Below are 57,671 nucleotides of genomic sequence, written 5' to 3'. Positions count from 1 at the left end.
CAAGGGTCATGCAGGTTCGACTTGAAGCGCCACACGTTCGCGGCAAGGACACTCATCCATGTAACGGTGCGCCTGGACAAACTCGCTAAACGGGAAGACCCGGGTCTTGAGTGGCAGCAGAACACGGTCAGCCGTCAACTGGTTGATATCGCGCAAGGCCCGTTGCAGTGCGACCTGATCCTGAACGATGCCAAGTTCCGGTTTGCCGGTAAAGTTGCCGATGCAGTGGACGAAGAACTGAATGTTTTTCTGGAACGCCGCACACGCCGGGAATGGAGTCTGGTTACCGCCTTGCAGACCATACAACACCAGGCTGCCACGAGGCGCCAGCACGTCACCGAGCATCGACATCTGTGGACCGCCAAGGCCGTCGAATACCACATCGACACCGCGGTTGTCGGTGAGTTTGTTGATCTGCATGAGCAGATCCTGCTCTTCAGTGACGATCACCTTCTCGGCACCGAGGGACAACAGGTACTCGCGTTCTTCGGCGGTTTTGGTCGCGGCAATGACCCGTACACCCAGAGCCTTGCCCAGTTGCACAAAGGACGGTCCGGCGCAGTGGCTCGCATCGGTTACCAGCGCAAACTGCCCCGGCTTGACCCGTGCCAGATCGGCGTAAGCAAAATAGGCAACCAACAGCGGCGTGTAATGCACGGAGGCTTCGATCGGACTCAGCACATCCGGGTAACGCGTCAGCGCCGAACGCGGCAGAACGATTTGCTCGCCATAAACGGGATAGTCATTGGGGCTTTCTGCCGGGAAGCTGGCGACCTTGTCACCCACCGTCAGATCATCGACACCTTCGCCGATGGCCGTCACCACGCCGGCCATTTCATGACCAAGGCCAGACGGTAACCGGGCATGGGAAGACGCCAGGTTCTGACGCCAGAGGATGTCATACCAGCTGATGCCAATCGCCTCGACACGCACCTGCACTTCGCCCGGCGCTGGCAGAGCTGCCGCATGCTCTTCGCATTTGAGCACCTCGGCTGGACCAAACTTGTGAAAACGGATCGTGCGGGACATCGCAAACCTCGTCAAAGTAACCTCTAATGCCCTGAACTCTATCTGGGCTTTCTGACCAAGACCATCAGTGGCTATTAATAGTCGACATGCCTGTCATTGATTCCGCAGCTCCGGCGATACGTCCATCAATGTAGAAAACCGAACCAGCATTTTGGAAAAACTGAATTACTCGGTGCAGAGTACCAGTCTTTCCCCGTAAGATTCATGCCGGCCATTGTTCTCATATGGCCGCTCCCGTCAAGTTTGCTGACTCTGCCAGGACTCCAGATGAATCGTAATGACCTGCGTCGTGTCGACCTGAACCTGTTGATCGTGTTCGAAACCCTCATGCATGAACGCAGCGTGACCCGCGCGGCGGAGAAACTGTTTCTCGGCCAGCCGGCCATCAGTGCCGCGTTGTCGCGCCTGCGCAGCCTGTTCGATGATCCGCTGTTTGTGCGCACCGGCCGCAGCATGGAGCCTTCAGCCCGGGCCGTGGAAATTTTCGCCCTGCTCTCTCCGGCCCTGGATTCGATTTCTACCGCGGTCAGTCGTGCTGCCGAATTCGACCCGGCCACCAGTACCGCCGTGTTCCGCATTGGTCTTTCGGATGATGTCGAATTCGCCCTGCTACCGATGCTGTTGAAGCGCCTGCGTGCCGAGGCACCCGGCATCGTGCTGGTGGTGCGTCGAGTTAATTATCTGTTAATGCCGGGATTGTTGGCCTCGGGTGAAATCTCGATTGGCGTCAGCTACACCACGGATCTGCCGGCCAACGCCAAACGCAAAGTGCTGCGTCGCAGCATGCCGAAACTGCTGCGCGCCGACACCGTACCCGGCGCCTTGAGCCTCGACGATTTCTGCGCTCGCCCGCATGCACTGGTGTCCTTTGCAGGCGACCTCAGTGGCTTCATCGATGAAGAACTGGAAAAACTCGGGCGCAAGCGACACGTGGTGCTCGCGGTTCCGCAGTTCAATGGTTTGAGTACATTGCTGGCCGGTACCGACATCATTGCCACTGTGCCGGACTACACCGCCGAAGCGCTGACCGCAGCGGGCGGCGTACGTGCCGAAGAACCGCCGCTGCCTATGCGCACCTTCGAGTTGCACATGGCCTGGCGCGGCTCCCAGGACAACGATCCGGGTGAGCGCTGGCTAAGGTCGCGGATTCAGATGTTTTTTGGCGACCCTGAGAGTCTTTGATACGGCATTGCGCGCGCCCAATGTCCCTGTCAGCAGTCTCAGGCATCGGCCCGTTCTAGCTTGTTGATCCCGGCCAGCGTGTGGCGCAGTAAATTCATTCCAGAGTTGGAATCCCGGGCATTGATCAGCCCATGGCTGCCCTGGAAACCCACCAGGTCAGTCACGGCCGAATCAGCTCTGCAGAGCAGCAAACTGCGATGGTCACCACCCGAGCTATGGGTAAGCTCATAACTCGGGCGCCCTACCAGTCTCACCTTTCCCCGCAGTGACGTGATGAATGGATAACCACAGGTCTGGGATAACAAGATATCCGGGGAAAGCCAATGGGGCGTTGGATCAACGATCGGCTTTTGCTCACGGCGCGCGCCCAAGATCTCCAGGACGCATTGGAGCCAGGCCTCTTCTGCCTGTAAAACCCTGGCAGGAGCGAGGTACATGGATAGATCGCTGGTCATATGAAAATCCAGTCAGGGGATGTGATTAGCGCTTGGCCCCAGATCACAGCAAGAAGCTGTTAACAGGCCTTTTCAAGCCCAAGCGGTCCCTCAGCGTCCCAGGTTCATATTCCTTGCGGAAAACCCCTTTGGCTTGCAGCAAAGGCACCACGCCGCGTGTGAATGCTTCAAAGTCCGTTGGCAAAAACGGAAACATGAGGTTGTAGCCATCGACGGCATTCGACTCGTATAACGCTGAAAGCTTATCGGCAATATGCTCCGCCGTTCCGATCAGTAGCCAGGTACTGGAGCTCTTGACCAAACGGCGCCCTATTTCGCGGATAGACAACGAAGCATCGTACTTCTTGAGAAGGGCCAGCTCAGTTCGAATGCCATCAAACTCAGACTCATCCGGCAACGCTGGCAGCGGGCTGTCCGGCGACAGGCCTGTCAGATCAAGACGGGTGTAGCTGGAGACCAGATCAATCGCCACGGCATCGATAATGAGGCTGTCCTCCAGTTGCCGACGTCGCGCCTCCTCAGTCTCATCTTCTAGCACCACCGGAAGCACGCCGGTAATAATTTTCAGATCACTGGAATGCCTGCCCTTCAATTCAAGCCGGCGATTCAAATCTGCCCTGTACGCCAGTCCTTCTTCGACCGAATTGATGAAACAGAAATGCACGTCCGCATGGGCGGCGGCCAGATTCTTGCCTGCTTCAGAAGATCCCGCCTGGGCAAGGACGGGATATCCTTGAGGTGGACGCGGCATGTTAAGCGGCCCACGCACGCTGAAATGTGCCCCTTTGTGATTGATCGGGTGAATTTTCGATGGGTCGGCAAAATCGCCGGTGCTCTTGTCAAATTCAAGCGCACCCTCCTCCCAGGAGTCCCAAAGCTGCTTGACGATATGGATAAACTCTTCGGCCCGCAGATAACGATCGCCGTGTTTCGTCACGCCTGACAATCCGAAATTCGAAGCCTCCTCTTCCAACCAGGAAGTCACGATATTCCAACTGGCTCGCCCTGCACTGAGATAGTCCAGCGAAGCAAAATACCGCGAGATGTTGAACGGCTCGTTATAGGACGTTGAAGCAGTGCCCATCAGCCCGATGTGCTCGGTCACAGCAGCCAGTGCGGACAAGAGCGTAATAGGTTCAAGCCGGGCGTTGGCATAGTGCCTCAACCCGCTGGCCACGGAGTCCCAGACCGCCACGTGGTCCGCGACAAAAACCGCGTCAAACTTCGCCGCTTCGGCCGCCTGCACCAGTTTTACGTAGTAGCCCAACGTCAATATTTCGTGGCTCGGTGACAGCGGATGGCGCCAGGAAAAACGATGGTCCCCTTGGGGATTAAAGAAGAACAAATTCAGAATCATACTTTTATTGGACATAACGCCTCCGCGACCTTACCAACGTCGCATTCATTTTCACTGGGCCGTCTTGACGGTATGTTCGGCGACCCACTGCGCCGCGACTTTGGCTGGATCCTTGTGATCGATATCAACAAGGCGATTGAGTTGCTTGAGGTCGTCATCGGTCAGTTTTGCAGAGACCTCGTTGAGCACCTTGGTGACGTCTGGGGTCAGCAACGCCTTGCGCCCCAGTGGCGTGATGTTTTGCAGGGGTTGTTGATGCTTGTCATCCTCAAGCACAACCCAAGGTTCTTTCGCCAAAATGCCTTGCGTGGAGACCACCGTGGCGACGTCGATAGCGCCTGAGTTCAACGCCAGCCGCGACAAGGGCCCGCCCATGTCCAGCGATTTGATGCTCTTGAAGTTGATGCCGTAGACCGCCTTCAACCCGGGCAGGCCCAATGCAGCAGTGGCGACTTCGGGAGGCCCGCCCAGCGTGAAATCACCCGAGACGGGCGCTAGGTCGGACAAGGTGTGCAAGTTGTACTTTTCTGCGGTTTTTCGGGTGACGGCCCAAGCGGTAATGGAGCCCGCGGACGAAGGCTCAAGCAGCTGGAGGTCCGCCGGCAACTTCTGTTGCAAAGCGCTGACGATCTCCTTTTGGCTGGTCAGAGCAGTCTTGTCGTCATAGAAACTCAGCAGTGATCCTATGTATTCGGGTACAACGTCTATATCCCCGTTTTCCAGCGCCTTGGCGATGATCTGACGGTTCCCCAGATTGAGTCGGGTCTTGACGTCAATCCCTTCATTTTTCAAGGCTGAGGCATAGATGTTTGCGAGAATAGTCTGCTCGGAAAAATTGGCCCCACCGATGGTGATGGATTGAGCACTGGCAAACGTGCTACCAACCAGCAGTCCCAATCCCAGTAACAGTGAGGCCGAGAGCGGTGACCGAGCCTTCAAACGGTATTTGTTTTTCATTTTGATTTGCACCTCTGCAGAATTAATACGCACTTTCAAATGCCCATGATCATGTAGCACTCAGTTCAACATCATTCGCTCGCCATTTTCGAACCATGAGTGTGTCTATCATCGAGCACACCCACTCGCTGACAATCGCAAGTGCCGACACCACCAGTGCGCCGCCAATAATTTGCGGCGTATCATTTCGGCCCAGTCCATCAATAAGAAACCTGCCCAGCCCGCCGAACCCTGCATACGCAGCGATGGTGGCTGTTGCGATAAGTTGCACCAGGGCTGATCGGAATCCAGAAAAGATCAGCGGAAAAGCCAGCGGCAACTCGAGCTGAATAAACATCTGCCATCTGCACATCCCCATCGATCTGGCAGCCTGCTTCAGAGACGAATCCACCTGATCGATTCCAACATAGGTATTGGTTAATATCGGCGGGATGCTCACGGTCACCAATGCGATAATCACCGTGCTGGCTTCATAGCCAATGAGCATGATTGCAAGTATCACAATACCCAGAGAAGGTAATGCTCGCCCAATATTGAACAGCCCTATCGCCACCTGCGCGCCTTTGCGGTAGTTAGCCAGAAGTACGCCGAGCGGCAACGCTATTGCACAAGCAATAGCCAGGCTCAAAGACACATAATAAATATGCTCTGCCAGCCGAGTCAGTATTCCGCTTTCACCCAACCAATTGTCAGGAAGAGAAAACCAAAGGTAGACACCTGCGATCATGCTCATCAGCGCACCCAAGGGACCAGCCATTTATTTATTGAATAAAACAGAAAATCAAAACATAACGCCAACATCACCGTCAGGACCAGGCTGACTGCCACAGGCGTAGTGAAACTTTGAGCCAGCCCGGTAATGAACATCTGGCCTAATCCGCCCTGACCAATCAAGGCAGTAACGGTCACCAGCCCCACTAATGTAACCGAGGTCGTTCGCAAACCTGCCAATAACGAAGGCAGCGCCAGTGGAAGTTCAACCCCGAGGAATCTCTGCATGCGCGTATACCCTAGCGCACGGGCTTCTTCCAATACGTCCGGGGGATTACTCGCAAGCCCCGCCAAGGTGTTCTGCAACACAATAAGCAAGGAATACAGGCTCAAACCAATGACCGCCGTCGTCTTGGATAAACCGGTAAAAGGCATTATCAAAATAAACAGCGCCAGGGACGGAATGGTAAAGAGTATGCCGCTGACATAAATCATGGGGCGCGCCAATCCTGGCTGCCACAACGTCAAGAGCACCATTGCGCCCGCTAATAGCATCCCTATACACAGGCCCAAGGTCACCAGCTGAATATGATCAAATAACAGCTGACCGATCTGCTGCCAGTTTTCAACGATCCAGGACCAGTCAATCATTGCGCACTTCCGAAGCGGCGCTCATTGAGTGCGCTGTGAAGGCTGGCAATCGAGAGGCAACCTTCGTAACCGCCCGCCTCGTCCACGCGAACAACCACACCGATAGGAGCCGTTAGAATTTTAACCAGTGCGTGATGCAACGAGTCGTTACTCGACACCGTTGTCAGCTCGGGAACAGGCACGTCCGATTCACTGACCCATTTCAACGGATTGGACTTATCATCCACCAGAAGTTTGAACTCGCAATTGATCTCATCCGCTGGAAGATCAGAAACCTTCATCAGCGAAAGTCTTTTTAACAGCGGATCTTTACCGATAAAGTTCTTCACAAACTCGGTGGCAGGATGGGCAAGGATATTGTGAGGTGTGTCGAACTGAACAAGCTTTCCTTCGCCCTCGAAGATGGCAATCCGGTCACCAATCTTGATGGCCTCCTCCATATCGTGGGTCACCAGAATAATGGTTTTATGCAAACGCCTCTGAAGCGCAACCAGTTCGTCCTGCAGCCGCTCGCGTATCACCGGATCAAGTGCGGCAAAGGGTTCGTCCATCAATACAACCGGTGGGTCCGAGGCCAATGCCCTCGCCAGAGCGACACGACTTTGCTGCCCGCCCGACAGCTGATTAGGATACCGGTCAAGAAATTCCGGCTGAAGTCCAACCAGGGAAATAAGCTCGCTCACGCGCTGGCGGATTTTGTGCTTGCTCCAGCCCAAGAGCCGCGGCACGGCGCCAATATTTTCTGCAACCGTCTGGTGAGGAAATAAGGCTGCGCTCTGCATCATGAAACCAATGCCGCGGCGTAGCGTAACGACGTCAAGCTCATCGGTCGCTACTCCATTGACACAGATGCGACCACTGTCCTGGGTATCCAGCCTATTGATCATTCGCAAGATAGTCGTTTTGCCACACCCGCTTGGCCCGACAAATACGCAGATCTCCCCCTCCCGGACATGAAGCGTTAAATCGCTCACGGCCATTCGCGGGCTGCCTTTATGAGTTTTCTTGATGGCTTCAAAACGTATCATTTTCCGACGCCCAGATTGGCTTTAGTGTTTTTATTGCCTGGCAGGATGGCGGGGACAAGGCGCTGTATTGTTCAACCAAGGTCAGCACCACGGCAACACTTAGCATATGAACTGCCCACACCATCGACAGCCAGAGCACGACCAATGGAATAAACAGAACAATGGTGAATACTTCGCCAAATGCCTGCCCATAAAAAGCAACGACAGCCCAGGCCAGATAGAAGCCAACAAGCAAAAGCCAGGTGGGCTATTCGGTTTGACTGGTAACTGTAGTGCTCAGCTTAACAATTTCAGCTCGATGAGCTTCATCCAAATAGTTTGGCATTGTAGTAAGTCGCGATAAGTATTGTTCTGTACAGACGCCCAATCACTCACTCTCCAAGCCATAACCCTATGGAACCAGGGCATTACTTGAAGATGACTGGCTAGACTTACGGTATTGAAATGACCAGCAGCGAAGCTTCACATGGCGTAGAGCAGAAACGCCAAGCCTTCGCTGATTGCACTGCAGGCTTCGCTGTTGGCCTGACAAGGAAGAGGTTTGCCGGTAACGAATGGAACGGCAATGGAGGCACAAGGACTGATGCGGATATTGCCGGAGTGAGAAATCGCGACCTGAGCTCTATCATAAGACAGAGCCTCAAGGCTGATTTGTAAGATTCGGGCGCCGGACATAGTCGTACCATAAAATAAGGTTAAACATATCCGGCGGTCCGGTAACCACAATGTAGCAGAATGGCTAATGCACTCAAGAAATATATTTTATTATGCTTATTCCAGAAATGAATAAGCATTAAGCGGTGCGTCTCCCCTCCTCTCAACTTGCCTGCTCCGCTAGCCTAGTTTCAGCGTACCGACTCTAAGCAACTTTACGCATTGCCGACTAACTAAATGACCGGACACAACGTCGCGCCGTAGCCCAAGCATCGCATTACACCTTAATCAAGGCTGCTCCCGAAAGGCCTAGATAGCCACGAAAAATCTAGCGCTACATTAATCGGCGACGCTATGCAGCCTGCGCGTAAATGCCCAGGCCGCACCGCAACGCAATATTAATTTACGCGGGTGTTGAGCGGCCTTAACCTGTTCGGTCATTGAAACAGTCATGGCGCACTCAACAACAGATTACGATCTCGACCTCGCAACATCCGAGGCTAGACCTCTGATTCCTTCAGACTAAAACCTTTGTGGCATGAAACTCTCCACTCAGCTGTAAGGCTCAAACCAATTCGGCTAAAGATGCCGGATTGAAGCCCTTTAGGTCTGCGTAATCGCCTTTTTCAACTTTGGCGGCCCAATCCTTGTCACTCAGCAGAACACGCCCTACAGCGATCAGATCAAACTCTTCGCGCTCCATGCGTTCGACGAGCCGATCCAAACTCGCAGGGGTTGATCCCTTGCCGGCGAAGGCATTAGTAACATCATTTTCTAGCCCAACCGAACCAACACTGATGGTCGCGGCCCCGGTTACTTTCTTCGCCCAGCCCGCGCAGTTCAGGCCGTTCTCACCGTCAATCTCGGGGAACTCAGGTTCCCAGAAGCGGCGTTGTGAGCAGTGCAGGACGTCGACACCAGCCTCGACTAATGGCAACAGCCAGTCTTCCATCACAGCTGGCGTTTCAGCGACGCGTACTCCGTAATCCTGTTGCTTCCACTGGCTGACACGCATGATGATCGGGAATTCAGGGCCAACAGCATGACGAACAGCAGACACTATCTCACTGGCAAAACGCGAGCGTTCCTTGATCGTCGGGCCGCCGTAGCGGTCGGTGCGCAGATTGGTACCAGACCAGAAAAACTGATCGATCAAATAACCATGGGCTCCGTGGATCTCAACGGTATCGAAGCCCAGTCGTTTGGCATCCGCTGCGGCCTTGGCGAACGCTGCTACCGTGTCGGCAATGTCCTCTTCACTCATCGCCACACCACGCAGGTCACCTGGCGAATCAAGGCCCGACGGGCTTTCCACTGGCGCATCTGGCTCCCAGTCGTTGATGTAACGCGTGGCACCGGTGTGCCAGATCTGCGGTGCCATGCGCCCGCCAGCGTTGTGGACCGCATCGATCACGTTTTTCCACCCAGCCAGCGCCGCTTCGCCGTGAAAAAAAGGAATGCCAGAATCATTGCGCGATGCTGGGCGATCAATCACGGTGCCTTCCGACAAAATCAGCCCGACACGTCCCTCTGCCCGCCGCCGGTAGTAGGCAGTGCTCGCTTCACCCGGGATGCCTTCGGGTGAGAACAGACGCGTCATTGGCGCCATGACAATCCGGTTTTTCAGTTCAAGCGACCGGATCGAAAAAGGACGAAATAAAATGCTGGTTTCAGGGTTTGACATCGGATGGACTCCATTTGCTTTTGGAAGCCATATAAGTATATTTTGTAAACCAAATGTCAATTAGGCACCTAAAGTCGCCTAGGTATACATGAGGAAACTTCGATGCTGGAATTAAAGCCGCAGTGTTTTTCGTCGGAGTGCCCAAGCCGGGCGCTGTTCGACCAAATCGCAGACAAGTGGTCGATGATGGTTCTGGCGGTACTTGATGACGGGCCGCACCGTTTTAACGCCATCAGGCGTCGCCTGGAGGGCGTCACTCAGAAAGCACTGACACAGTGCCTGCGTCGACTGGAACGAAATGGACTCGTCTCGCGCCAGGTCATCTCGTTTTCGCCCGTGGCAGTCCAGTATGAGATCACCCAACTTGGTCGAACACTGCAGCAGCCATTTCGCGAATTGCATAAATGGACACTCGACAAATTGCCTGAGGTTGAAACGGCCCGGTTGAAGTTTGACGAGGCCGCGCAGGTAAGCCTGACGGAGTGATTGTTGACTGACTCATCACCACTGCCCACCTGCAAGGCATTACTTCGTAGGTTTGCCCGCGATATCCCTGAACCTACCAACGCTATATTAAGTGCCTAATTGACTCTAGGTTTATCGCGCATACCTTGTAATGGTCGACAACGATGGCCTCACTCGATGCCTTATTGCGACCATTGATCAACGCTTCTCTGCGACTCTCAACGATTGGCCAAGCGCCTTCGATATCGACGCGGCAGCGCTGATCCCAGCGGCCTGACCTTTTTTGGAAAGCCCAATGAGTCAATCGATGGTCGGCTGCGCCAGCAGCCGTCCAACCGCACGTTTTTCCATTCATAAAGCTGAACCTGGATGCCGCCTCTCCTCCTAGAGCTTTGCTGCACCAATCTTTGCTACCAGAGCTCACCCAATTCCCATCTGGAGTTACACTGAAAACTACCCTGTACCGTCTTGGTGTTCTGTCAGAAATCGCCATTAGCGATCACTCGTACACCCGATGCGAGCGGGGGCAAATATGAATGTTCTTTGGCAACCCTGAAATTCTATGACTGCACAGAGGTCATTGATTACGCCGTCTGATCTCTCCCCCGCAGACACGATAAAGCCCCGATGAATCGAGGCTTTATCGTTAAATCCAGCGAGAATTCCAGCGTGCCGTGTCGTACCGCCAAGACCGGAGAAAGTCGCAGAACTCTCCCCTGCCTCTAGGCTGGCCGACTGTCAGAAATCAACCGATGCTGAAAGCTGAAGGGTACGTGGAGCGCCCAGGCCGCCGGACAGGCCACTGCCGTCGCCGCCGCTGTAGGAACCGATCCAGTATGCCCGGTTGGCGATATTCTCTACGTTAGCCCGTAAGGTCACAGGTTTGGACATGACTTTGGTGGTGTACCGACCGCCCACATCGAAAACGGTGTAAGACGGCAACTCCATCCGATGGTCGTCCGTGACGTAGCGGCTGCCTACGTAGTTCGTGCCTGCGGTCAGGGTCAACCCAGGAACCATCTCCAGGTCGTACTCGGCCCCCAGCTTGGCGATGATCTTCGGAACGCCGGTCACCTGATTGCCTTCGTTCGCCGCTACCAGCGCCTTCGTCAACACCGCCTGCGTGTAGGAAACACCGCCCATCAAACGCAGATCTGGTTGGGCCTCACCGAAGAAGCTCCATTCCACGCCGCGGTTGCGCTGCTCACCATTGACGCCAAAAATGTTGGTGATCGGGTCGGTAAAGGTGCTGGGTTTTTCGATCTGGAACACGGCCAACGTGGTGGCGAACGTACCCAGGTCAAGCTTGGCGCCCACTTCATACTGCTTTGTCTGAATCGGGCTCAGGATTTCACCCGGGTTGGCTGCCGTCGTCGGAGCCGTCCCCCCCTTAGACAGACCTTCGATGTAGTTCGCGTAGACCGATACATCGTCGGTCACCTTGACCAGCAACGCGGTAGCCGGCGAAACACGGCTCTCGTCATAATGGGAAGTCTTGACCCGATCCGGGGTCAGGTTTGAGCTTTCTACTGTCTGATTCCGCAAGCCCAGCGTCCATTGGATACGGCCATCAAGGAACGAAAGGGTATCGAGCAAAGCAACACTGCCCAGCTTGTCTTCGGTCCGGGAGGTGACAGCACCAAATTTGCCCAAGGGCGGCGTTGGGCCGAAGTCGAGGTTGTAGTAGTTGGTGGTCACGTAGTTGGGTATCTGAAGATCCTTGTAGCTCATCTCCGACTTGTACTGAGTGGCCGCCAGCGACCATTCGTGGCCTACGGGGCCGGTGTCGAAGCGGCCCTTCAGGCCAGCCTCGCCCGATTTCTGGGTGCCCTGCCCATCCGAGCGATAAGCCAGAACATTGATATCACCGGCGTTGTTGACCAGCGTGTCGCGCGTCATCAGGGCGTTGCGGCCACCGTCCCTCTGCCCATAGGCCGCAAAGGCGGTGAGCGAGTCATTCAAATCGACCTCGCCTCTGAGCAAGAAGGTTTCGGTGTCGTTGGTGGTATATGCCCAGTCAGGTGCCAGCGCGTAATCACCCTTCTTCGCGCGGGGTACGCTGGTGACCTTAGGGTTGATCGAGGCAATACCGAAATAGTTGGCGCCCTCCAGATGTTCACGTTGCTTGTAGGCGTCCAACGACAGGCGGATGCGCTCGGCGCGCCAGTCCAGGCCCAGCGCATTGAGCTGCATGTTTTGTTTCTGATCGTCCACGGCGGTGTCGCCGTCGCGGTACACCCCGTTGTAGCGGATACCAAACTGATTCTGATCGCCAAAGCGCCGACCCACGTCGGCATGCGCACCGTATAAACCATTGGATTCAAAAGAGGTCGTCAGCCGCGTCAGGGGTTCGTCGCCTGCGCGCTTGGGCACCATATTGATGCTGCCTGCGACGCTGCCATCTGGTGGCATGCCGTTCAGCAGAGCGGACGGGCCCTTGAGCACTTCGATGCGCTCGGCCAGCTCGGTCGCGCCACGCAGGTTCGGCGCCATACCGATCAGGCCGTTGTAGGTGATGTCGTTGGCGGAAGTATTGAAGCCACGAATGAAGAAGGTTTCGATGATGGCCCGTTTGGACGGGACGTTCACCGATGGATCGGTTGCGCCGATTACCGAACCGATGTCCTTCGCCTGGTGGTTGCGCACGAAGTCATCGGTGTAGCTGATGGCGCTGAAGGGAGTCTCCATAAAGTCCTTGGTGCCCAGCAGCCCGACTCGACTGCCAGTGGCAACCTGGCCGCCCGCATACGCCGGCGGCAGGTCGGCAGATGCGCCCATAGTGCCCTCCACCGTTGTTTCAGACAGGACAAGGCTACCTTCGCCAGTGCCCGCCGGAGACTGCGTTGACGGCTCAAGGGCAGGCGCAGCGGCCACAGCCATCGAGCCTCCGGTCAGCCCTAGCAACAGCGCCATCTGTACGGCAGAGAAAGTACGATTCAAGGTAAACGAAAAAGCGCGTTGTGTAGCCTGCGATGAATCAGGGTTGGCGCTATGTGGGCGACCGTGTTCCGACATGCTGGATTCCTTTCGATGCAAAGAATTGGAGTGCATTCACTAGGTTTCCGTACCAGAACGTCAAATCCTCAATCTAAATGATAAATATTTACATTCGTTACGCTGAGAACACTCCAAGGGTCTGGATCAGGTCGCCCGCTACACCATCCACAAAAAGGGCTGGCGCCTGAACAGGACCAGCCCTTTGTGCTGCAGATACACGTCACGACGTCAGCCCTTGTAGCCCTGAACCACCTCGTCAGCCATTCGATTGAGACAGGTCACGCTGGCGGTACACAGATACCAGGTCTGAGCATCGACAAAGATTACACGGCCGTTGTTCCAGGCCTTGGTCTTGCGCAGCAGCGGGTTATCCAGGCTCTTGATGTCCAGTGCCGGACGATGCTCCATCACCGCGGTGCGGTCGATGACATAGAGAATGTCGGGATCGGCCTGCTGGATAAACTCATTGGAAATCGGCTGTCCATGCAAACCGGCTTCGATGTCAGTACTGGCCGGTTTCACGCCCAAGGTGTCGAAGATAAAGCCGTAGCGCGACTTCACGCCGTAGGAGGTGAAGGCGCCGTTGTTATGCAGCACGATCAAGGCTTTCTCCGGACGTCCTTCGGTGACACGGCGGGTCTGTTCCACCTTGGCTTCCATTTCTGCGACTTTCTGGCGGGCCAGTTCCTCTTTGCCGAGGATGCGTCCCAAGAGGGTCAAATGCGCCTTGGCTGTGCTGATGATATTGCCTTGTTTGTTGGTCAGGTCCACGTCGTCGTAGACGGTCGGGGCGATCTGGCTGAGTTCCTTATAGCTTTGTGCCTGGAGCGGAGAGATCAGAATCAGGTCGGGCTTGAGCGCATGCAACCGCTCGAGATTGGGCTGAACAGTCGCTCCTACATCCATAACATTCGAGTCGTCACGGTATTTAGTGAGAAAGCTGGTGACGTAGTCCTTGGCGATGCCCACCACCGGTGCCCCCAACTGATCGAGTGTATCGAGCTCGCTCATATCGAAAGCCACTACGCGCTCGGGTAGTTTGGTCACCACGGTTGTGCCCAGAGGATGCTCGATCTTGACCGGTTCGTAGTGCGCCTGCGCACTCACTGGCGGGGTGGCCTCTGCCGCCGGCTTGTCACATCCCTGCAGCCCGGCCGCTACGGCCATTGCCAGTAGCACTCCACAGAGTTTTTTCGGGTGATCAGTGCTCATATCAGTTCCCTTGAAGGTGACGGGTTGAAGTAGTTGCAGACGAACCCTTGTTCGCTCTGCAGGATTTCGAAATCCAGACCAAAAAGTTCGCGCAGGTGCGCCTCGGTAACAACCTCCGCGACCGGGCCGTGGCAGTGAATTCCCCCGCCTTTCATGGCAACGATATGATCGGAATAGTTGGCCGCGAAGTTGATGTCATGGACCACCAGGATCACTGTGCGGCCTTGCTCATCACACAAGCGACGCAAGGCACGCATGATTTGTACGCCATGCTTCATGTCGAGGTTGTTGAGCGGCTCGTCCAGCAACAGGTAATCCGTTTGCTGGGCAATGGTCATCGCCAGGAACGCCATCTGCCGTTGTCCGCCGCTGAGCTCGTCAATGTAGGAGAGGCGCAGGGACTGCAAGGACAAGAACTCGATGGCCTCATCGATAACCTCGCGATCCTCGGCGGTAAGCGCTCCACGACTGTAAGGGAAGCGCCCGAAGGCTACCAATTCCTCGACGGTCAGGCGCAGGCTGAAATCCGGGGACTGGCGCAAGGTGGCCACGCGCTTGGCATAGTCGCGAACGGGCACATCCAGAATGCTGCGCCCGCCAATCAGAACGTCGCCCCGGGTCGGCGCCAGCAGGCGTGCGATCAACATCAGCAGCGTGGTCTTGCCCGCCCCGTTTGGACCGATCAGCGACGTGACCTGCCCCGGTGGAAACCGGACGCTGACGTCACTAAGGACATGCTTGGTGCCATAGGCCTTGTAAACGTGATTGAGGGAGATCATGGGGTGCCTCGGGTTCGAATCATCAGCGCGAGGAAATACACACCACACACCAGGTTGACGAGAATGCTGACGGAGGTGTTGTAGTTGAATATCTGCTCGACCAGGTATTGGGCGACAATGAAAATGCCAATGGCGATGGCGCAACTCATGGGCAACGTGACCCGGTGCCGAGCGGTTCGGGCAAGCGCATATGAGATGTTCGCAACGAACACTCCCATGAATGCCGTCGGCCCGACGAGGCTCGTCGAGATCGCCACCAGAATTGCAATAAGTGCCAGTTGAAGTCGCACGCTGCGCAGGTAATCGACCCCCAGGGAAATGGCTTGGTCACGTCCCAGGGAAAGCACATCGAGCACCGGCAGGGTTCGTTGGGCGATGCCGCACACCGCCGCGACCAGCACGCCCGAATAGATCACTTGCCCAGGTTGCGCCTTGTTGAAGGAGGCGTAGTTGAACCCTTGGAAAATCGAGAATTCTCCGGGGCTGATCTTCAGCTGGATAAATTGGGTAAACGTCCCCATCACCATGCTCAGTACCAGTCCCAACAGGAGCAGCAGGTATACGTTGTTGCTCCCGTCTCGGAACAGCCAACGGTGAATAAGCCATGAATAGCCGAGCATCAGCAGGACCGACAACAGGACGTTACCGTCACGCCCCAGCAACACCAGGCTCTGGGTGCCCAGCACCAGAATCAGTAGTGCCTGGAACAGCAGGTAGATCGCCTCATACCCCATGATCGCCGGCGTCAGTATCCGGTTGCCGGCGATGGTCTGGAAAATCACCGACGAATAGGCAATGCACACCCCGGCAATGCACATCGCCGCCAAACGGGTGAGTCGCTTGGGAATGACGTAGTCGAAGTCGAAGCCGGCCCCTAACAACAGGAACGCGATCGCCAGCGCCAGAACCAGCAGCCAGAGACCATAACGGGTAGCCACGCGCCTCATGTGTACTTCCTGATCAGCAGCACGAGAAATAACAGGCCGCCCACACTGCCGGCGGTGAGACCGATAGGCACTTCGAAGGGGTAGATCAGCAGGCGGCCGAGGATATCGCAGGCCAATAACAACGACGCGCCACACAAGGCGACGATGGGCAATGTTCGCTCCAGGTTTTCTCCGTAGTGCAGCGCCACCAGGTTGGGAATCACCAGCCCGACAAAGGGGATCGCCCCCACGGTGATGACCGTGGCGGAAACGGTGACCGCGACGAGCATCAGACCTAGCGCCGCATTGGCTGCGTAGTTCAAGCCCAGACTGCTGGCCATGCCCTCACCCATCCCCAGTACGGTAAACCGGTGCGCATAAAGGTAGGTGAGCACGACGATCGGCAGGATCAGATAGATGATTTCGTAATTGCCCTGCACGATTTTGGAGAAGTCACCGAGCATCCAACCCTGCATGCTCTGCAAGATGTTGTGACGGTAGGCGTAGAACTCGGCGACGGCGCTCAATACGCTGCCATACATCAGACCTATGACCGGAACCATCACCGTGTTCTTGAACTTGATACGGCGGATGATCGCGACATAGATCAGGCTCGCGGCAAAACAGAACGCCAGGGCAAACAGCATCCTGCCGGCAGCACCAACGGCGGGGGCTACCGTCAGTGAAATCAGAATGCCCAGCTTTGCAGCATCCAGTCCACCGGACGTGGCGGGCTCGACGAACCGGTTACGCACAATCTGCTGCAGGATCACGCCGCAGACGGCCAGCCCTACCCCGGTGAGTATCAGGGCCGCGAGACGCGGAAGGCGGCTGGCGGTCAGTGTCAGCCAGGCATCATCGGAAAATGTGAAAAGTGCTGTCCAGGAGACCTGTTTGACTCCCACCATCAGCGAAAGGCAACAGAGCACGACAAACAGGATCAGTAAGGCTGCACGACTCAAGAATCACCCTCACTGCCAAACGCCCCGGCAATGCGCCAGCCCTTTGCCGCCCGGCGCTGGGCGAGAAAGTGCGCGTAGAGCCCTGGCTTGGCACTCAATTGCGCGTGGGAACCTTGCTCGCTGATCTGGCCATTATCGAGCACCAGAATCTGGTCGGCCATGGCCACCGTCGAGAGCTGGTGCGCGATGACGATCAGCGTACGAGTACCACGCAAGCGTGCCAGTGCCTCAGCAATAGCGGCCTGGTTCTCGGCATCGAGCGCAGCAGTGGCCTCATCGACCAACAGAATCGGTGCATCCTTGATCAGCGCACGGGCGATGGAAATCCGCTGACGCTCGCCGCCGGACAGTCGGGCGCCGCCCTCGCCTACTGGTGTATCCAGGCCTTGAGGCAGTCGTTCGACGATCTCCACGACGCCGGCTTGTCTTGCCGCTTCCATCACCTGGGCATCGCTGGCATCGGGTTTGCCGATGCGGATGTTATCGGCGATGCTGCCCTGGAACAGGTAAGCATCCTGGAAGATCTGACTGATCTGGCCGGCCAGTTGCTCGCCGGACATCTGGCGAACATCCACGCCGCCCACGATCACACTGCCTTGAGTCACGTCGAAGAAACGCGCGATCAGCCTCACCAGCGTGGTCTTGCCCGAGCCGGAAGCGCCGACCAGAGCGGTCATGCTGCCCGGCTCGATACGCAGGCTGACATCCCGTAATACATCAGCCTGGTCCTCGGCATAACAAAAGCTCACGTTGCGCAGTTCGACGGACCCATCGACGGGTGCCTGTGGCGTCTGCGGCTCAGGCAGCGGCTTGACCGCAAAGATCTCACGCACGGCTCCCAACTGGCCACGCGCGCCACGCAGCACCTCGCTATAGCCAGCCACTTCCAGCAACGGATCGATAAAGCGGCTGACCAGCAGCAGTGCAACAATGACTGCAATGACCGACCCCGCCTCCAGGCTTGCGCCCAACAACTCACCGAGCCATAGCGTGGCGGCCACCAGCAAGGCTGCGAAGCTCGCCTGTACCGCCCAGGCATTGAACACCACCGACATCGCCGAGACGTGAATCAACCGTCTCGCGGAGTGCTGCTGGCGCCCGATGGCCTGTTCAAGAAACTGAGTACCACCGTCCTCGCCATTGAACGCCCGCAGCACCGCTTGCGCCTGGGCGAACTCGACCATGCGCTGGCTGGTGTGGGCAGCGTTGTGCTGGAAGTCCTGGTCTGCACGCTGCCCCAAGCGAGCGGTCAACACAAAGACACCCAACAGGATCGGCAGCGTCACCAGCGTGATCAGGCCCATCTGCCAGTGCAAGGCGAACAGTGCAATCAGGATCACTACCGGCGTGACCACGCCTGTCATCAGCGGCGTGAAAACGTGGGCGGGAAGCTGAGCCATTTCCATCATGCCCTGGGACGCGACATGGCTTAGCCGCGCGGTGTTTTGTGCGGTGAACCAACCCACCGGCAAACGCGCCACATGGTCGCCGAGCCGATGGCGGCCCCGCTGGAGGACGGCGATGCCTACACGGATACCGGCTTTCTCCACTGTGCGTCGTAGCGCCCAGCAAATCACCACGCCGATCACCAGCGCGATCAACCATTGCCCCGCTGCGCGCGTTTCACTGCCCAGCAGGCTGGTGAGTATCGGCACCAAGGTGACAATCGTCAGCCCGCAGAGCAGGCCGTAGACCAGCGTCATATAGAGATAGCGCCGCAGCACCGGGGCATCTTCACCCAACAGTTGAATAAAGGTTCTCAGCATGCCGACACCGCCTGTTCCTTGGCCTGTTCGTAGCCGCCCAGTGCCCACAGTCGGGCGTAGCGGCCTTTGCGGGCGAGCAGCTCGTGATGACGTCCCTGCTCACAAATCGTACCGTTGTCGATCAGAATGATCTGGTCGGCGTGCATCACCGTATCGAGCCGGTGAGCGATCACCATCAAGGTGCGGCCCTGGGCGAATCGCGATAGCGCTTGCTGGAGCTTCACCTCGTTCTCGGCATCGGCTGCCGCCGTGGCTTCATCAAGCACCAGCACCGGCGGGTCCAGCAACACGGCGCGGGCGATACTCACGCGCTGTAACTCGCCGCCGGAGAGCTGCACATCCTCACCGATCACCGAGTCATAACCCCGCGGCAAGGCGAGGATGCGCTCGTGAATATTCGCGGTGCGCGCTGCGTCTTCGATTTCCTGCTGGCTGGCCGATGGCCTGCCCAAGGCAATGTTGTCGCGAAGGCTGGCATGGATAAGACGCACTTCCTGCAACACAAAACCGATGCGCCGGTACAACTGCGCGCTCTCGATCTGCCTGATGTCGACGCCGCCCAGGGTAATGCGCCCTTCAGTCGGATCGAAGAAGCGCAGCAGCAGGCGTGCCAATGTCGACTTACCGGAGCCGGAAGCACCGACAATCGCCGTCACCGTGCCGGGCTTGAGGGTGAAGCCAATGTCCTTGAGCACCGGGTTCTGGCCGTCGTAGCTATAGCCGAGTTGCTCGACGCGAATCTCGGCATTTTCGGGCAACTGCCGGGATTCGCCCGCCAGGGTTTCCAGTACCGGCGTTTCCAGCAGCGTATGCACACGCTGGGCAGCGGCGGTAGCATTGTTCAGGTCGTGGGTGATGTAGCTCAACAGCAGCAGTGGCGCACAGATACCCGGCGCCACCAAGGCGAAAGGCAAGACTTCTACCGGGGTGATCCAGCCCAGGCTCACCAGCAAAGTGCCAAAGGCCAGCACCACCCCGAGTACCGCAACCGGGGTAATCATTGCATGGGCGTTGGCCATCGCGCTGACCAGCGGCCGTGTGAAGTCGGTGAACGCCTCGGCGAAGGCATCCACCGCTTCCCGGTAACTGCCATGGGCCTTGCCCTCGACACCAAAGGCCTTGACCACGGGAATGCCGTTGACGAACTCAACCACTGCGTTGTTGATACGTGCCATACCGGCGCCGAACGATTGCATGTTCGCCCCACTGGCCTTGGTCGCCCTGGAGAAAAACAGGAAAAACAGCGGGAATGGCAGCAGGGAGACAATCGCCATGCGCCAGTCCATGGCAAACAGGTACAGGATGGCGATGAGGATCGCACCAACGGTACGGCCCAGCGTGGTAAAGAAATGCGCAGTCAGGCCGTGCAGCGTACCGATGTCATCCTGCATTGCCTGTTTGACTTCACCCGAAGCCCGACTGGTAAACCAACCCAGCGGTACCTTGGCCAGTCGACGAGTAATCGCCAAACGCAAATGGCCGGTGATGTGATTGTCGGCCAGGTGCGCGACCATCTCGCCCACCGAAATCAACGTCATGCCGAGGAACAGGCACACCAGGCTGACGCTGACAACCCGCCAGACCTGATTCTGCATCTGGACCCAGCCGGTAGCGACCTCGGCCTGCCCCATCGAGAACTGTGCGATATGGGCGATGCCGGCCAGTGGCACCATCGTCAGCATGGTCCCGATGGCGGCCAGTACCGCGGCGACAATCAGCCGGCCGCGTACGGGTCTCAGTATCCGAGATACCGAGCCGGCGGCGGGTTTGTCTTTAACACTCATGAGCTCTCCTGAATAACCACTGCCGGCAGCCTGAAGGCATGCCTGACTTCCTTTGTGTTCGAGCGTTTTGCGCGTTGCGTACCTTGTATTCCGAACGGCGACGCAAAATCCTCAATCGAAATACCGATTAATCCGTTCGCCGCGGTGAACCGAACGACCGATCACAGGCCCGCCCCTGATGCGAATGGGTGACAGGCCCGAAGGCCCGCAGCGATGTATTTCTCGACGGAGGACACCGACACCTTCAACTCGGCCGCGATATCCCGGTGACCCATGCCATGCAACTTGCACAGCAGCAACGCTTCGCGGGCCTTGAGTGGCTTGTTATGCAAGGCAACATCGATCTGAGACAGGGCCTCCGATGCCAGCGCGCGAACCTCTTCCGATGGCACCAGAGGCTCGGCTTGCTGCATCAGCCCTTCCAGATGGCTGGCCTCAAGATGCCGGCGGCGATACAGATCTATCACCATTCCTTTGGCGATTTGAGTCAGATGACTGCGTGAGTTCTCGGTCGAGGGAACCTGGCCCTTCCTGATGAGGTTGAGATAGACATCATGGGCGAGATCCGCGGCATCCACCGAATTGCCCAGCTTGCGACGCAACAAACTGCACAACCAGCGGTGATGGTCGACATACAGCTTTTCAAATTGCTCCCTGGACGCGAACGCTCCGTTGTCCACAACACCTCTCCTGAGACGATGGCTTTCGCGATCAGATTTTGACTAATGCGAATAGGTATGATTATTATTTGTCATCATACGGTGTTCATAGAGCCCCTGCAATGCGACCTCGTTGCAACTCCTTTGACGCCCGAGATTCCGGGCGTTACACCAGACCGAGGATCGGTCTGTCGGCACTCGGTGCCACCTCTACTTCTTACTGTTCAGTTTGATAAGGCGGGAAATTTCCATGATGGAACTCAGTCCAGATTCGTTACCGAAGCTATCTGTCAACGGTCACGAGGAACATATCTGGCTCTTGCAGCAGCAATACCCCGAACGCATCCTCAAACACCTCTGCGCCTGGCGGCTCGACGCTGATGTCGATCTTTCGAGGCTTGAGTTGGCGATCAAGGCCGTCATCGAAACACTGCCCGATCTGAATGCACGTTATCAATTCAACGACGACGGCGAGGTGGACAAAGTCCACGCCAGTGACTGGAAATCCTGCGTCGAACTCATTCGTTCACACTCCGACGCCGAAGCCACCGAGCAATTGCTCTCGCGGCAAGCGGCATCGTGGGATGCGCAAAGCCAGCCGCCATTCAAGGCGCTGATGATTCAAACCAGGCAGAACGTTATCCTGGCGTTCGTGATCCATCAGATCCTCGACCAGACCTGCCAGGAGATCGACCTGTATCGCGGGGTCCTGAACGCCTATGTCGGTCACTCGACCAGCGACACCCCCTGGTTGCACCGTCAGGCAGATGGCAAGGTTGCGGCGCCAGCAGCCAGTGCAGACAACGCCTGGCCAGTGGCCAACAGCAGTGAAGTGGCGACGATTATCCTTGGCGAATTCCGTGGTGCCCTGGCCGAGCCCGACATGCAACTTACGGATGACTTCTTTGATTTCGGCGGCCACTCCCTGCTGGCCACCCGCATCATTGGCAAGCTGTTGAGCAATCACGGCATTGAAGTCCAGTTCAATGACTTTTTCAGCGCCCCTACGGCCGAGGCCCTGGCATCGCGAGCCCACGTCATCGCGCAAAACAACCCGGCAGCGTCTGCCGCAGGCCTGCCGCAAGACGTGCAGCGGGCACCTTTCGCGCTGGCCCAGGCCTCCCTCGGGCGGGCCTATGTCGCCTATGAGTTCGGGACGATTTTCAACCTGCCCTTTGCCTTGGACTTCCTCGATAACGTGGATGAAGCGCTGTTCGAGCAAGCCTTCAGCGACCTGCTGAAACGCCATGCCAGCCTGCGCACGACCTTCCACTTCCAGGAGGATGAGGCGTACCAGCAAATCGTGCCGATCGCTCAACTGTCCCACTACAAATGGTTCTGGCCTAGCAGTGAAAGCCAAGGGGCAACGCTGGAAAGCGAAGCCTCCTATCAGTTCGACCTGGCCCGCGAACTGCCCCTCAGGGTTCGCTTCATGTACGACTCGCAGCGCAAGCGCCAAACCCTGTCTTTGCTGATCCATCACATGGCCATTGATGAATGGTCGCTCAACGTCATGATGGAAGAACTGGCCCAGGCCTACCTCGCCCGTGCCGCCGACAAAGCGCCGACCTGGGAAGCGCCTGCACGCTCTTTCCACGAATTCGCCGTGCAAGAGCAAAGTACCGGCGTCAATCAGAAGCATCTCGACTATTGGACGAGCCTGTTGCGTGATGCAACCCGCGGCTTGACACTGCCCTCCTCTGATCATCAGGCGAGCGCGCGTGCCAAAGCCGTTTCGACGAAAGCTCAATGGTTCGAAATCAAACCCGACCAGGACCTCACCGATAACCTGTATACCTTCGCCAGACAGAACAACTCGTCACTGTTCGGCGTGGTCTACACGGCCATTGCGCTGTCCCTGCATAAACTCGGTGACTTGCAGGATCTGGTGATCGGCACATCGGCTTCCGGGCGAACCGACCCCGGGTTTTACGAGACGGTTGGTTACTTCACCACCATGGTGGCGCACCGGGTGCAGTTCGATCCTCAGCAGGCAGTGGGCACGCTGATCGAAAACGTCACCCACTTGATCAATGACTCCATGGCTTATGCCGATGTGCCGATGGAGTCGATTCAACAGGCCTTGGGCATGACGGCTGCGGACGGCCTGCTGTTCGACGTCTATATCCAGATTCATGCCAACAACGCATTGAACGGCACCCTGAGCACGCCAGACGCAGGAACGATCCGCTACCGACAGATTGACCCGGACAAGAGCCAATCGATGTTCGGTATTCAGTTCGAGATCATGGAAAACCTGATCGACGGCAAACGCTCACTGCGCCTGGTGATCACCTATCGTTCGGATCGTTACAGCGCCGAACAGATGGCACGCCTCAGCGCAATGATCGATCACGTGTTCGCACTCTTCACAACGCCAGAGGCAGCCGGCATCGCCCTGAATCAAATCCGCGTATAACCCTCAATCAGGGTCTTGGTAACGCCCAAAGCGTTAACAAGACCCTGCACATCAAGCTCTACGCCTCATGCATCCCGTAGCGCTGGAACGACGAGCGCTTGGGCAAGCGGTAGTGCGTTCGACCGAGTAACCGGTTGGCAATCGTCGCATTGCGAATGGCAGCTATCCCGAGATCCGGCGAACCAACACCATGCTGGAAGATCTCCGCGTTCTGCACGAAAATACGGCCCGTGCCGTCGTCGCAGCGGCGCGCTGTAAAATCTTCCTGGACGATACAGTCGCCGTATTCATCGGTTTCAAGCACAGCGCCTTTGAGCCGTTCAAACCACTGCGGCCAGGCATGCCCGTATCCCGTCGCCGCAACAATGGCATCTGCCTCGAGGGTACTGGTCTGATCCAGTTCACGGTGCCGGTAGGCAATTCGCAGCGTGCCGTCGACATCCTCCACGGTCTCGACCTCGCAGTTGGAAAGCAACGTCAGACCTGTATCAGCGCCGCCAATCGAGCGTTCGTAGATCAGGTCGTAGATCTCGGCAATGGTCGAAAAACTGATGCCCTTGTACAGCAACCCCTGCCCTGCAACGATGTCTCGGCGACGCTCCCGTGGAATACTGTGGAAGTACTCCATATAGGATGGCGTAAAGCACTCCTGCCCAAGTTTTGAATACTCCATGGGATGGAAGCCCGGCGAACGCGTGATCCAGCGAATCGAAGCGCCGGCCGCGATCCGCTCGGGGGTCAACTCGTTGAACAATGCCAGCACGCACTCCGCCGCACTCTGCCCGGAGCCAATGACCGTGACCCGCCGGCACTGCGCCAACTGCTCCCGTCTTTTACCGAACTCCGCCGAATGCATGACCGGCGCCGTGCTCTTCAGCTGGGCCCATTTCGGCAACAGCGGCACGGTGCCGACGCCTATCGCCAGGTCCCGGCTGTAGTAATGGCGTTTGAAGCCGGACACGGACTGGCTTTCAATCAGGAATCGGTCAACGCTCGCGTCATAGCTCACATCACAGATGTCTTCGCCGAAGTGGCAGGCGGGCAACTGCTGCGACGCCCATCGGCAGTAATGGTCGTACTCGCGCCGTGGCACCTGAAAGTTCTCGTAGTAATAGAACGGGTACAGGCGATCATGCTGATGCAGGTAGTTCAGATAACTCAGTGGATGCGTGGGATCCGCCATCGTCACCAGGTCCGCGAGGAACGGAACCTGAAGCGTCGTGCCTGGCAAGAGAAGCCCTTCATGCCAGCGAAACTCCGCTTTGCGATCGAGGAAAATACCCGTCACGCCCGGGTGTCTGGACAGTAATGCAGCCAACCCGAGGTTAAAGGGCCCAATGCCAACACCGGCAATATCTACAGTGGGTATATCCGTCATCCGATCCATCTCCCTAAGGACTGCTGTTTGGGTAGAAGGGAGCACACTCTGTGGTGCCCCTCTCCATTCATTTCAATAGTATTCAGAGGCGCGCCACGAGCAGCCGTTCAACGTCTTGTGCATTGCGGCAACGCAGCAATTGCCCGAGTGAAAGCGCCACCGAAAAGTCTTCCTGGAACCGCGCCGAAATGGCTTTCAAATGCTGGGGACGCAACCCCAGGCTGATGAAATCCACCGCGTCATTGACCCCGTCTTCCAACGGGCGGCCCAGTACACTCAGGTAGATGTCCAGCACCTTGTTTCTCTTGGTCGACACGCTCCTGGCGGCAGGCTCGGCCACTTCATTCGCCGGCGCAGTGAGCAGGCTGCGGGCACGCTGGCGATCAGGCTTGCCGTTTTGCGACAGCGGCAACTCATCCACGCTCAAGAACCGCGTGGGTACATGGGAATGCGGCAGATGTTGGCGGGCATAGTTGCGCAACTCGGTTGCCGTCAGCTCTGCGGTACCCTGCTGGCCGACATACAGCGCACCGATGCAAACCTCACCTCGACGCTGCTCGCCATAATCCACGACCAGCACGTGCCTGACCGATGGGTGATTGATCAGTTCGATCTCGATATCCGGGAGCGACACCCGTACACCGCGAACCTTCACATAGCCGTTGACCCGACTGTCGAAGATCAAGGTGCCATCGCGACGGTAGCGACCACAGTCACCGGTGCGGAAAGCACGAACGGCCTGGCCATGTTCATCGCTGACGGTCACGAACTCGCTCTGTGTCAGCTCACCGTTTTCCAGGTACCCCAGTGCGAGATTGACACCCACCGTGTGAATTCGGCCGACAACGCCCGCCGGGCAATGCTCACCCTGTGAATCAAGGGCGAAGTAACGGTTACCGGGCAAGGGCCTTCCGTAGGGGATCAGCGCTCGGTCGTCAGCTGTGATTTCGTGCCAGATACTCCAGATGGTTGTCTCCGTCGGCCCCCCAAGGGAGATCAACCGAGAAACCGGCAGCAGCGCGCGCAGCTCGGCAATGACGGCGGGCTTGATGTAGTCACCGCCCTGCGCAATCAGGCGCAGGCTCTTCAGGTCATGAGTGGCGCGACAAGAAAGGAGCATCTCCAGGATGGCGGGCACCGAACACCACAATGTCACCTGATGCCGGGCAATCAACTGATTCCAGCGCACCGCATCCTTTTCCTCGCCCTGGCCAGGAAGTACCAGCGTCGCCCCCGCTGTCAGGCAGCCCAGCACGTCGAAAACCGACATGTCATGGTGAAGCGGGGTTACGGACATGAACACATCGCGCTCGGTCACTGCCCAGCGCTCAAGGGTGCTGCCGATGACATTGGCTGTGGCTCGGTTGCTCAGCACCACACATTTGGGCTTGCCGGTGGTGCCCGAGGTATAGAGGTAATAGGCCGGCGCTTCGCTTGACGACAGGTCCTCCATCACCGGTGGAACCTGGGCTTGCGCTGCCAGCAGCTCGTCGGGTGTCGCGTAAGGATGCTCGACAGGCTCACCCTGGGTGATCACCACCAGATCGGGTCGACAGTTTTCCAGCAGAAAAAGCCGTCGCTCCTCGGGCGCTGAAGCATCGATGGGGACCCAGATCAAGCCCGTCAGAGCACAGGCCAACGTCACCATCGTGTGCTCCGGGCTGCGCGGCAGGCATATGGCAACCACATTGCGCCGAGAAAGCCCACGCGCTTTCAACGCAGCGATCACCCGGCATACGCCGTCGCCAAGTTCGGCATAGCTGATTTGTCGGTCGCCGCTGATGAGGGCGATTCTGGCGTTGGTACGATCAAAAATATTGCTCGCGATCTGCCCGAGAAACGTTGCATGGCACGCATCAGTCACCGGGCTATTCAGCCGGTAGTGGCACCTGTCGATAATCGCCGGGGCATCAATGGCAAAAACTCCGTTTGCCGTGATCTGACTGATCGCCCTTTCGAAGGCACTCAAGATATCGCTGACCACAGCCGGATCGAGTACTTCGCGTGCATAGTCGATGTCGAACACCAAGGCACCCTCGGCGTTGGCCGAGAAGCGAATATCCATCGCCACCTGTGGTGTCTGGGTCAGTCCGCCACACAGGCTCATGGGACTGTCCGTCGGCGAGACCGGCCAGGAAAAACCGTTGGTGATCACCACGGGCAGGACGGGGCCTGGACCGTGGGATTCGAACAGCAATCGGGCAAGATCAACCCCTGAAAAGGCCAGATGCTGCAAACCTTCCAGCACATCGACTTGCAACCTGGTAGCCCGCTGCGCGAAACCGTCTGGATCGGAGTTCCAATTGACCGCGATAAAGCTTGAGCGATTGGCAAAGGCACCACCCGTTTGCGGAGCAACAGGCACCGCGACACACAATCCCCCCTCATCGACCCAGTGGGAAAGCACTTCCAGCACCAGCGCCATCAGGGTGGAGTTCTTGAACAGCCGTTGCCGCGCTCCCAGTTTGCAGAACGCGCTGAACGCCGCTTTGGGCACCAACAGGCTCTGTCGTTCATAGCGAGAAGCGCCCACCTGGTCCAGCGGGGTGATCCACGGCAAACGTGGAGCACCGCTCACGGAGGCGAGTTTGGCTTTCCAATAAGCCGCATCCGCCTTGCGTTGGCAGGCGAGATCCTCTGACTCGGAGGTAACCTCTGTGAGCGGTTCCTCGCCGACGACACCGTCGAACAGTTCAACCATGAGGGTTGCGATCGATCGCCCATCGAGGATCAATGCATCAAGGCGCACAAAAACGCTCAGCTGACCTTCCGGGAGCCGGAAGACCGTGACATTCCAGGGCGAGCGATCCAGTTCGAACAGCGCATGCGCATAAGTCTCACGACGCTCCTCAAGGTAGCCAAGCGCATCTTCTGGCGACAGAGCAGTGAGGTCGATTTCCTGCAGGTTTATCTGCACCTCATCACTGACAAACTGCACGAGTTTTTGCGCATCGATCCGTGTTCTCAGGCTTTCGTGGCGCTGGACCATCCCGGCCAAACGGCTTCGCAGCAGAGCAGGCTCCAAAGAGCCGCGGTACTCGCGAAACTCCTGCATGGCCACGCCGCCCAGCGGCATCTGCGCGCTGCGCCCAAGCAGATAGGCCTGCTGAAGAGCGGTCAGTGGCTTCTCGACCAGCGTGCGCTGAGAAAACGGTTGATCCAGGACAGCAGAGCAGACAGACGCCTCACGCACGACCGCCACGAAGCGATCGAACAGATCCGACACCCAGGCTTCCGGCAGAGCATCAAGACGAATGTCCCAATTGATCAATATGCCGCCATCGGCGCAGGCAATCTGCGCGTCGAGTGCAACCTGGGGTCCTTGGGAGATCACCCAGTTCATCGGCCCGAAGACACGCCGGACGCGCTCCGAGAGAAGATCGCCGCCCGGCATGTCCAGCGCTGCGGTAAACACCACCGGCGCCAGTTGCGGCGAACCATGATGGCGAGAAAGATCGCGCATCAGATTCACCCCGGGATAGGCGCAATGTTCGAGCAAATCGACCATCTTTTTCGCCATCTGCGTGCAAAGGGCTGCGAGGCTCCCGGCCGACTCGATATCCACATCGAGAATCAGCACGTTGGCAAAATCGCCGACTACCCGCTCGACTTCATCCACCAGTGGCGGACGCCAGAACGTGGGCACGTTGAGGCGGAATTTCCGGTCTCCTGTCTGCGCCCCGAGTACCGCCGCGAAAAGCCCCATCATCAAGGTCGACAGGGTCATTCTTCGCTCACGGGCCAGACGCTGTAACGCCTGACGCTCATCGGGGCCAAGCCATGTGCTTAATCGATGGCTGCGGGCTTGATCAGGCTGAACCTCGAGAAACGGCAATGTGGGCGCAGGAGCGACTTCAGCCAGGCGCTCACGCCACCAAATGCGGTCTCGTTCCCGGGCGACTTTGAGCGAGGTATCGGTACGCGCCTTGTCGTACCAATCGAAGAAAGAAGGCGTGTGTGGAACCGGTCCGTCGGGGTCATCATAAAACCGTGCGAGGTCTTCGATTAAGGTGCGGAAACTCGACGGGTCGATGGCGATCATGTCCGTATCGACGTGCAAGCGGAACTCATCGCCCGCCAGCAGGCTGACCGAGAAACGGACACCCGGGCAATGACCGAGATCAAGCTGCTGATGCGTCCATTCCTCACGCTTGCAGAGCAGATGCCGCGCCATTTCCAGCTCGGTCATCAGGCGTAGATCTTCGACTTCCAACTGCGGTGACTGGTCCATCGAAGCAATGGATTGCAGGCCATCTGCATTCAGCCGAACCCGCAGCATGGGATGCAGCAGACATACCCGTTCAAGTGCCTTGCGAAGCCGCTCCAGGTCGATGGAACGACCATCAAACTCGGCATAAAGATGAGCCGAAACTCTCCCTAAAGACGCATGAGCAGCGCGCCCGATCCAGCAGGCGGCTTGCATTGAAGTTAACTCTCTCATGGCTCACTCATGTGGTTGACAAATCTTAATGATTTACGTTCTTATTAAAAACGAAAATGATTATATTTCAAAATTTAATTTTTTTACCCATAGGCCACGGAGGCTTCCCCCCAAATGAGATCGGGCACCCTAAGAGCGAATGACACAGATGAGGTGCAAGCCATTGATGAAAAAGAGAGTTTTTCATTCACCTCGGGCGATAGAGAACTAATAGTCGCCGGGATGCTTCAGCGAATCGAAACACCTGCCATTGGCGGCGATAACGCCAATAGCCTGTTCCAGAAAACCGTAATGCAAGCCCTCGACCGGGCGCGCAAGGCCGGCCAGAGCAACCCGATAATCGTCGGCGCCATCCCCTTCGATCCTGCTGAAGCCTCTTGCCTCTACATCCCCGAACACGCCGAGTGGCAAGCACGAAGCGCCACCGTGCGGACAGGCGTCGAAACACTGCCTGAGCTGATCGAGCAAAAAAACATACCGGACGAGCAAGGCTTCAAACGCGCGGTAGAGCACGCAATCGTCAACTTCCGCCACAGTGACGTGCGCAAGGCCGTGCTCTCGGTGCAACGTGAGTTGGTGTTTGCGCAGGATGTGGATGTGGGCGCCATGCAGAACAATCTGCGGGCCCAGAATCAAAGCGGCTATCATTTCCGTGTACCCATGCCGGACGGCACTACGCTGATCGGCGTCAGCCCCGAGCTGCTCGTCCACAAGGACGGTCTGAACTTCGTTTCCAACCCGTTGGCAGGCTCGGCCAAACGCATGACCGATCCACAAGCGGACCGGCGCAACGCAGATTGGCTGTCAGCTTCGGAAAAGGATCACTACGAGCACCGCCTCGTGACCGAGGACATCGCCACTCAACTTGGGGAGCTGTGCACACAGCTGAATGTACCCCAGCGCCCTACCCTCATCAGCACGCCCGCACTTTGGCATCTCTCCACGCGTATCGAAGGCACATTGGCGGATCCGACAGTCTCGGCCTTGCAGCTTGCCTGCCGCCTGCATCCAACCCCTGCCGTCTGTGGGTTCCCCACCGAGCGCGCCCGGCGCCTGATCCGCTTCGTCGAACCCTTCGAGCGTGGCCTGTTCACCGGCATGGTTGGCTGGTGCGACGCCCAAGGCAATGGCGAGTGGGTGGTGACCATTCGCTGCGGCACCATCAAGCGCAACAGGGTCCGCCTGTTCGCCGGCGCCGGCATCGTCGAAGCCTCGAGCCCCGACTCCGAATGGACAGAAGTCCAGACCAAACTCGGCACCATGCTGCGCGCATGCGGTTTGGCCCACTAATACGAACTTTTTCAGTAGTGACAATCATGACTTTAGAATTCAATCACTGGCCCCTCGACAGAGCACAGAGCTATCGGGAAAAAGGCTACTGGATCGACAAACCACTCACACACATTCTCCAGGCACGCCGCCAGTCGCAACCTCACGCATCGGCGATCATTTGCGGTGATCGTCGTTTCAGCTATGCCGAGCTGGAGCAGCTGTCGTCCAACCTGGCTTCGCGTCTGGCGGCCAGCGGGCTTGGCAAAGGCGACACCGCCTTGGTGCAATTGCCCAATATTGCGGAGTTTTACATTGTCTTGTTCGCGCTGCTCAAGGCCGGGATTGCGCCCCTCAACGCGCTCTACAGCCATCGAAAACTGGAACTCAAGAGCTACGCCCTGCAAATCACGCCAAGGTTGCTGATCGCCTCTCGCGAGCATGAAGTCTTTCGCGACGACAGCTACATTGCAGACCTCAAGGAAGTGGGTTCCAGCCCTGAAATCACCCTGCTGCTGGGCGAACCGCGTCACGAAAACGACCTTGCCGCCTGGATCAAAACCCCAAGTGAGAGCCACGTGGACTTCTCCCCCAGCGAACCGGGTGAAGTAGCGCTATTCCAATTGTCGGGCGGCAGCACAGGCACCCCCAAACTCATCCCGCGTACCCATAACGACTATCACTACAACGCTCGGGCGAGTGCGCAAGTCTGCGAGCTCACACCACAAACGCGTTTTCTCTGCGCCCTGCCTGCGGCGCACAACTTCTTGCTCAGCTCGCCCGGCGCCTTGGGTGTCCTGTATGCCGGCGGCACTATCGTCATGGCTCCCAGCCCGGAACCGTTGACTTGCTTCTCGATCATTGCGCGCCATGAAGTGAATACCGTGGCCCTGGTTCCAAGTGCGGTTGCCTTGTGGTTGCAGGCCGCACCGGAGCACAAAGAGCAACTGCAATCGCTGGAATTCCTCCAGGTCGGCGGCGCCTGTTTCGCCGACTCGCTGGCACGCAAGGTTCCCGGCGTGCTCGGCTGCAAGTTGCAGCAGGTGTTCGGCATGGCCGAGGGCCTGATCAACTACACCCGCCTGGACGACTCCAACGAACAGATCTTCACCACTCAAGGCCGTCCGATCAGCCCGGATGACGAAATCAAAATTGTCGACGAACAAGGCATTCCCGTCCCGCACGGCGAGCCTGGCATGCTCGCCACTCGCGGTCCTTACACGTTCTGCGGGTATTACCGAAGCCCCGAACAGAATGCCCAGGCGTTTGACAATGAGGGTTACTACTATTCCGGCGACCTCGTTCAGCTCACACCGACAGGCGATTTGCGGGTCGTCGGCAGGGTCAAGGATCAGATCAACCGCGGTGGCGAAAAAGTCGCCTCGGAGGAAATCGAAAACCTCATCGTCCTCCACCCGGACGTGACCCACGCCGGCCTGGTAGCCATGCCCGACGACAGGCTGGGGGAAAAGAGCTGCGCCTTCGTCGTCTCCCGCAACCCCAATCTCAAACCACCCGCCTTGAGACGCCACTTGATGGAACTCGGCATCGCCGAATACAAACTGCCCGATCGCATCCGGCTCATCGAGACCATGCCGCTGACGGCCGTGGGCAAGATCGACAAAAAGCAACTACGCCAGCTCCTGGCGGCGGAAACCACCCGTGCCTGGTTACACACCCGCGTACTGCAACTTGTCGAGGACTGTGAAGACCTGGACCCAGAGGAAAACCTGATTTTCTACGGCCTCGATTCCTTGCAGGTGATGAAGCTCGCAGCGGAGCTCAAAGAACGCGGCATCGCTGTCAGCTTCGAAGAGCTGGCGGCCTCGCCCACGCTCGCCAGTTGGTGGTCGCTGGTAGACACGAAGCAAAAAGCCGCCTGACCAGGCAGCCTCTAAAAGGAGTTGGAAATGACCTTATCCACTGCCGACCAAAGCAGGCTTGAGCGCTTCTGGCAGCACTGCGTGACGAATCAGTACTTCAATATCGGGTACCCCGAATCAGCGGACTTCGATTACTCCCAGTTGCATCGCTTCCTGCGTTTTTCGATCAACAACTGCGGGGATTGGAACGAGTACAGCAACTACCTGTTGAACTCGTTCGACTTTGAAAAGGACGTCATGACGTACTTCTCCGAGCTGTTCAACATCGCGCTCGACGACAGCTGGGGCTACGTCACCAACGGGGGGACCGAAGGCAACATGTTTGGCTGCTACCTGGGTCGCGAACTGTTCCCGAACGGCACCCTGTACTACTCCAAAGACACCCATTACTCCGTGGCGAAGATCGTCAAGTTGCTACGGATCAAATGTCGTGCAGTCGAGTCATTGGCCAATGGCGAAATCGACTACGACGACCTGATGGCAAGAATAACCGCCGACCAGGAACGCCACCCCATCATCTTCGCTAACATCGGCACCACCCTACGCGGAGCGGTCGACAATATCGCCACCATTCAACAGCGTCTGCAGCAGGCGGGCATTGCCCGTCATGACTACTACCTGCACGCAGACGCAGCGTTGAGCGGGATGATCCTGCCCTTCGTCGATCACCCACAGCCCTTCTCGTTCGCCGATGGCATCGACTCGATCTGCGTCTCCGGCCACAAGATGATCGGTTCGCCCATTCCTTGCGGGATTGTCGTGGCCAAACGCAAGAATGTTGCGCGCATCTCGGTGGAAGTGGACTACATCCTGGCCCATGACAAGACCATCAGCGGCTCGCGCAATGGCCATACACCGTTGATGATGTGGGCGGCACTACGTAGCCACTCGTTCGCTGACTGGCGCCAGCGTATCCACCACAGCCTGGAAAAGGCACAGTATGCGGTGGATCGATTCCAGGCTGCGGGCATTGATGCCTGGCGCAACGAGAACTCCATCACCGTAGTGTTCCCTTGTCCGTCGCAAAGGATTGCGAAGAAATATTGCCTGGCGACGTCTGGCGATACAGCGCACTTGATAACGACACCCCATCATCACGACAACGTGATGATCGACGCATTGATCGATGAGGTCATTGCCGAGCTTGAGACGGATGCCTGGCGATTTGGGGGGGCGCAGGTCAAACAAGGGGGTAATGAGCGACGACCTCCACACTCCGTCAGGGAGACGTGCCCCCGATTCGACGTCATCTGAAACTGACTATTTTCATCACACATCGAGACAAGCACTATGTCGCAACTTAAAACGCCTGAAGCCTGCGAAAGCCTCAATGATATTCGGGCCGGCATCGATTTTTTTGATCGCCAGATCCTTGAGTCCTTGAAACAACGCCTGGGTTATGTGAAAGCCGCTGTGCAATTCAAAGCCAATGAGCAGGCTATCCCCGCTCCGGAGCGGGTCGCGGCAATGCTCGAAGACCGCCGCGAGTGGGCAGTCGCCGCCGGTTTCGAAGTGGCCTTCGTCGAGAAGCTCTACGAGCACATTATTCATTGGAATATCCAACAGCAGATTCTGCACTGGCAAGTCACTTATCCCGACCGAAACAAGGCATAAGCCCATTGATGAGCGTATGACCTGGGATACGGTGTAGACGTTTCCGAGTGTGTGGTTTTGAAAGGGCGCCAGAGAGGGGCGCCCTGCACTTTCAATCGGTTTATCGTCCGAGTGAATGGCCAGGCGTGTGTAGCTCATGGCTGACGTCACTGGTGAATGGTTTTTCTCGGCCTGAACCCGGCTCCGCCCGTCACGAGAATTCGATCAGCAGACATGATTGATTCACTCCTGGGTGGCCGTTGTCCGATCCATCGCGATGAGGCCCTCGAATCGTTCGATGAGTTCACGGCCGGCACTGAACATTTGTTGCCAATCGGTGGGGAAGCGAACATTCAACGGCAGTTGATCGATCCGCCAGCGCGGCGGCAACGCTTCATCAAACCGGGCCGCGACCTGCAAGCCCATTTCACTGGTGGCAAACGGTCCCCGTAATACCGTCGGCGTACGTCCGGCACTGTCTACCGCCTGGACCACGTGGGCCGGTAACCAATCGCCGTTCGGCATGCGCACACGCAGGGGCTGACCGATAACCGCGTAGCTGATATTCAGCGGTTCCAGATAAATCCACAGCAGCGGTTCCTCCAGTCGCTCCAGGCGCATCAGCAACGTGCCTGCACCGACGTTTTCGCCCGGATTGACCAGTACTTCGGCGATCCGACCACTCTGGACCGCCTTGACGGACAAAGCGGCCAGGCGCGTCTTCAGCCATTGTTGTTCGGAGTTCTGCGCAATGACCTCCCGCTCAAAGCCGGATGGCGACTGGCGTGCCAATTGCTCTCGACGCTCAAACGCCAACAGGTCTGATTGATACCCGTCGCGTTCGGACTGCGCCGCCAGTACTTCCCCGCGTGTAGCGGCCCCCTGCTCGACGAGGTTTTCCAGCGCTCGAACCCGTTGCTCCGCCCTGCCCACCCGGGTCCTCAGCAACTGACGATCCTTCTCGCCCAGCGCACCGTGCCCGGGTGGCACTGCATTGACCGGCATGGCGGCCAGTTGCAGCAATCGGGCACGCCACTCTGGATTGTCCAGGCTGATCAGCTGTTGGTCGGCCTGCACCTGCTCGCCAGCCGTCACAAATAACTGATCGACCCGGCCGGCCTCACGGGCGCGAACCTCCAGAATAGGCAGGCGCAATTGTGCCGGTGCGTCGATCATCAGCATGCCGTACACCAGTTTGCCGCCCAGCCAGAGCAACGGACTGGCAACCAGTAGCAGGATAAGATACCAGCGCATGCGAAACGCCATGCGCTTGCCGGGCGCATACAACACACTCAGCCCGTGCTCCTGCGTGGGGTTCAGCTCTTTACGACTATCGAATCGAATTTTCATGAGCGGCTCACCATTTTGGGAAGTCTCGCCAGTCTTGCCAGTCAATGCCGGCAATCCCATAGGGTTGCAACTGTTCGCGCCAGGCGCTCACCTGATGTTGCAACTGTTGCGTCGACGAACCCGCCCAGCTCTCCGTGGCGGGCAATTGCGATTCCGTGCTTTGCGCCAGGCGAAATTGCAAAGCCGGCCAGCGTTTGGCGATCTGCTCGGCCATTCGTGCGCTGCTTTGCGGGTTGCGTGTGTAAATCATCAGGCTGACCTGACGCACGCCGACCTCAGGAAGCGCACACGGCACACAGGTCTGTCCCGGGTTTGCCTCAGCGAACCAGCGATGATGGCTGGAAATCTCGACCGGCCAAGGGCTCTCTTTTGACGCCGCACGCAGGGTCTCGAGCCAGTTTTTCAGGCGCTGATCAGGCACTGGTATCCCCAACTGCTCGACCTCCAGGTCCAAATGAAGGCTTGCGAATGAAAGCCCCTTCAATGTCTTCAGCAGATCAATCAGCGACTGCCGTTGCTGCGGCTCGATCCAGCCGGGGTCGCCGAGCAGAAGGCTCACTTGCAGACCCTGGCGTGCCGCCTCCTGAAGCAGTTGCTCGATTCTCGGACGGGTGACGGCAAGATCGTTGAGTTGCGAGGCCTTGAGTCCGAGATAGATTTTATCCATACCGGCCTTGCGCAATGCCTGCAGCTGCGCCGAACGTCGGGCAGGATCGAGCAATGCCTCGCTGTCCCAGACGTAACTGGCCTGGGACCATTTGCCCGGCCCCGGTGATGGCAAGGTACGGCGTGGTTGCGCGGGATCGGCAACAGGGGACGCGGCCAGTGTGGTGTTCGGCGGTGACCATTGTTGATGTTCCTCGCCCAACAGTGCCGCAAAGCGCGGGTTGTCATCGGTGAGGAGGTTCAAATCCGCCTGACGCAACCAGGCTGCATGCCAGGCCGCAATCGAATCGAAAGCTGTCTGAAAATAAATACGTTGGGTGTTGAGCGAGTTTTCCAGATTGCCACCCGGTGCCTGGCGTCTGCTTTCCTCTTCATCGAAGGCCCTTTGAGCAATTTGCGATTGCTTGCGAGACTGATTGATCGTCGCCAATGCTCCGCTGTACGCCCGCAATGCCTTGCTCAGCTCCAGCCCCAGCGCACGCTGTTCAGCGACGACACGCTCAGTGGCCGCTTCGTAGCGCGCATCGGCGACTTGTTGGCGAGCACGAGTATTGCCGACCAGGTCGAATGGCACGGAAAAAACCAGACTGGCCACCAGGCTACTGCCCGCTTTGTCAGAATTGTTGTTGTACTGCTGAGAGTCGGCCAGTACCACATCGGAATCGATGGAGGCGTACCAGGGGGTGTCGCGCTCACGATCAGCCTGGTCGCGCAGGTTCTGCTTTTCGGTCACCCGCGGATGTTGATTCAACAGCGCCTGCCATTGCACCAAAGGTTGTGGTCTTATCGCCAAAGGTTCCGCGACGGCCTCCGCGGTCGGGGGAATGTCGCTCATGCTGACGCGGGCCAGATCCTCGCGAATGTCAGCCTCGACCTGGCGCAACGCGTTGCAACGGCTTGCAACCCCCTCCCACTCGCTCATTTGCAACTCGGCCTCGGAACCCCGCATCAGCTGAGACTGCAACCGCGAACGAAGGGTCGTGCCGGCCCGTTCGGCAACAGGAATGAGTTTGCCGCACAATGCCGCTTCCTGTTGCACGCGCCACCAATCGGCGTACGCACTGCGCAGGGCCAGCCGCTGGCTGGCCTGTTGCAACGCAATGCGCAACTGCTGTCGTTGACGTTCGTATTGATTGGCTTGCACCAGATCCAGTTGGCGCTTGAGACTCCCCAACAATGGGTGACGAATGCCCAGGCTGACATTGCGACCGTAGTAATCATTGCGGATATCTTGTGTCACCAGTTCTCGGTAGCGACCAACGCTAGCGCTGGCAAAAGCATGCCATCCGGCCTCGTCTTCAGAAAGTTTGGACTCTGCTTCAAGCGCGTGCAGGTCAGCCTGGCCAGCAAGAAACAAAGGATCGGATTGTTGCCTGTCGATCAACGCCTGAAGGGTCAGGGGTTGCGCGACCAGCGCCGCAGGGGGCAACGACAACGTCAGGGCCAGAAATATCGATCGCATATCAAAACCTCGTGGCTCGTTTGAGAACCCACCAGGGCGCCATCGCGGTTTCTTCATGGCCACGACGAAATATCTCGTTGAGCATGGCCACTGCACTCCAGCACCGTATAAGCATCATGAACAACGGAAATACCGGTACCAGCAGCGCCAGTGTCATGTCCTGTCGAGGTCGGTCGGACACCATCAACAACATGGCGCCGAACATCATCGCGGTGATCATCAGGTACAAGAGATAAATCAGCGCAAACAGAAACAACAGCGTCTTGCCGGGTAGCACAAACAGCGCCAGCAAGGTGTAGCCGAAAATAATGAACGGCAACACCAACTGAAAGAAAAAGCCGCTGAGCAAAATCATCAGGAAAGTCGGCCAGCCCAGCAAAGCCGGGTTGATGTTGTGGTTGTGCTTTCTGACGTACAGAAAAAACAGGTCTCCGTCCCAGCGCAGTCGTTGCATCAGAAACTGCCTGAGAGTCGCCGGTGCGTCGGTATGCCCGATCGCCTCCGGCTCGAACGGGATCCTCAAACCGTGACGCTTGAAGTAGCTTTTGATCCGCAGCGTCAGATCGAGATCCTCCGCTGTATGGGTATTCCAGCCGCCGATCTTCACCAGGAAACTGCGGCGGAAAGCGCCGAAAGCACCGGAGACGTTGTTGACCAGATTCCACTCGGCCAAACCGATTTTCGACATATGGATCGAGAGCAGGTATTCCAGCGCCTGCATCGCAGTGACCCAGGAGCCCCATACATTACGTACGCGCAAACTACCGGCGACCGCCGGCACCGAAGGGTCCTCGAAATGCCGCACGATGGCGCTGACCATCGTGTTATCGAAGGAGGTGTCACCATCCAGCGCCATCACGATTTCTCCGCTGGCATGGGCCAGGCCGGCGTTCAATGAAGACACCCGCCCACCCCTTTGCCATTTGGCAATCGGCCGCAAATGGCGGCGGGGGTACAACTGCGGGTCGACCCGAAACTGGCGAACGGCACTGAGAGTCGACTGGTTCATCGTGGCCCCATCGACCACCGGAATCATCTCGATGTGCCCGGGGTACGTTTGCTCGCACAGGCTTAACAGCGTCGTCTGAACATCCATCCCTTCGCTGTAGCAGGTGATGATGCAGGACACTTTGGGTCGGTACAGACTGAGCGGCACAACACTGCTGCGCTTGCGGGCAAACCAGCGCAAAACGCCCAGCATCACCATGAACGTCAGTGGCAGTTCAAAAAGCAGAAACATTGGAAATAGCATGTAGAACAACCGACTCAATCCATCCGGTCCCGCGAGCGCGCCGAGCGCGTTATAGAGTTGCTCCAGTAATGGGCTCATGGTCACACCAACTCGCTGGCCAGACGGGCCAGCAGTAGTTCGCCATCTTCTTGCTCAAGCAAATCCTCAGGTGCAGTGAAACTGACGACACGCAGGGCGATATCACTGACTTCTGGCGCGGAAAACAACTCGGCGACCCGGCTCAAGCGCTGCTTGACACTGACCAGACCGGCCTTGTCGGTATGGGGAAGCATGATCCAGAAAAACTCTTCCGTACTCCGGGAGCAACGGTCTGTTTCCCGGACGGTTTCCTTCAGCCTATCGGCAAGGCTATCGATAAAGGCATGCCCGCGGTGCTCACCCAGACGAGCCAACGTACCGGTCAGATTGACGAAGCGCAGGCCGATCACTGAGAACGCCGGAAGTTGATAACGACGCACGACCTGGAGCTGCCAGGTCAGAAACTCATAAAAGTCTTTGCCGCCCAACAAATTGAGGCGGCCGAAGTGATCGACTGATCGGTCGTTGAAGTCCTGGCGACAGCGCAAACGCCCTGCTTCTGCCAGCCGGAAGTCTCTGACTTCCCGTACCCGCAACTTATCGGGTGCGTGCGAAAGGCCGCAGTCCAGACACCGCGCCAGCACATCGGCGTCGACAAAGAATGCCTGGCATGACCTGCAGCGATAATTTTCCAGCGGACGATCATAGTCGCTGCCGATATGTCGCAAACGGTTCAGGCAATTGGGACACAGCAAAACGTTATCTTTGAGAAAGGAATCCTGAGGCCCGACATGCCCACAGGTAAAACAGTGCAAGGAGGGCTGCCTTGAAATGTCCAAAGCCTGGCATTCGGCACACACGTCAATGTAATTAAGCCGGCCCGAGCCACAACCTGAACAGAGCCGGATGCGATCGACCAGAACGCCCTCTTCGAGCCAATCCTGTTGCACCATTAAACTGAGCCAGACGAAAGGATTGACCTGCTCGTTATCGGCCAGTGCTTCGAGCAAGGGATAGCGATAATGCTGGGGGACTTCCGGATCTCGCAGGGCAAACACATGGGCGTTGGCGCGTAACCACAACCATGACAGCACCCGACTTTCAAATCGTTCGGGAGCCGAACCCTGCGTGAATAACGCGAAGCGTTCTTGCCACACATTCCACAACGTCTTTATTTCGCTGGTTTCGGCAGGGCACGCTCCATCTCCCAACGCTTCACACCAGTCGTCCTGGTCTCGACAACAGTAAATGAGGGTGTAGCGATAAGGGGGAGCCGAGCGTAACTTGCGAAGCACTCGCCCAGCGTAAGTTGCCGGCATGTCCAGCAGCAGAACATCAAATACGCGAGCGGCCAGCAAGCTGCTTATATCAGTAAAGTGCTCAAATTCGAGAACATTAGAGCTGGAAACCCTATTGCCAAGAATCGCAATCCGGGGATTTGGAACCGACATGTCGCACTCCCCCCTACCGGTAGGCGAAATGTGATTAACAGAAGACTATCAACACTAGCACCACATCAAGAAAGTGCCTGATCTATTGGAGAGTTTTTTCTGACACTAAAACGCCAAAATATCGCCACCCCTACAGACTCAAACTAGCAACCGTTAATAACATTATGTGATAAGAGCCACTTAATTATACAAATCACTTAATATTCAAACAGTTATGATTTAACGATTTACCTTGAAAATATAAATTAAAGGCAGCCATTAGCTAACAGCCATTATTTAGCCATCCGTCAACCGCACGACCAAAGCGCCATAAAAAAAACACTCAATGCTTTTTGGTAAAAAATTTAACATGCCATACCGTTTATCAATCAATGAGCTCATGATTTCAGTGGGTATAACAGCCCATCACTATCCATTCCAGTACTTAGTTAATAACTATCAGTTGTTACCCAGCCTTTACACTGCTAGCGTATTAATATCAGCCAATGAAAACACGTTAAGGTCTGGGTTTTGTATCGGGGCTGATAGCCTCTTCGCGAGCAAGCTCGCTCCCACACTTAATCTTCAGTGCACACCGGTTTGGCGTCCGGCATAGATCCAGTGTGGGAGTGAGCTTGCTCGCGATGGTCGCGACCCGGTTTTCAGCCTGACCTTTGCATTCCGTGCAACACTGAATTGTCAGTGCGCAGATTGATAGCCACCTAACGAAAGCCCCATGCTAGAGGGCTCACTTCGCACTTATATCATTCCGAATGATAGTTACCTTTGCTTCATTCGATTCGTGAGATACAAGCCCGCCGAGCATCATCCGTCCATCTCAATACAATTGGCGGATGCATCCATGGAACAGTCACTCAAACATTTGCGCTTCCCCTTGGCCGTTCTGGCCTTGCTGGTGATGAGCGCCTGCGGCAAGACCCCGGGCACCGCTGCCGCCATGCCTGCGGCCAAAGTCAGCGTGGCCAAGGTGCTGGAACAACCGGTCAACGAATGGGACGACTTCACCGGCCGCCTCGAAGCACCGGAAACCGTCGAGATTCGTCCTCGGGTGTCTGGCCAGATCGATGAAGTCGCTTTCACCGAAGGTGCACTGGTGAAAAAAGGCGACCTGCTGTTCCAGATCGATCCTCGACCGTTCCAGGCTGAGGTCCGCCGCCTTGAAGCCCTGGTTGCCCAGGGCCGCGCCAATGCTACCCGCAGCGAAAATGAAGCCCAACGCGGTGAACGCCTGCGCACCAGCAACGCGATTTCCGCAGAACTGGCCGACTCGCGCAGCAGCGCCGCCCAAGAAGCTCGAGCCGCAGTCGGCGCCATCCAGGCGCAACTGGACCTGGCCAAACTGAACCTCAGTTTCACCCGCGTCACCGCACCGATCAGCGGCCGCGTCAGCCGTGCCGAAATCACCGCCGGCAACCTGGTCACCGCTGATGTCACCGCGCTGACCAGCGTGGTCTCCACCGACAAGATTTACGCCTACTTCGACGCCGATGAGCGTGTGTACCTCAAGTACACCCAGCTCGCCCGCCAGGGCCAACGCGGTCAAACCACTCCGGTTTACCTTGGCCTGTCCAATGAAGAAGGCAACCCACACCTGGGCCAGATGAACTTCGTCGACAACCAGGTCAACCCGAAAACCGGCACCATTCGTGGTCGCGCGGTGTTTGATAACAGCAAGGGCGAATACACCCCCGGCCTCTACGCTCGCCTGAAACTGGTGGGCAGCGGGACCTATTCCGCCGTGCTGATCAACGACGAAGCCGTCGGTACCGATCTTGGTAAAAAGTTCGTACTGGTGATGGACGCCGACAACAAATCGGCTTATCGCGCCGTCGAACTGGGGCCGAAGATCGAAGGATTGCGCATCGTGCGCAGCGGCCTGAGCAAGGACGACACGATCATCGTCAAGGGTTTGCAACGGGTGCGTCCGGGTTCCCCGGTGACGCCTGAAGTGATTCCGATGGCCAGCCAGGAAACCCTCGCGGCCCTTGCTCAACAACGTCAAGCGCTTGAAGCCAGCAACCTGCCCCAAGTCGCACCTGCCAAGGTTGCGCCGGGTACGGCTGTGAAACTCGCCGCTGCGACTCCACGCGGTTAAGGGACGACAACTCCGATGAATTTTTCCCAATTCTTCATTTCACGGCCGATCTTCGCAGCGGTGCTCTCGCTGCTGATCCTGATCGCCGGCAGCATCTCGCTGTTCCAGCTACCGATCAGCGAATACCCGGAAGTCGTGCCACCGACCGTGGTGGTTCGCGCCAACTTCCCGGGTGCCAACCCCAAAGTCATCGGTGAAACCGTTGCCGCTCCGCTGGAGCAAGCCATCACCGGCGTCGAGAACATGCTGTACATGTCCTCGCAGTCCACCGCTGACGGCAAGATCACCCTGACCATCACCTTTGCGCTGGGCACCGACCTGGACAACGCTCAGGTGCAGGTGCAGAACCGCGTCACCCGCTCCGAGCCCAAGCTGCCCGCAGAAGTGACCCGGATCGGTATCACGGTGGACAAGGCCTCGCCCGACCTGACCATGGTTGTGCACTTGACCTCGCCGGACAAACGCTACGACATGCTCTACCTGTCCAACTATGCCCTGCTCAACATCAAGGATGAGCTGGCGCGGTTGGGCGGTGTCGGTGACGTGCAACTGTTCGGTATGGGCGACTACTCGCTGCGGGTCTGGCTCGATCCGAACAAGACCGCTTCGCGTAACCTGACCGCGACCGATGTGGTCAACGCGATTCGCGAGCAGAACCGTCAGGTTGCTGCCGGTGCCCTGGGTGCTCCGCCTGCGCCGAACGCCACCGCGTTCCAGCTCTCGGTCAACACTCAAGGTCGCCTGGTCTCCGAGGAAGAGTTCGAGAACATCATTATTCGCTCCGGCGAAAACGGTGAAATCACTCGCCTCAAAGACATTGCTCGCGTCGAACTGGGTTCCAGTCAGTACGCCTTGCGCTCCCTGCTGAACAACCAACCGGCCGTGGCGATCCCGATCTTCCAGCGTCCGGGCTCCAACGCTATCGAGATCTCCAACGAAGTGCGGGCCAAAATGGCCGAGCTGAAGAAGAGCTTCCCCGAAGGCATGGACTTCAGCATCGTGTATGACCCGACGATTTTCGTTCGTGGTTCCATCGAGGCTGTGGTGCACACACTGTTCGAAGCACTGATTCTGGTGGTGCTGGTGGTGATCCTGTTCCTGCAAACCTGGCGCGCCTCGATCATTCCGTTGGTGGCGGTACCGGTATCGCTGATCGGTACGTTCGCAGTGATGCACCTGTTCGGCTTCTCGCTTAACGCGCTGTCGTTGTTCGGATTGGTATTGGCCATCGGCATCGTGGTCGACGACGCCATCGTGGTGGTGGAAAACGTCGAACGAAACATCGGTCTGGGGCTCACGCCAGTCGAAGCGACCAAGCGTGCCATGCGTGAAGTAACCGGCCCGATCATCGCCACCGCGCTGGTGCTGTGTGCGGTGTTTATCCCGGCGGCATTCATCTCCGGGTTGACCGGGCAGTTCTACAAGCAGTTCGCCTTGACCATCGCGATTTCCACGGTGATCTCGGCCTTCAACTCGCTGACCCTGTCGCCAGCCTTGGCTGCTGTCTTGCTCAAAAGCCATGACGCGCCCAAGGACCGCTTCTCGAAAGTCCTCGACGGGATCTTCGGTGGCTGGTTGTTCCGTCCGTTCAACCGCTTCTTTGATCGTGCCAGCCATAGCTACGTAGGCACCGTGGGTCGTGTGATCCGCAGCAGCGGCATCGCCCTGCTGCTGTACGCCGGCCTGATGGCGTTGACGTTCCTCGGTTTCTCCAGCACACCGACCGGTTTCGTGCCGGGCCAGGACAAGCAATACCTGGTGGCCTTCGCCCAACTGCCGGACGCGGCGAGCCTGGACCGTACTGAAGATGTGATCAAGCGCATGTCCGACCTGGCCCTGAAACAGCCTGGCGTGGAAAGCGCAGTGGCCTTCCCGGGCCTGTCGATCAACGGCTTCACCAACAGCCCGAATGCCGGCATCGTATTCGTGACCCTGAAACCGTTCGACCAACGCAAGGACCCAAGCCAGTCGGCCGGTGCGATTGCCGGTGCCTTGAATGGCCAATACGCCGGGATTCAGGAAGCCTACATGGCGATCTTCCCGCCGCCGCCAGTACAAGGCCTGGGCACCATCGGTGGTTTCCGCCTGCAGATCGAAGACCGGGGCAACCTGGGCTATGACGAGCTGTATAAAGAAACCATGAACATCATTACCAAGAGCCGCAGCGTGCCGGAACTGGCCGGGCTGTTCACCAGCTATACCGTGAACGTGCCACAGGTCGATGCCGCCATCGACCGTGAAAAAGCCAAGACCCACGGCGTGGCCGTCAGCGACATCTTCGACACCCTGCAGATCTATCTGGGTTCGTTGTATGCCAACGACTTCAACCGCTTCGGTCGCACCTATCAGGTCAACGTTCAGGCCGAGCAGCAGTTCCGCCTCGAACCGGATCAGATCGGTCAGCTGAAAGTGCGCAACAACAAAGGCGAGATGATCCCGCTGGCGACCTTCATCAAGGTCAGCGACACCTCGGGGCCGGACCGCGTGATGCACTACAACGGCTTTATCACCGCTGAAATCAACGGTGCTGCCGCCCCCGGCTACAGTTCCGGCCAAGCGCAACAGGCCATCGAGAAACTGCTCAAGGACGAACTGCCTAACGGCATGACCTACGAGTGGACCGACCTGACCTACCAGCAGATTCTGTCCGGCAACACTGCGTTGTTCGTGTTCCCGCTCTGCGTACTGCTGGCGTTCCTGGTACTGGCCGCGCAATACGAGAGCTGGAGCCTGCCACTGGCGGTGATCCTGATCGTACCGATGACGCTGCTGTCAGCGATTACCGGGGTGATTCTGTCCGGTAGCGACAACAACATCTTCACCCAGATCGGTTTGATCGTACTGGTGGGGCTGGCCTGTAAGAACGCGATCCTGATCGTCGAGTTCGCCAAGGACAAGCAAGAGGAAGGTATGGACTCGCTCAGCGCGGTACTGGAAGCCTGCCGTCTGCGTCTGCGGCCGATCCTGATGACCTCCTTCGCCTTCATCATGGGTGTGGTGCCTCTGGTGTTCTCCAGCGGTGCCGGTGCAGAAATGCGTCATGCCATGGGTGTGGCGGTGTTCTCCGGGATGCTCGGGGTGACCTTCTTCGGTCTGTTGCTGACGCCAGTGTTCTACATATTGATCCGTCGTTTTGTGGAGCGCGGCGAAGCACGCAAAGCGGCCAAGGCCCTGAAACTGGAGGCGCAACAATGAGTCTGAAAGTCTTCCTGCCGAGCTTGCTGGTACTGGCCCTGAGTGCCTGTGCCGTAGGCCCGGACTACAAGACGCCGCTTACTGCGGCGGCCAACATCACGGCCGCCACCGACGGCGCAAACGGTCAGAAGAACTTCGACCGCGCACGCTTCGAAGGTATCTGGTGGAAGCAGTTCGACGACCCGGTCCTCAATCAGTTGGTGACCCAGTCGTTGCAGGGCAACCGTGATCTGCGAGTGGCGTATGCCCGCTTGAAGGCGTCTCGTGCGTTTCGTGATGACGCGGCCACCCAGACCACACCCAACGTGACCGCCCGCGCCAGCAGCGATTTGGCCAAGGGCCAGATTCCCGGCCAGACCACCGACCGCGTCAACAGCGAGCGTTATGACCTGGGCCTGGACATGGCCTGGGAAGTGGATCTGTTCGGCCGTATCCAGCGCAATCTGGAAGCGGCCGATGCCGATCAGCAAGTGGCCGAAGCCGATCTGTACCAACTGCAAGTCAGCATGATTGCCGAACTGGTGGACGCTTACGGTCAACTGCGCGGTGCGCAACTGCGGGAAAAAATCGCGCTGGCCAACCTGAAGAACCAGCAAGAATCGAGCAAGATCACCGTAAGCCTGCGTGATGCCGGCGTCGGTGATCAGCTCGATGTGGTTCGCGCTGATGCCCGCCTCGCTGCTGTCGAAGCCAGTGTGCCGCAACTGCAAGAGGTGCAGGCACGCCAACGCAACCGCATCGCCACCCTGCTGGGTGAGCGCCCGGACAAGCTGACCGTCGACCTCAGCCCGGCCAACTTGCCGGCGATTGCCAAGGCCTTGCCGATTGGTGATCCGGGTGAGCTGCTGCAACGCCGTCCAGATATCCGTAGTGCCGAACGCAAACTGGCCGCCGCCACCGCCCGCATCGGCGTGGCCAAGGCCGATCTGTTCCCACGGGTCAGCCTCAGCGGTTTCCTCGGCTTCACCGCCGGACGTGGTTCGCAGATCGGCTCGTCGGCAGCCAGCGCCTGGGCGCTCGGCCCAAGCATTACCTGGGCAGCGTTCGACCTGGGCAGCGTACGCGCTCGTTTGCGGGCAGCCGATGCTAACGCCGAAGGCGCCCTGGCGACCTATGAGCAGCAAGTGTTGTTAGCGTTGGAAGAGTCGGAGAACGCCTTCTCCGATTACGGTAAACGTCAGCAACGCCTGATCTCGCTGATTCGTCAGAGTGAGTCGAGCCGTGCCGCGGCTGACCTGGCACAAATTCGCTACCGTGAAGGCACCGCGGATTTCCTGGTGCTGCTCGACGCGCAACGTGAACGCCTGGCGGCCGAGGACTCCCAGGCCCAGGCCGAGGTTGATCTTTACCGTGGCATCGTCGCCATCTACAAGGCGCTCGGCGGTGGCTGGCAACCCGAGACGGTCGCCAGCAAGTAACCCTTCAAGAGCTCCTTTGGTTGGCCGCAACCAACCAATTTTTTTGCCCCGCGCCTCATTCGGTCGCGGGGCTTTTTTTTGGTTCTTCACGGATCACCTGTAGGAGCTGCCGCAGGCTGCGATCTTTTGATCTTCGACTCCTTGCAGACGCCAAAAGATCGCAGCCTGCGGCAGCTCCTACGAGAGATCTGGCGGTCATCAGAGATGTGTAGATACCTATGCCATCGCGGGCAAGCCATGCTTCTACGGTTTGGTGGTTTCCAGAACCGTCACTGTTGCGGTGGTGCCCGCGCGCAGGCGGTTTTTGCCCGCATAGTCGGCGTCGATATCGATCCGTACCGGCACCCGTTGTGCCAGTTTGACCCAGGTGTAGCTGGGATTGATGCTGGCCAACAGTCGGCTGCCCGGCGAGTTCTCCCGGTCAGCAATGGCGAACGCGATGCTTTGGACCCTGCCGCCAAAGGTTTCACCACTCATCAGCTGAATCCGGACCCGAGCACCCTCCTCGATTCGCGGCAACTTGGTTTCTTCAAAGTAGCCACTGACATAAAACGAATCGCTGTCGACCAGTGCCAACAGCGCGCTGCCGGCAGCGGCATAATCCCCCTGACGGGTCAGCAGGTTGGTGACGTAACCACTGACCGGGGCCTCGACCCGGGTGCGCTGTAAATCCAGTTCGGCCTGGGTCAACGCGGCAATCGCCAGCTGCACATTGGCTTGAGCCAACCCCAGATTGGCTTGATTGCGCAGCAGGTCTGCCTGTGCCACCGCCACTTCAGTGCTGGACTTCTCCCACTCTTCCCCCGAAACCGCAAACTTCTGCTTGAGGGTACGCCGCCGCTGCTCTTCGCTCTGGCGCTGCTTAAGCAACGCATCACTGGCAACAATCGCGGCGTGTGACTGACCCAAAGCGGCCTTGGCGACCTCCACCGAACGCTTGGCACGTTCGACCGCCAGCGTATAGCGGGCCGGGTCGATTTCCAGCAGCAGGTCGCCCTTCGTTACATGCTGATTGTCCTGGACATGCAGACCGACGATGCGCCCGGACACGTCAGCGGAGAGTGTCACCACGTCGGCGCGAACCCGTGCATCGCGAGTCCAGGGCGCGCGGGTGTAATGCTCCCAGGCAAACCAGCCAAGCACGATGGCCAGCACTACCACTATCAGGGTCAAGCTTTGAGCGAGGATTTTCTTCAACGTCATCAAGCTCCCATCAGCAGAATCACGGTCGCGCAGACGCACGCGTACAACGCGCCCTCGAACAGCGCCTCATGCCAGACCAAACGCAACAGGCCGACACGGCGCAGGGCCCAGTCCAGTAACAAAAAGATCGGCAGCGCCAGTAACAAGGCCTGGGCGATCGGAGGCAAGTAGACACCGCCTATTTCGAAATCAATGGGCAAGAACCGGTACTCCTTCTTCTGATGGCACCAGCAGTGAGCGATAACGCTCCAGAAACGCTGCGACAATCAACAACGAAACGCGCATCCGGAATATCGACCACAAGGTGTCGTGGGCGGTCGGCGATCCATCGGCATGCAGGTCGTCGAGCTCATCACCGAGTATCCGCAAGTCATTAAGCAACGGCGCCAGCTCGACACCGCGCCGGCCGGCAACCAGTCTTCCCGCCTCGCGTACAGCGGTCAGTAGACGGACTCGCATTGGCTGGTTCAGCAAGACATTGCTGAGGTTCAGGCTTTGCTGTTTCAATTGCTTCAAGGCCACACCGAATGCCATGCACCCGAGGCTGGCTTCAAAAAGCTCGTTCGAGCGCGGGTTGTTGGCGGCCGGCAATACCCCCAACATCATGGTCAAGCGGTCGACCATGCGACTTTCAAAAGCGAATTGCTGTTCATCGGTGGCCGAGGCTTTCTGCAAGGCATACACCTGCTCGCGGTTTTCCTTGAACAATCGACGGATCCGCAGTGCCGGATTGAAGGGAAAAATCAACGCGTAAACCATTACTGCAAGCACACACGCACTGCTATAAGCGCCGGCAAACTCGAACCACTGGCTTGCCGTGTTCTGCCCGATACCGATGTTCTGCGGAGCAATCATCAGAAAGCCCGAAAGCCCCAGCCCCATGCCGATGCCGGCGGTCGCAGGGCTCGACAATCCCACGGCAACCACATAGAGCAGTGGCGTAAATATCAGCGCCAGCAACTCGAAGCTGTTAATCGCCGGCACCAGCATGAACTGGTAGAGCGCCGATACCACCAATCCCAGCACTAGCCCCCTGGCGTAGTTCAGGCTGGCCAGCAACGGACGGGGCAACGTCGCCATCAGCGAGCAGAGAATGCCTATCAGGACCATCCCGGCACGGGCGCCATCCCAACCGGTTTCGATCCAGATCACACCGCCAACCAGCAATGCCGTGAACGCTCGAATAGCGTTCATCGTCGCCAGGGTGAAATCCAGGTGCAAAGGATTGATCTGGCCCTCCCGGTAAATACAACTGGCCATGCGCCCTTCCTGTATCGCCTCGCTGAGCTCAAGAATCTGCTCCAGTTGCTGCAGCATCCGGGCCTGCTCCCACCGTAGCGCCCAGGCCAGTGAGCGCAAGGTCGCCGGCATCGCCTCGACCCGTTGTTCGGCTTTTTGCGCCTGACGGTCGAAGCGTTGCTGCAGTGCGCTAAAGTGCTGGCGAGACTCAGTCGAAAGCGCACGCCCGTGAACGGCCAATTCATCAAGAAATGCCAGTTCTTCTGCCCGCAAACGCTGGATATCCTCAGGAAGCTCGCCTTTCCAGCGCTCACTGAGCAGCAGCCGCTGATGGCGCAGGACGGTCAACCGCGAACTCAGTAACACCAATTGGTTACCCAGCAACTGCACCAGACCATTGGCCTCGCGCAAGCGTGGCGCATCGAAATACAAATGCCGACGCAAGCCCTCCAGCGCGCTGATCTCGCCCAGGAGTTTCATTTGCCGTTGGTGAAAATCGGCCTCGCTTTCTTCGGTACGAATCACCGCCGCCGCGTGAGTCGCCGTCAGTTTGATCAATTGGTCGACCTTGGCGAAGTAACCGCGCGCCACGGCTTCCGGCCGTGCTGTCAGCAAACTCACGACACAGACACACGCCACCGCCAGCAGGTTTTCAGTCACCCGGGTGATGGCCAGCATCAAGGTGTTGTCTTGATCGGGCTGAGCCAGTAGCGCGACGACCACCGCGGTGTAGCCGCTCAACACAAACGCCTGGGAACTGGTGTAACGCAGCAATGTGCCGCCGGCGGTACAAATCCCCAGCCATATCGCCAGTGTGACAATGAACGGCAGCGGCGCTTGCGGAAAAATCGCCATGATCAGTACCGCCACAGCGGCACCGAGAGTGGTGCCGATGATCTGACCGAAACTCCGTGCCAACGCCATGCCACCCAACGGCTGGCTGACAATCACCACGGTCATGATTGACCATTTGGGCTGATCCAGGTCGAAGAGAAACGCCAGATAAAGGGTCAACAGGCCAGCCGCGATGGTCCTCAACGCAAACAGCAACGTTGCCTGACCAGGGTTCATGACCATTTTGAAATAGTGAATCAGCGGCTGCATGGGTTAGCTCGATCCGTCATCTCCAGCAAGCGTAGTCACTGCGACGCTACGTTGAGAGGTTTCAGAGTCTGATGGTCTGCTTGAGACCATCGAGTATGCGTTGAACCGAGTTCGGGGTTTGACTCGCAGCGCCGGCTGACCGAAGCTGACGACTTTGCAAACGCTGTCAGATTCCGGATTCCTGCATGCCCAAGCCTCGCCGCCACCTGTTCATCAGCCTGCTTGTCCTGATTGCCGTCGGTATTGCCTGGTTTTCGTTGCGCAGCACCACGCCCGTGGTGCCGCCTGCAATCAAGCAGGGCTATCACGACGCCATGGAAAAAGCCCGCAATGGCCAACCTGGTGCGGCGCGAGTGCTTTATCAGCAACTGGCGCGTCCGGACTTATCAGACACGCGTCGTGTCTTGTTGCATGCAGAACTGCCGAACTACCCGAGCCCGCAGGCGCTGAAACTGGCAGACGCCGACCTGCAAAACCCGGTGATAGAGGTTCGCCTGGCCGCAATCAAAAGCATCGTCGGGCTGGTGCCCAATGGCCAGCGCAGCCTGTTGCTCGGGCCCTTGCTCGATGACAGCGAGCAAGCCGTGCGTTTTGCCACAGCGAATGCATTATTGGGGCTTTCACCGGATGATCTGGGGTTGTACTTCGGCCCCTTGCAGCAGGTCATCGATGAGTATGAGCACTCGCTCAAAGGTCAGCCCGAAAGCGCCGGGACCCACTATCAACTGGCTCGCCTGTACCTGCACAACGCCGAACTGAAAGAAGCACAGCAAGCGCTCGATCAGACATTACGTCTGGATCCGGGCAACCTGCCGGCACTGGTGATGCAGATCGAGGTGCTGGATAAACAGGGCCAGGTCGATGCTGCCCAACAAATGTTGGCCAAACAATTACGGACTCAACCCGATTCCGCCTATCTACAGCATGCTTTAGGGTTGTGGTTGCTGCATCGCGGACAAAGCGAGTTCGCCCTGCTCGGCCTTTCAAAAGCGGTGGAACTGGAACCCGACAACAAGGAATACCGCTACGACCTGGCGACTACCTTGCACGGTCAGGAAGAACTCGATGCGGCGCAAAAGCAGCTGCAAGAGATTGTTCAGCGTCACCCGGCCGATCGCAAGGCACGGGTGCTGCTGATCAACTACTGGAAGGAAAGCGGCCAGCTGCAGAACGTTCAGGTGCTGCTGGCGCAGCTTGAGCAGATGAATCCGGATGATCCGGCGTTACAGCAAGGGTTGTAAAAAATGGCCCGTAGGAGCTGCCGAAGGCTGCGATCTTTTGATCCTGAAAAGATCGCAGCCTTCGGCAGCTCCTACGGGGGTATTTACGAAAGCATGTCCTGCATCAGTACCTGCAACTCATCAAGGTCGAACGGCTTGGCCAGGATCGGCGCTTTTTGCGCGATCGGGCTGCCAGACTCACGAATTTCCTGCGGGTAACCGCTGATGAAAATCACCTTGAGCTCCGGTCGCAACTTCACGGCGGGTTCGGCGATCTGTACCCCGGAGATGCCGCCGGGCAGACGGTAATCGGTGATCATCATGTCCAGGTGCGGTTTGCTGGCCAGAATTTCAAAGGCCTGTTCACCATCGACAGCCTGCAAAACCCGATAGCCTTCACCCGACAGATAGGCGACCAGTACCATCAGGATCGAGGGGTCATCTTCAACGATCAATACGACGTCTTGTGCATCTTCACTCATGGGAAGCCTTTGTTCGGTCAATAGCTGCAGATACGACCCTGCGGTCTTGCAGAGGTTGCGTTGCTTGGGCAGTTTTCCTACAGCGGTAGGCAAACACGAAATAACGAGCCTTGATTAATCTTGCTCTCAACCGTGATATATCCGCCATGGGCAGCGACGATCTGCTCGGAAATAAACAGCCCCAAGCCAAGTCCGGCTACCGCAGTTTTCGCCGATACACGCTCGAACTGCTGGAAAATTCGCTGCTGGTTTTCCTCGCTGATGCCAATCCCCTGGTCCCGGACCTCCACTCGCGCTTCGCCGTCCTGGCTATACACGTACACTTCAATCGGGTTCCTGGCGCCATAACGCAGGGCGTTGGTCAGCAAATTGCACACCACCTGCTCGATGCGGAACTCATCCCAATGGCCTTCCACCGGTTGCGGCGCGACAAACGTCACCGACGATTCGGCGGATTCCACCTGCGGCGCAAAATTCTGCAACAGGTTGCCCACCAATTGCGCCAGGTCAAACCGGCTGGGGCGGATGGACAACTTGCCCGTGCGAATCCGCGACACATCGAGCATGTCCTCGATCAAACGAATCAGGCTCTTGATCTGCCGCTCATCGCGATCGACCATCGCGTGCATCTTGTCCAGGGTAAACGCCGCGGCATTGTCCCGGGCCAAGTGCATCTTGCGCAGTTGGGTTTCGAGGATCAGCCCGTTCAACGGCGTACGCACCTCATGAGCGACGATCGACATGAAGTCATCGCGCATGCGCACAGCCTGCTCCAATTCGTTCTGGGTGGCCTGCAATTGCTTGAGTAACGCCTCCTGCTCACGGCGGCTTTTCTCCAGGGCCTCGACCTGCAGTTTCATCGCCTTGCGTTGTCGGTACAGGTCGACAAACACATTCACCTTGCTTTTCACCGCGTGAATATCCAGCGGTTTCTGCAGAAAGTCCACGGCACCGCTTTCGTAACCCTTGAAGGCGTAATTGCGCTCTCGTCCAGCAGCGCTGACGAAGATTATCGGAATGTTCCGGGTTTTCTCGGTACCGCGCATCAATTCGGCCAGTTCGAAGCCATTCATGCCGGGCATCTGCACATCGAGAATGGCAATGGCGAACTCGTGCTGCAGCAGCAATGACAAGGCTTCGTCTGCCGACAGCGCCTTGTACACCGTACGGTCTTCACGCTTGATCAGCGCTTCGAGAGCCAGCAGGTTCTCCGGCAGATCGTCGACGATCAGCAATTTGGCCTGGATATTACTCAGCATGCTTGCGGTAGATCCGTTCTTGTTTGACCAAAGGTTCGAATTGCTTGCCGTAGGTTGAGAACTCCAGGGTTTCCTTGCTTCCCAGCACCAGGAAACCACGGTGACAAAGCGACTCATGAAACAGCCCGAAGGCGCGATCCTGCAGCTTTTTATTGAAATAGATCAATACATTGCGACATGAAATTAATTGAGTTTCTGAAAAAACACTGTCGGTCGCCAGACTGTGATCGGCGAAGGTCACGTTCTCACGCAGGGTCTTGTCGAAAATCGCGTGGTCATACGCTGCCGTATAGTAGTCGGCGAACGAGCACTGGCCACCGGCCTGCTGGTAGTTATGGGTGTAGGCACGGATGTTCGCCAGCGAGAAAATCCCTTGTTTGGCCTTTTCCAGCGAACGCGGGTTGATATCAGTGGCGTAGATAATGGTGCGCTCCAGCAAGCCCTCTTCGCGCAGCAGAATCGCCATCGAATAGACCTCTTCGCCCGTGCTGCAACCGGCGATCCAGATCTTGATCGAGGGGTAAGTCTTGAGCAGCGGCACCACTTCCTGACGGATCGCCTGGAAGTGTGCAGGGTCGCGAAACATCTCGCTGACCGGAATCGTCAGCAGCTGCAGCAACTGCATGAACGCCGTCGGGTTGTGCAATACCCGCTCCTGTAGCGCGGAAATGGTCTTGCACTCGAACTGATGCAAGGCGTGATTGACCCGACGCTTGATCGAAGCGCCGGAGTAGTCACGAAAGTCATAGCTGTATTTGAGGTAGATCGCTTCGATCAGCAGCCTTAGCTCGATGTCAGGGTCTGTCATCAGTTATTTCCTGTGCCGCGCCGGCCCTGCGTTCCACTTAGATTCTTTCCATCTTCGGTAACCACACGCGAATCAGCGAGAACAGCCGGTCCAGGTCGATGGGCTTGGCCAGATAATCGTTGGAGCCCGCTTGCAGGCAGCGTTCCTGATCGTCCTTCATGGCCTTGGCCGTCACCGCGATGATCGGCAGTTTGCGCCAGCGCGGGTCCTTGCGGATCAAGGTGGTGGCTTCAAAACCATCCATTTCCGGCATCATCACGTCCATCAGCACCAGGTCGATGTCATCCACTTCATTGAGTTTCTCGATCGCTTCACGGCCGTTACGGCCAATCACCACGATGGCGCCCTTGTGCTCCAGTGCACTGGTCAGCGCGAAGATGTTGCGCACATCGTCGTCCACCAACAGCACCTTGCGACCTTCGAAGACCTTGTCGCGGCTGCGAGCAGTCTTGAGCATCCTTTGCCGTTCATGGGACAACCGCGATTCGACTTTGTGCAGAAAGAGTGTCACTTCATCGAGCAAGCGCTCTGGCGAACGCGCGCCCTTGATGATGATCGAGCGTGAATACTTGCGCAGATCCGCTTCTTCATCACGGGTCAGGTTGCGCCCGGTGTAGACGATCACTGGCGGGAACGAGCAGATGTCTTCGGTGGACATGCGCTTGAGCAAGTCATTGCCGAGCATGTCCGGCAGTTTCAGGTCGATGATCATGCAGTCATAAATAGTGTCGCGCAGCAGGTCCAGCGCCTCCTGGGCCAGGCCGACGGCGGTGATCTCGATGTCATCGTCACCGATCAGCCGGGCAATGCTGTCGCGTTGCAGGTCATCGTCTTCCACCAGCAGCACGCGTTTGACCTTTTGGGTCAATTTGGCTTCCAGTCGCGCGAACACATCCTTGAGCTCTTCGCGAGTCGTCGGCTTGAGCGCATAACCGATGGCGCCCATGTGCATGGCGGCTTCGACACGGTCCTCGACGGAAATCACATGGACCGGAATATGGCGGGTTTCGGCATGTTCCTTGAGACGCTGCAATACCGTCAGCCCGGAATGGTCCGGCAAGCGCATGTCCAGCAGGATCGCGTCCGGCATGAATTGTGTCGCCAGGTCGTAACCTTCATCGGCACCGTGAGCCACCAGGCATTGATAGCCCAGTTCGTGGGCCAGATCGAAGAGGATATGCGCAAAGTTCACTTCATCTTCCACCACCAGGATGCAGCGAGTGGTGAATGGCGCGTTGTCACGGTCATCGGCAAAGCGCGCAATGGCCACGTCGGTAATGGACGGTACGGGCGCGGCGCAAACCTTGGGTGCAGCGACGACTGACGCGATCTTCATCGGCTCAACAGGCTCATCGCCAGGTTCAACATACTGCTCGGGCATCACCAGCGTGAATGAACTGCCCTGCCCCGGTTCACTGATGACGCTGATCGAACCGCCGAGCAACGCCGCCAGGTCACGCGAGATCGACAAGCCCAGCCCCGAGCCCCCGTAACGACGGTTGGTGGTGCCATCGGCCTGACGGAAGGCCTCGAAAATACTTTCCTGCTGATCGCGGGCGATGCCGATACCCGAGTCACCGACAATAAAGGCAATGCCCGCGCCCGGATGCCGGGTGACGGTCAGGCTGACAGAGCCCTTCTCGGTAAATTTAACGGCATTCGACAGCAGGTTCTTGAGCACTTGCTCCAGACGCTGACGATCGGTGAACAGCATCAGCGGCGCATCCGACTGCAGTTCGACATTGAACGCCAGGTGTTTGTCCGCTGCCAGTGGTTCAATCATGTCGCGCAAGCCGTCCACCAGGCGCGCGACGCTGGTGTTTTCGGGGCGTATTTCAAGCTTGCCGGCCTCGACCTTGGAAATGTCGAGAATGTCGTTGATCAGGTTGAGCAGATCGTTGCCAGCCGAGTAAATCGACTCGGCGAACTTTACCTGCTCGGCACTGAGATTTTCGTGTGGGTTCTCTGCCAGCAACTTGGCAAGGATCAACGAACTGTTCAGTGGTGTGCGCAGTTCGTGGGACATATTGGCGAGGAATTCGGACTTGTACTTGCTCCGCTCCTCAAGTTGTACCTGGGCCAGGTTCAACTCCCCGTTCTTGCGATCCATCGCATCGCGCTGCTCGGCCAGGATTTGTGCTTGCTCGGCAAGCTGTTCGTTGGTCCGCTCAAGCTCGACCTGCTGGGTCTCCAGGTTCGCCTGGGAGTCTTTGAGAATCCGCGACTGCTCTTCCAGCTCTTCGTTGGCGCTCTTCAGTTCTTCTTGTTGCACCTGCAACTCTTCATTGAGTTGCTGGGTTTCGGCCAGCACTTCCTGCAACCGCTGACGATAGCGCGCCGCTTCGATGGAGGTGCCGATGTTCCCGGCAATCAACTCCAGCAGTTCGATATCACGCTCGGTCAGGACCCGCAGGAAACCCAGTTCGATCACGCCGTTGACCCGGCCGTCATCACTGACCGGCACCACCAGCACACTGCGCGGCGCTCCTTGACCCAACCCGGAGCTGACTTTGAAGTAGTCGACCGGCACTTCATCCAGACGAATCAACCGACCCTGTTGTGCCGCCTGGCCGGTAATGCCCTCACCGCTGTAGATCGCTTGCTCGCGCTCTTCCTGCTCACGGGAGAAGCCGTAAGAAGCTATGCGCGTGAGGCCGCCGTGCTCTTCTTTCAGATACATCGCGCCGACGGCGGTGCCCAGGTACTGCGCGCAGAATTGCAGAATATTGCGACCCAGCAAGTTCAGCGTCAGTTGCCCCAGCACCTGTTCCGCCAACTCGGTCTGGCCGTTGCGCAGCCAGGCTTGCTGCTCCAGACGTTGCGCGCTCTTGCGTTGCTCGGCGAGGTTGACACTGTGGCTTTTCGACAGGCTGAGCAGATCGCGCCGACCGACATAGGCCAATAAACCACTGACACCGACAACAAACAGCAAATACAGGGAAATGGTCCAGATCGTCGTGCGGCGAACGTCTTCGTTGCGAGTGGTGCGCAACTGTTGCTCTATGTCGATGACATCTTCGTACTGCTTGCGGATTTCATCGGTCAGCCGCTTACCCCGGCCAGACTTCACGGCAGCCCGGTAATCACCGCCGCTGCGCTGCAAATCGATCATTCGCTGCGCGTAATCGTTCCACTCGACCTGCAAAGCCTCGAGCCTGCGCAGGCGATCGACCTGTGGCGGGTTATCGGCCGTCAGTTCCTGCAAGGT

Annotated in this window: 41 protein-coding genes (1 of these 41 cut by a window edge); 11 read left to right on the top strand and 30 right to left on the bottom strand. The window is 57.7% G+C overall.

What is annotated here, in order from left to right; translation table 11 throughout:
* Window positions 1-6: 6 nt before the first annotated feature.
* A complete protein-coding gene (locus BK659_RS08100; RefSeq protein ID WP_123424559.1) occupies window positions 7-1,029 on the bottom strand; it encodes a zinc-dependent alcohol dehydrogenase family protein in 1,023 nt (340 codons plus the stop codon).
* A gap of 267 nt (window positions 1,030-1,296) precedes the next feature.
* Here BK659_RS08100 and BK659_RS08095 point away from each other — a divergent pair, with 267 nt between their 5' ends.
* Window positions 1,297-2,211: a LysR family transcriptional regulator gene (locus tag BK659_RS08095; RefSeq protein ID WP_123424558.1), complete on the top strand. Its 915-nt coding sequence runs from the start codon at window positions 1,297-1,299 to the stop codon at window positions 2,209-2,211.
* A gap of 38 nt (window positions 2,212-2,249) precedes the next feature.
* On the opposite strand, the gene BK659_RS08090 is transcribed toward BK659_RS08095, so the two are convergent.
* The 8 genes from BK659_RS08090 to BK659_RS08060 all read right to left on the bottom strand — a co-directional run bounded on the left by BK659_RS08090 (window position 2,250) and on the right by BK659_RS08060 (window position 9,708).
* Complete coding sequence (locus BK659_RS08090; protein WP_123424557.1) at window positions 2,250-2,666, bottom strand: hypothetical protein; 417 nt, start codon at window positions 2,664-2,666, stop codon at window positions 2,250-2,252.
* 43 nt (window positions 2,667-2,709) lie between these two features.
* On the bottom strand, window positions 2,710-4,038 hold the full coding sequence (locus BK659_RS08085) for an LLM class flavin-dependent oxidoreductase (protein ID WP_123424556.1): 1,329 nt from the start codon (window positions 4,036-4,038) through the stop codon (window positions 2,710-2,712).
* A gap of 36 nt (window positions 4,039-4,074) precedes the next feature.
* Window positions 4,075-4,980 carry an ABC transporter substrate-binding protein gene (locus tag BK659_RS08080; protein WP_123424890.1) on the bottom strand — a complete coding sequence of 302 codons (906 nt, stop codon included), beginning with the start codon at window positions 4,978-4,980 and terminating at the stop codon, window positions 4,075-4,077.
* A 49-nt stretch (window positions 4,981-5,029) separates the two neighbouring features.
* Entirely contained in the window at window positions 5,030-5,713 is a 684-nt protein-coding gene (locus tag BK659_RS08075; protein ID WP_123424555.1) for an ABC transporter permease, read from the bottom strand.
* A complete protein-coding gene (locus tag BK659_RS08070; protein WP_086946308.1) occupies window positions 5,713-6,342 on the bottom strand; it encodes an ABC transporter permease in 630 nt (209 codons plus the stop codon). Before BK659_RS08070 ends, BK659_RS08075 begins: the two co-directional genes overlap by 1 nt.
* Window positions 6,339-7,370 carry an ABC transporter ATP-binding protein gene (locus BK659_RS08065; RefSeq protein WP_123424554.1) on the bottom strand — a complete coding sequence of 344 codons (1,032 nt, stop codon included), beginning with the start codon at window positions 7,368-7,370 and terminating at the stop codon, window positions 6,339-6,341. The genes BK659_RS08070 and BK659_RS08065 overlap by 4 nt, the downstream gene beginning before the upstream one ends.
* Window positions 7,371-7,832: 462 nt before the next feature.
* Window positions 7,833-8,045 carry a hypothetical protein gene (locus tag BK659_RS27615; RefSeq protein ID WP_148050422.1) on the bottom strand — a complete coding sequence of 71 codons (213 nt, stop codon included), beginning with the start codon at window positions 8,043-8,045 and terminating at the stop codon, window positions 7,833-7,835.
* A 544-nt stretch (window positions 8,046-8,589) separates the two neighbouring features.
* Window positions 8,590-9,708 carry an NADH:flavin oxidoreductase gene (locus BK659_RS08060; protein ID WP_123424553.1) on the bottom strand — a complete coding sequence of 373 codons (1,119 nt, stop codon included), beginning with the start codon at window positions 9,706-9,708 and terminating at the stop codon, window positions 8,590-8,592.
* A gap of 102 nt (window positions 9,709-9,810) precedes the next feature.
* Between BK659_RS08060 and BK659_RS08055 the strand changes: the two genes are divergently transcribed.
* Window positions 9,811-10,194 (top strand): winged helix-turn-helix transcriptional regulator, encoded by a 384-nt coding sequence (locus BK659_RS08055; protein WP_123424552.1) that lies wholly within the window; start codon window positions 9,811-9,813, stop codon window positions 10,192-10,194.
* Window positions 10,195-10,911: 717 nt separating this feature from the next.
* On the opposite strand, the gene BK659_RS08050 is transcribed toward BK659_RS08055, so the two are convergent.
* The 8 genes from BK659_RS08050 to BK659_RS08015 all read right to left on the bottom strand — a co-directional run bounded on the left by BK659_RS08050 (window position 10,912) and on the right by BK659_RS08015 (window position 21,279).
* Window positions 10,912-13,188, bottom strand: coding sequence for a TonB-dependent receptor (locus tag BK659_RS08050; protein WP_221178143.1), 2,277 nt, complete (start codon window positions 13,186-13,188; stop codon window positions 10,912-10,914).
* A gap of 210 nt (window positions 13,189-13,398) precedes the next feature.
* Window positions 13,399-14,382, bottom strand: coding sequence for a siderophore ABC transporter substrate-binding protein (locus BK659_RS08045; protein ID WP_123424551.1), 984 nt, complete (start codon window positions 14,380-14,382; stop codon window positions 13,399-13,401).
* Entirely contained in the window at window positions 14,379-15,161 is a 783-nt protein-coding gene (locus tag BK659_RS08040) for an iron ABC transporter ATP-binding protein (RefSeq protein ID WP_123424550.1), read from the bottom strand. Before BK659_RS08040 ends, BK659_RS08045 begins: the two co-directional genes overlap by 4 nt.
* A complete protein-coding gene (locus BK659_RS08035; protein WP_123424549.1) occupies window positions 15,158-16,108 on the bottom strand; it encodes an iron chelate uptake ABC transporter family permease subunit in 951 nt (316 codons plus the stop codon). Before BK659_RS08035 ends, BK659_RS08040 begins: the two co-directional genes overlap by 4 nt.
* A complete protein-coding gene (locus BK659_RS08030; protein ID WP_123424548.1) occupies window positions 16,105-17,049 on the bottom strand; it encodes an ABC transporter permease in 945 nt (314 codons plus the stop codon). The genes BK659_RS08035 and BK659_RS08030 overlap by 4 nt, the downstream gene beginning before the upstream one ends.
* Window positions 17,046-18,815 (bottom strand): ABC transporter ATP-binding protein, encoded by a 1,770-nt coding sequence (locus BK659_RS08025; RefSeq protein WP_123424547.1) that lies wholly within the window; start codon window positions 18,813-18,815, stop codon window positions 17,046-17,048. The genes BK659_RS08030 and BK659_RS08025 overlap by 4 nt, the downstream gene beginning before the upstream one ends.
* Window positions 18,809-20,599 carry an ABC transporter ATP-binding protein gene (locus BK659_RS08020; protein ID WP_123424546.1) on the bottom strand — a complete coding sequence of 597 codons (1,791 nt, stop codon included), beginning with the start codon at window positions 20,597-20,599 and terminating at the stop codon, window positions 18,809-18,811. The genes BK659_RS08025 and BK659_RS08020 overlap by 7 nt, the downstream gene beginning before the upstream one ends.
* 161 nt (window positions 20,600-20,760) lie before the next feature.
* Window positions 20,761-21,279 carry a sigma-70 family RNA polymerase sigma factor gene (locus BK659_RS08015; RefSeq protein ID WP_123424545.1) on the bottom strand — a complete coding sequence of 173 codons (519 nt, stop codon included), beginning with the start codon at window positions 21,277-21,279 and terminating at the stop codon, window positions 20,761-20,763.
* A gap of 229 nt (window positions 21,280-21,508) precedes the next feature.
* Between BK659_RS08015 and BK659_RS08010 the strand changes: the two genes are divergently transcribed.
* Window positions 21,509-23,677 (top strand): condensation domain-containing protein, encoded by a 2,169-nt coding sequence (locus tag BK659_RS08010; protein ID WP_123424544.1) that lies wholly within the window; start codon window positions 21,509-21,511, stop codon window positions 23,675-23,677.
* A 58-nt stretch (window positions 23,678-23,735) separates the two neighbouring features.
* On the opposite strand, the gene basC is transcribed toward BK659_RS08010, so the two are convergent.
* Both basC and BK659_RS08000 read right to left on the bottom strand, forming a co-directional pair.
* Window positions 23,736-25,055 carry a putative histamine N-monooxygenase gene (gene basC, locus BK659_RS08005; protein ID WP_123424543.1) on the bottom strand — a complete coding sequence of 440 codons (1,320 nt, stop codon included), beginning with the start codon at window positions 25,053-25,055 and terminating at the stop codon, window positions 23,736-23,738.
* Between the two features lie 82 nt (window positions 25,056-25,137).
* On the bottom strand, window positions 25,138-29,496 hold the full coding sequence (locus tag BK659_RS08000; protein ID WP_123424542.1) for an amino acid adenylation domain-containing protein: 4,359 nt from the start codon (window positions 29,494-29,496) through the stop codon (window positions 25,138-25,140).
* 114 nt (window positions 29,497-29,610) lie between these two features.
* Between BK659_RS08000 and BK659_RS07995 the strand changes: the two genes are divergently transcribed.
* Genes BK659_RS07995 through BK659_RS07980 form a run of 4 tightly spaced genes read left to right on the top strand, consistent with a single transcriptional unit; the run spans window position 29,611 to window position 34,262 of the window.
* Window positions 29,611-30,786 (top strand): isochorismate synthase, encoded by a 1,176-nt coding sequence (locus BK659_RS07995; RefSeq protein WP_123424541.1) that lies wholly within the window; start codon window positions 29,611-29,613, stop codon window positions 30,784-30,786.
* A gap of 26 nt (window positions 30,787-30,812) precedes the next feature.
* Window positions 30,813-32,648, top strand: coding sequence for a (2,3-dihydroxybenzoyl)adenylate synthase (locus BK659_RS07990; RefSeq protein WP_123424540.1), 1,836 nt, complete (start codon window positions 30,813-30,815; stop codon window positions 32,646-32,648).
* 27 nt (window positions 32,649-32,675) lie between these two features.
* Entirely contained in the window at window positions 32,676-33,902 is a 1,227-nt protein-coding gene (locus tag BK659_RS07985) for a histidine decarboxylase (protein WP_123424539.1), read from the top strand.
* Window positions 33,903-33,938: 36 nt separating this feature from the next.
* Entirely contained in the window at window positions 33,939-34,262 is a 324-nt protein-coding gene (locus BK659_RS07980; protein ID WP_123424538.1) for an isochorismate lyase, read from the top strand.
* 222 nt (window positions 34,263-34,484) lie between these two features.
* Here the strand turns inward: BK659_RS07980 and BK659_RS07975 are convergent, their stop codons facing one another.
* The 4 genes from BK659_RS07975 to BK659_RS07960 are packed head-to-tail and all read right to left on the bottom strand — an operon-like array spanning window position 34,485 to window position 40,440.
* The gene (locus tag BK659_RS07975; RefSeq protein WP_123424537.1) at window positions 34,485-35,591 is read right to left on the bottom strand and encodes an HlyD family secretion protein; all 1,107 of its coding nucleotides are present in this window, start codon (window positions 35,589-35,591) and stop codon (window positions 34,485-34,487) included.
* Between the two features lie 7 nt (window positions 35,592-35,598).
* Window positions 35,599-37,719, bottom strand: a complete 2,121-nt coding sequence (locus tag BK659_RS07970) for a TolC family protein (protein WP_185015292.1) — start codon at window positions 37,717-37,719, stop codon at window positions 35,599-35,601.
* Between the two features lies 1 nt (window position 37,720).
* Window positions 37,721-39,049, bottom strand: a complete 1,329-nt coding sequence (locus BK659_RS07965) for a glycosyltransferase family 2 protein (protein WP_123424535.1) — start codon at window positions 39,047-39,049, stop codon at window positions 37,721-37,723.
* Window positions 39,050-39,051: 2 nt separating this feature from the next.
* A complete protein-coding gene (locus BK659_RS07960) occupies window positions 39,052-40,440 on the bottom strand; it encodes a TackOD1 domain-containing metal-binding protein (RefSeq protein ID WP_123424534.1) in 1,389 nt (462 codons plus the stop codon).
* Between the two features lie 841 nt (window positions 40,441-41,281).
* On the opposite strand from BK659_RS07960, the gene mexE reads away from it, so the two are divergent.
* From mexE to BK659_RS07945, 3 genes are read left to right on the top strand one after another with little or no spacing between them, the layout of a single operon-like run.
* Window positions 41,282-42,535, top strand: coding sequence for a multidrug efflux RND transporter periplasmic adaptor subunit MexE (gene mexE / locus BK659_RS07955; protein ID WP_123424533.1), 1,254 nt, complete (start codon window positions 41,282-41,284; stop codon window positions 42,533-42,535).
* Between the two features lie 15 nt (window positions 42,536-42,550).
* Window positions 42,551-45,730, top strand: a complete 3,180-nt coding sequence (locus tag BK659_RS07950; RefSeq protein WP_123424532.1) for an efflux RND transporter permease subunit — start codon at window positions 42,551-42,553, stop codon at window positions 45,728-45,730.
* A complete protein-coding gene (locus tag BK659_RS07945; RefSeq protein ID WP_123424531.1) occupies window positions 45,727-47,148 on the top strand; it encodes an efflux transporter outer membrane subunit in 1,422 nt (473 codons plus the stop codon). The genes BK659_RS07950 and BK659_RS07945 overlap by 4 nt, the downstream gene beginning before the upstream one ends.
* 243 nt (window positions 47,149-47,391) lie before the next feature.
* Here BK659_RS07945 and BK659_RS07940 read toward each other — a convergent pair whose 3' ends face one another.
* Genes BK659_RS07940 through BK659_RS07930 form a run of 3 tightly spaced genes read right to left on the bottom strand, consistent with a single transcriptional unit; the run spans window position 47,392 to window position 50,694 of the window.
* Window positions 47,392-48,345, bottom strand: a complete 954-nt coding sequence (locus BK659_RS07940) for an HlyD family secretion protein (RefSeq protein ID WP_123424888.1) — start codon at window positions 48,343-48,345, stop codon at window positions 47,392-47,394.
* A 5-nt stretch (window positions 48,346-48,350) separates the two neighbouring features.
* Entirely contained in the window at window positions 48,351-48,551 is a 201-nt protein-coding gene (locus BK659_RS07935) for a DUF1656 domain-containing protein (RefSeq protein WP_123424530.1), read from the bottom strand.
* Window positions 48,541-50,694, bottom strand: coding sequence for an FUSC family protein (locus tag BK659_RS07930; RefSeq protein ID WP_123424529.1), 2,154 nt, complete (start codon window positions 50,692-50,694; stop codon window positions 48,541-48,543). Before BK659_RS07930 ends, BK659_RS07935 begins: the two co-directional genes overlap by 11 nt.
* A 185-nt stretch (window positions 50,695-50,879) precedes the next feature.
* On the opposite strand from BK659_RS07930, the gene BK659_RS07925 reads away from it, so the two are divergent.
* Window positions 50,880-51,935: a tetratricopeptide repeat protein gene (locus BK659_RS07925; protein WP_123424528.1), complete on the top strand. Its 1,056-nt coding sequence runs from the start codon at window positions 50,880-50,882 to the stop codon at window positions 51,933-51,935.
* Between the two features lie 83 nt (window positions 51,936-52,018).
* Here BK659_RS07925 and BK659_RS07920 read toward each other — a convergent pair whose 3' ends face one another.
* The 4 genes from BK659_RS07920 to BK659_RS07905 form a co-directional block, all read right to left on the bottom strand.
* The gene (locus BK659_RS07920) at window positions 52,019-52,396 is read right to left on the bottom strand and encodes a response regulator (protein ID WP_123424527.1); all 378 of its coding nucleotides are present in this window, start codon (window positions 52,394-52,396) and stop codon (window positions 52,019-52,021) included.
* Between the two features lie 77 nt (window positions 52,397-52,473).
* Window positions 52,474-53,655: a hybrid sensor histidine kinase/response regulator gene (locus tag BK659_RS07915; protein ID WP_123424887.1), complete on the bottom strand. Its 1,182-nt coding sequence runs from the start codon at window positions 53,653-53,655 to the stop codon at window positions 52,474-52,476.
* Window positions 53,645-54,463 (bottom strand): CheR family methyltransferase, encoded by an 819-nt coding sequence (locus BK659_RS07910; protein ID WP_404942517.1) that lies wholly within the window; start codon window positions 54,461-54,463, stop codon window positions 53,645-53,647. Before BK659_RS07910 ends, BK659_RS07915 begins: the two co-directional genes overlap by 11 nt.
* 37 nt (window positions 54,464-54,500) lie before the next feature.
* Window positions 54,501-57,671 carry the 3' portion of a response regulator gene (locus tag BK659_RS07905; RefSeq protein ID WP_123424525.1) on the bottom strand. It continues 297 nt past the right edge of the window, so the window shows 3,171 of its 3,468 coding nt (coding positions 298-3,468); the start codon falls outside the window, past its right edge; it ends in the stop codon at window positions 54,501-54,503.

It is taken from the genome of Pseudomonas brassicacearum (genome assembly GCF_003732225.1).
Taxonomy (GTDB): Bacteria; Pseudomonadota; Gammaproteobacteria; order Pseudomonadales; family Pseudomonadaceae; genus Aquipseudomonas; species Aquipseudomonas brassicacearum_E.
The sequence above is the reverse complement of the archived record's forward strand: the minus strand, read 5'-3'. Positions and strand labels throughout refer to the sequence as shown.

What these genes read in the sequence shown, in the direction of transcription:
- BK659_RS08100 (WP_123424559.1), bottom strand. Translation starts at nt 1,029, where the DNA reads ATGTCCCGCACGATCCGTTTTCACAAGTTTGGTCCAGCCGAGGTGCTC.
- BK659_RS08095 (WP_123424558.1), top strand. Translation starts at nt 1,297, where the DNA reads ATGAATCGTAATGACCTGCGTCGTGTCGACCTGAACCTGTTGATCGTG.
- BK659_RS08090 (WP_123424557.1), bottom strand. Translation starts at nt 2,666, where the DNA reads ATGACCAGCGATCTATCCATGTACCTCGCTCCTGCCAGGGTTTTACAG.
- BK659_RS08085 (WP_123424556.1), bottom strand. Translation starts at nt 4,038, where the DNA reads ATGTCCAATAAAAGTATGATTCTGAATTTGTTCTTCTTTAATCCCCAA.
- BK659_RS08080 (WP_123424890.1), bottom strand. Translation starts at nt 4,980, where the DNA reads ATGAAAAACAAATACCGTTTGAAGGCTCGGTCACCGCTCTCGGCCTCA.
- BK659_RS08075 (WP_123424555.1), bottom strand. Translation starts at nt 5,713, where the DNA reads ATGAGCATGATCGCAGGTGTCTACCTTTGGTTTTCTCTTCCTGACAAT.
- BK659_RS08070 (WP_086946308.1), bottom strand. Translation starts at nt 6,342, where the DNA reads ATGATTGACTGGTCCTGGATCGTTGAAAACTGGCAGCAGATCGGTCAG.
- BK659_RS08065 (WP_123424554.1), bottom strand. Translation starts at nt 7,370, where the DNA reads ATGATACGTTTTGAAGCCATCAAGAAAACTCATAAAGGCAGCCCGCGA.
- BK659_RS27615 (WP_148050422.1), bottom strand. Translation starts at nt 8,045, where the DNA reads ATGTCCGGCGCCCGAATCTTACAAATCAGCCTTGAGGCTCTGTCTTAT.
- BK659_RS08060 (WP_123424553.1), bottom strand. Translation starts at nt 9,708, where the DNA reads ATGTCAAACCCTGAAACCAGCATTTTATTTCGTCCTTTTTCGATCCGG.
- BK659_RS08055 (WP_123424552.1), top strand. Translation starts at nt 9,811, where the DNA reads ATGCTGGAATTAAAGCCGCAGTGTTTTTCGTCGGAGTGCCCAAGCCGG.
- BK659_RS08050 (WP_221178143.1), bottom strand. Translation starts at nt 13,188, where the DNA reads ATGTCGGAACACGGTCGCCCACATAGCGCCAACCCTGATTCATCGCAG.
- BK659_RS08045 (WP_123424551.1), bottom strand. Translation starts at nt 14,382, where the DNA reads ATGAGCACTGATCACCCGAAAAAACTCTGTGGAGTGCTACTGGCAATG.
- BK659_RS08040 (WP_123424550.1), bottom strand. Translation starts at nt 15,161, where the DNA reads ATGATCTCCCTCAATCACGTTTACAAGGCCTATGGCACCAAGCATGTC.
- BK659_RS08035 (WP_123424549.1), bottom strand. Translation starts at nt 16,108, where the DNA reads ATGAGGCGCGTGGCTACCCGTTATGGTCTCTGGCTGCTGGTTCTGGCG.
- BK659_RS08025 (WP_123424547.1), bottom strand. Translation starts at nt 18,815, where the DNA reads ATGCTGAGAACCTTTATTCAACTGTTGGGTGAAGATGCCCCGGTGCTG.
- BK659_RS08020 (WP_123424546.1), bottom strand. Translation starts at nt 20,599, where the DNA reads ATGAGTGTTAAAGACAAACCCGCCGCCGGCTCGGTATCTCGGATACTG.
- BK659_RS08010 (WP_123424544.1), top strand. Translation starts at nt 21,509, where the DNA reads ATGATGGAACTCAGTCCAGATTCGTTACCGAAGCTATCTGTCAACGGT.
- basC (WP_123424543.1), bottom strand. Translation starts at nt 25,055, where the DNA reads ATGACGGATATACCCACTGTAGATATTGCCGGTGTTGGCATTGGGCCC.
- BK659_RS08000 (WP_123424542.1), bottom strand. Translation starts at nt 29,496, where the DNA reads ATGAGAGAGTTAACTTCAATGCAAGCCGCCTGCTGGATCGGGCGCGCT.
- BK659_RS07995 (WP_123424541.1), top strand. Translation starts at nt 29,611, where the DNA reads ATGAGATCGGGCACCCTAAGAGCGAATGACACAGATGAGGTGCAAGCC.
- BK659_RS07990 (WP_123424540.1), top strand. Translation starts at nt 30,813, where the DNA reads ATGACTTTAGAATTCAATCACTGGCCCCTCGACAGAGCACAGAGCTAT.
- BK659_RS07985 (WP_123424539.1), top strand. Translation starts at nt 32,676, where the DNA reads ATGACCTTATCCACTGCCGACCAAAGCAGGCTTGAGCGCTTCTGGCAG.
- BK659_RS07980 (WP_123424538.1), top strand. Translation starts at nt 33,939, where the DNA reads ATGTCGCAACTTAAAACGCCTGAAGCCTGCGAAAGCCTCAATGATATT.
- BK659_RS07975 (WP_123424537.1), bottom strand. Translation starts at nt 35,591, where the DNA reads ATGAAAATTCGATTCGATAGTCGTAAAGAGCTGAACCCCACGCAGGAG.
- BK659_RS07970 (WP_185015292.1), bottom strand. Translation starts at nt 37,719, where the DNA reads ATGCGATCGATATTTCTGGCCCTGACGTTGTCGTTGCCCCCTGCGGCG.
- BK659_RS07965 (WP_123424535.1), bottom strand. Translation starts at nt 39,049, where the DNA reads ATGAGCCCATTACTGGAGCAACTCTATAACGCGCTCGGCGCGCTCGCG.
- BK659_RS07960 (WP_123424534.1), bottom strand. Translation starts at nt 40,440, where the DNA reads ATGTCGGTTCCAAATCCCCGGATTGCGATTCTTGGCAATAGGGTTTCC.
- mexE (WP_123424533.1), top strand. Translation starts at nt 41,282, where the DNA reads ATGGAACAGTCACTCAAACATTTGCGCTTCCCCTTGGCCGTTCTGGCC.
- BK659_RS07950 (WP_123424532.1), top strand. Translation starts at nt 42,551, where the DNA reads ATGAATTTTTCCCAATTCTTCATTTCACGGCCGATCTTCGCAGCGGTG.
- BK659_RS07945 (WP_123424531.1), top strand. Translation starts at nt 45,727, where the DNA reads ATGAGTCTGAAAGTCTTCCTGCCGAGCTTGCTGGTACTGGCCCTGAGT.
- BK659_RS07930 (WP_123424529.1), bottom strand. Translation starts at nt 50,694, where the DNA reads ATGCAGCCGCTGATTCACTATTTCAAAATGGTCATGAACCCTGGTCAG.
- BK659_RS07925 (WP_123424528.1), top strand. Translation starts at nt 50,880, where the DNA reads ATGCCCAAGCCTCGCCGCCACCTGTTCATCAGCCTGCTTGTCCTGATT.
- BK659_RS07920 (WP_123424527.1), bottom strand. Translation starts at nt 52,396, where the DNA reads ATGAGTGAAGATGCACAAGACGTCGTATTGATCGTTGAAGATGACCCC.
- BK659_RS07915 (WP_123424887.1), bottom strand. Translation starts at nt 53,655, where the DNA reads ATGCTGAGTAATATCCAGGCCAAATTGCTGATCGTCGACGATCTGCCG.
- BK659_RS07910 (WP_404942517.1), bottom strand. Translation starts at nt 54,463, where the DNA reads ATGACAGACCCTGACATCGAGCTAAGGCTGCTGATCGAAGCGATCTAC.